Origin of the sequence: Streptomyces sp. NPDC059247 (genome assembly GCF_042754005.1) — a bacterium.
In the GTDB taxonomy this organism is placed as follows: domain Bacteria; phylum Actinomycetota; class Actinomycetes; order Streptomycetales; family Streptomycetaceae; genus Streptomyces.
In genome coordinates this window covers 1-53,602 of sequence record NZ_JBHYZW010000025.1, presented here as the reverse complement: position 1 = coordinate 53,602, position 53,602 = coordinate 1, and the positions used below count along the sequence as shown (strand labels likewise).

Sequence of the window (53,602 nt, the reverse complement as noted above, 5' to 3'; positions counted from 1 at the left end):
CATCTGCGCCTTCACCGAGGCGAGCAGGGCCCGCCGGTCCTCCGGCGGGATCGCCCGGCCGGTCTCCTCGCTGCGGACGAGCAGCTCGACGTTGGTGCGCAGCGAGGTCAGCGGGGTGCGCAGTTCGTGTCCCGCGTCCGCGATGAGCTGGGCCTGCCGGTCCTGGGAGGTCGCCAGGGCGGCCGTCATCGCGTTGAAGGAGCGCGAGAGGCGGGCGATCTCGTCCTCGCCCTCCACCGGGATGCGGACGGTCAGGTCCTCGGTGGCGGCGACGTGTTCGACCGCGCCGGTCAGCCGGTTCACCGGCTCCAGACCGGTGCGGGCCACCCAGAGCCCGGCGGCGCCCGCGCCGACGACACCGATGCCGGAGACCAGGAGCAGCACCCAGCGCAGGGTGGACATCGAGTTGTCGATCTCGGCGAGGGGGCGGGCGACGGAGTACGCGACACCGGGGACGTTCGGGGCGTAGGTGTAGACCCGCATCTCGCGTCCGGCGTCGTCCCTCACGGTGTGCAGGACGTCCCCGAGCTGTCCGCGCGCCACGGCGAGGTCGGCGGGCCCGGCGGCGATCGGGGCCTTCCCCGAGGTGCAGACGCTGCCGTCGGTGAAGATCACCTGCACGGTGTACGAGCCCTCCGCCAGCGTCACATGGGTGCCCCGGCGGCAGGAGTCGACGAGCAGCGCCACCCCGTCCCTGTCCAGCCGGGTGCCGCGCAGCGAGGAGTCCAGCTCGTTCTCCAGCTGCTCGCGGGTCACGAACCAGCAGGCCACGGAGACGGCGGCGACGGCCACGGCGACGGCGACGGCGGTGAGCAGGGCGAGCCGGGAACGCAGCGGCCGGGAGCGGAACCAGCCCAGCGGACCCCTGCGCCCCGGGCCCGTCGGGGTGCCGTCCGGGCGGTCCGGGGCCCCGGGCGCGGCGGTGGGCGGAACGCTCACTCCCCGGCTCCTCCGCGCAGCGCGTAGCCGACGCCCCGCACCGTGTGCACCAGGCGCGGCTCGCCGCCCGCCTCCGTCTTGCGCCGCAGGTACATCACGTACACGTCCAGCGAGTTCGAGCTGGGTTCGAAGTCGAAGCCCCACACGGCCTTGAGGATCTGCTCGCGGGTGAGGACCTGCCGGGGGTGGGCCAGGAACATCTCCAGGAGCGTGAACTCGGTCCTGGTCAGTTCCACGGTCCGGCCGCCCCGGGTCACCTCGCGGGTCGCCAGGTCCATCCGCAGGTCCTCGAAGGACAGCACGTCGGCGTCGGCGGGCTCGCCCGCGGAGGCGGCGTACGAGCTGCGCCGCAGCAGCGCCCTGATCCGGGCGAACAGCTCGTCCAGTTCGAAGGGCTTCACGAGGTAGTCGTCCGCGCCCGCGTCGAGCCCGGTGACGCGGTCGCCGACGGTGTCGCGGGCGGTGAGCATCAGGATGGGCACGGTGGAGCCGGAGGCCCGGATGCGGCGGGCGGCGGTCAGCCCGTCCATCCGGGGCATCTGCACGTCGAGGACGACGAGGTCGGGGGCGTACGACTCCATCTGGGCGAGCGCGTCCAGCCCGTCGACGGCGTCCCGCGTCCCGTACCCCTCGAAGGCGAGGCTGCGGCGCAGGGCCTCCCGGACGGCGGGCTCGTCGTCGACGACGAGGATGCGTTCGGCTTCGTGTCGTTGGCCAGTCATGGGCTCAGCGTCGCACGCGGCCCCTTCGCCGGTCAGCTCCCGCCCCCGGCGCGCAGGGCGTCCAGGTCGGCCTTCACGGTGTTGACCGGGATCGCGAATCCGAGGCCGACGCTCCCGGCGGTGGAACCGCTCGAAGAACTGGGCGAATACATGGCCGAATTGATTCCGATGATCTGGCCCCTCATATTGATCAGGGCGCCGCCGGAATTCCCCGGATTGAGCGAGGCGTCGGTCTGGATCGCCTTGTACGTGGTCTTCGACGAGCCGGTGTCGCCGTTGAAGCGCTGTCCGCCGAACTCGAACGGCCAGCTCTGGCGCGGGTCGGACTGCTGCTGCTGTCCGCCGTCGTCCTTGGCGACGGTCACGTCCCGGTCGAGGGCGGAGACGATGCCGCTGGTGACGGTCCCGGTGAGGCCCTCGGGGGAGCCGATGGCGACGACCTGGTCGCCGACCCGGAGGTCGTCGGAGTCGCCGAGCGCGGCGGCCTTGAGGCCGGAGGCGCCCTGGAGCTTGATCAGCGCCAGGTCCTTGGCGGGGTCGGTGCCGACGACGGACGCCTGGTAGGACTTGCCGTCGCTGAGCCGCACGGTGATCTGGGAGGCGCCGGAGACCACGTGGTTGTTGGTGACGATCTCGCCGTCGGAGGTGATGATCACGCCGGAGCCGGTGGACTGCCCGGAGCCCGAGGACGCGGAGATCTCGACGATCGAGGGGGAGACCGCCTGGGCGACGCCGGTGACCGTGCCCGTGGTGCCGGAGGAGACGGTGGTGCCGTTCACGGCGGCGGGGGCGGCGGCGACGGCGCCGTCGGTGGTGAGCCGCTCCACGACGGTCGCGGTGCCGCCGCCGATCGCGGCGGCGGCGATGGCCACGGCGGCCATCAGACCGACCCCGCGCCGGGCCCGGTGGCGCGGCGCGGACGGGGCGGCGGGCCCCGGGGCGGGCGGCACCGGGGGCGGCACGTGCCCGCCGGACGCCCAGCCGGTGGTGCCGGGCCGGGGTCCCGCCGGGTCGTGCGGCGGGCGCGGCGGGTAGGTGGGGTGCTGCGGCTGCTGCTCCGGGAAGTCCGTCATGGCTACGACTCTCGGAGCCGTACATGAGAGGTGTCTGAGGAGCGGCTGAGAAGCCCGACAGAAGCCTGTATGCCCGATATAAGGGACCCTCTCCGGGGCCCCTGGGGATCCGGGCCGGAAGGGCCGGTGGCCCCGTACGGGTGGGCCGGTCGTACGGGGTGCTCGCGGGGGCCCGGGGGCTTTCCCGTACGGGTCGGGCCCGGAAGCCCTGGGGGTCAGCCGCCGTCGCAGCCGCAGGAGCGGCGGACGATCAGGGCCGAGGGGAACAGCTTCACGCGCTCGCGGCGCGAGCCCGACACCCGGATCGAGTCGTCCAGGACCAGGTCCACGGCCGCCCGTGCCATCGCGGGCCGGTCCGAGTGCACGGTGGTCAGCGGCGGGTCGGTGAGCGCCGCCTCCTTCACGTCGTCGAAGCCCGCGACCGCCAGCTCCGTCGGCACCTCGATCCGCAGCTCGCGGGCGGCCCGCAGCACACCGAAGGCCTGGTCGTCGGTGGAGCAGAAGATCGCCGGCGGCCTGTCGGGACCGGCGAGCAGCTTCAGCGCCACCCGGTAGGCGTCGTAACGGTTGTACGGGGCTTCGAAGAGACGCCCCTCGACCGGCCGGCCCGCCTCCGCCATCGCCCGCCGCCAGCCCTCGACGTGGTCGGCGACCGGGTCGCCGACGGACGGGGTGCTCGGCACGCCGCCGAGGCACGCCACGTACGGGTGGCCGTGCTCCAGGAGGTGCCGGGTGGCGAGCTGCGCGCCGCCGATGTCGTCGGTCACCACGGCCACGTCGTCGATCGCCTCGGGCCGCTCGTGGAGCAGCACCACGCGCGCGTCCCAGGCCTCGATCTCGCTCGCCGCCTGCTCGCTCATGCCCTGGCTGACCAGGATCAGACCGGAGACGCGCATCCCGAGGAAGGCCCGCAGATAGTGGACCTCGCGCTCGGTCCGGTAGTCGGAGTTCCCGACCAGGACCATCTTCCCGCGCTCGGCGGCGGCCTGTTCGACCGCGTGCGCCATCTCCGCGAAGAACGGCTGCCGCGCGTCCGGGACGATCATGCCTATGAGGTCGGTGCGCCGGGACGCCATCGCCTGCGCGACCCGGTCGGGCCGGTAGCCCAACTCCTTGATCGCGGCGAGGACACGCTCGCGCGTGGCCGGGGCGACCGGCCGTGGTCCGTTGTTGATCACGTAGCTCACGACCGCGGTCGAAGTACCCGCCAGTCGAGCTACGTCATCCCGCGTCACCTTGGCCACGCGCGGCAGTCTACGCGGGGGGACCTACCTACCGGCAGGTCGCACTGTGGCGTCCGCCACGTTCCTGTCCTCCGCCCGGGTGAGCTCCTCCGTGGCGCCCTTGACGCCGACGCCCGCACGGACCGCTTCCTTCAGACGGGCGCTCTCCTGGGCCCGCGCCTCCTCGGCGGCCCGCTCGACCTTCTCCGGGGTGACGAAGCGGTAGCCGACGTTGCGGACCGTGCCGATGAGCGACTCGTGCTCCGGCCCCAGCTTGGCCCGCAGCCGCCGCACGTGGACGTCGACCGTCCGGGTGCCGCCGAAGTAGTCGTACCCCCACACCTCCTGGAGGAGCTGCGCGCGCGTGAACACCCGGCCGGGGTGCTGCGCCAGGTACTTCAGCAGCTCGAACTCCTTGAACGTCAGGTCCAGGACCCGGCCCTTGAGCTTCGCGCTGTACGTCGCCTCGTCGACCGACAGGTCGCCGTTGCGGATCTCCATCGGGCAGTCGTCCGCGACGATCTGCCGACGGCCGGTCGCCAGCCGCAGCCGCGCCTCGACCTCGGCGGGACCCGCCGTGTCGAGGAGGACGTCGTCGATGCCCCAGTCGGCGGTGACGGCCGCGAGACCGCCCTCGGTGACGACCAGGATCAGCGGACAGCCGAGCCCGGTGGAGCGCAGCAGCTGGCACAGGGAGCGGACCTGCGGCAGATCGCGCCGCCCGTCGACGAGGATCACGTCCGCGCCGGGGGTGTCCACGAGGGCGGGGCCCTCCGCCGGGGCCACCCGGACGCTGTGCAGCAGCAGGCCGAGGGCGGGGAGCACCTCGGTGGACGGCTGGAGGGCGTTGGTCAGGAGGAGCAGAGAACTCATCGGACTCCTCCCGGCACCGGTCGGTCGTGCTTCGTTCGCTCGCGCATCACTCGGTTCCTCCTCGGTCCCTGCCTGCGAGGACGTGGCACTGCTTCGTACGTCGTTCGGTACACGTCACTGCCGGCTCCCGCGCCCTGAGAGCTTTTGTTCATCCGTCCGTAACAACGGTCGGAAAACGCAAAAGGACCCGGGGGCTGCGTCGCCCGGATCCTCTGCCAAGGAGAATAGCCCACATGAGTTCAGAGGGAGAGGGCGGATTTCATATGGCTGATGTCTTCCTGATCACTTCCGGCTCCCGGCGGGCCATGTTGCGTACGAAGGACGATGTCCGGATCGAGGCGTTCTGTGAACCTTCTCCGGCCAGTGTCACCGATACGGCGGTGGTCGTCGCGCACGGGTTCACCGGCTCGGCCGACCGGCCCGCCGTCCGGCGCGCCGCCCGCGCCTTCGCGGAGCGCGGCGCCGCCGCCGTCGTGACCTTCTCCTTCCGGGGCCACGGCGGCTCGGGGGGCCGCTCCACCGTGGGCGACCGGGAGGTCCTCGACCTGTCCGCCGTCGTCGGCTGGGCCCGTGAACTCGGCCACGCGCGCGTGGCGACGGTCGGCTTCTCCATGGGGGGCTCCGTGGTGCTGCGGCACGCGGCCCTGGACCGGACGCCGGAGGGGCGCGCCGACCGGGTGGCCGCCGTCTCCGCGCCCGCCCGCTGGTACTACCGGGGGACGGCCCCGATGCGCCGCCTCCACTGGGTGGTGACCCGCCCGGCGGGCCGGGTCGTCGGGCGGTACGGGCTGCGCACCCGGATCGACAGCCGCCCCTGGGACCCCGAGCCGCTCTCCCCGGTGGCGGCGGTGCCGCTGATCGCGCCGACGCCGCTGCTCGTCGTGCACGGCGACCGGGACCCGTACTTCCCGCTCGACCATCCGAGGGCGCTCGCCGGGGCGGGTGACGCGGAGCTGTGGCTGGAACACGGCATGGGGCACGCGGAGAACGCGGCCGACGCGGGGCTGCTCGCCCGGCTCGGGGACTGGCTCACGCGCGCATAGCCCATCATGGGGGGCGGCGCGCACACGAACGAAGGGAGCGCCGCTATGGCAGCGGGAACCATCCGCTACTGGGCCGCGGCCAAGGCAGCCGCGGGCGTCGCGGAGGAACCGTACGCCGCCGAACATCTGGCGGAGGCCCTCGACGCGGTCCGCGCGAAGCATCCGGGCGAGCTGGCCCGGGTCCTCCTGCGGTGTTCGTTCCTGGTCGACGGCGACCCCGTCGGGACCCGGGGCCATGAGACGGTACGGCTTGCGGAGGGCGGCACGGTCGAGGTGCTCCCCCCGTTCGCAGGAGGGTGAACCCCACAGCATGAGCAACGACCAGTACCACGGCGGTCAGCCGTACGACCCGTACGCGAACGGGCAGGTCCAGGGGCACGGCGGGTTCCCGGCCCAGGCGCCGCAGGGTGCCGACGCCGCGCAGACGTGGGAGGGCCAGACCTGGGACACCACGTACCAGCCCTCCCTCTCGCCCGAGCAGGTCCGGGCGGCCCGCGCCCAGGCCCCGCAGGAGGCCCCCGCGCCCCAGGGGTACGGGGGCCAGGCGCCCTCGCACGGGGGTCAGGCGCCCTCGCACGGGGGTCAGGCGCCCTCGTACGGGGGTCAGGCGCCCTCGTACGGGGGGCAGCAGCAGCCGTACGCCGGGCAGAACCCGTACGCCGGGCAGCAGCCGTACGGCGGGCAGAACCCCTATGCCGGGCAGGACCCGCACGCCGCCCCGCCGTCGTACGGCGGCGGCCAGGACCCCTACGGGGCGCAGCCGTCGCACGGGGCCCCGCAGTCGCCGTACGGGGCCCCGCAGCCCTACGGGACCCAGGACCCCTACGGGACCCAGCGGCAGTACGGGGCCCAGCAGTCGTACGGGGCTCCGGCCCCGGTCGACGCGTACCCGCCGAGGGCCGCCGAGACCCCGGCGCCCGAGCCCGTACGGGAGGCCGATCCGGCGCCCGGGGCGGACCGCGAGTCCTCCTGGTCCTCGCCCACCACCTCGGGGAACACCCGGATCACCGACGCCCAGCGCGCGCGTGCCGAGGGCCGGTCGCCGGTCATCGAGCCCGGTATGCGGCCCGCCGTGCTGACCGCCGTCCTCGGACTGCTCCTCGCGGGCGGCGCCGCCCTCGGCACGTACGGGCTGCTCGTCCCGGTCGTCCTGCTCCAGGGCCTCACCGCCGCGGGCTGGTTCCGGCTCAACGGGATGTGGCCCGCCCGGCAGGGCATCGCGCTCGCCTTCGCCGGTGGCCTCGCCGCCGACGCGGCCCTGCTCGCTACCGGACGGGAGCACGCCGCCGCCGCGATCCTCGGCACCCTCGGTGCCTGGGTGCTGCTCTGCCTGGTACTCCAGCTGCGCAGCCACGCCGACCCCGACGAGCGGATGTACGGCCTGATGGCGACCGTGGTCTCGGCGGCGCTCGCCGTCGTCGCCACCGGGCACCTCGGGGCCGACCCCGACGCGGTGGTCGTCGGCGGGACCGCGGTGGCCGCCGCCGTCCTCGCACGGGCGCTGCCGCTGCCCGGCGCGGTCTCCGCTGTCGTCGCGCTGCTCGCCTCCGCGGGCGCCGGGATCGCGGCCGGCGGGCTCACCGGTCTGGGCACCTCAGGCGCGCTGCTCGGCCTCGGCGCCGGGGTCTGCGCCCTGATCGGGCTGCGGGTGGCCAGCTACGACTACCCGTCCCGCTTCGTGCACATGACGGCCGGGGTCGCGCTGCCGCTGGCCGCCGCCGCGCCCGCCGTCTATCTGCTCGGCCGGACCCTGGCCTGATCGCGGAGAAGGCGCCCGGGGCGACCCCCGGGCGCTCCCCGGGCGCTCTCCGGGCGCCCTCGGACAGGTCCGGGGCGCCCCTGAGACGGCCCTGAGACAACCCTGACCAGGCCCTGAACCGGGCCCTGGAGGGAACCAACCGGGCCCCCCGGCACGTCGGTCTTCGTGTCGGGGGGCCGGACTTCATCCGTTTTCCACTTCCATGCGGGGGGACGCACTACCCATGCGAGCACTGCGGATTCTGTTGATCGTGGCCGTCGTGCTGGGCGGGGTCATGGTCGGGATCGACCGGCTGGCCGTGGCGTACGCGGAGTCGGAGGCGGCGGGCCGGGTGAAGCTCGCCGCCGTGACCAGCGATTCCCTGGACGTCGACATCAAGGGCTTCCCCTTCCTCACCCAGGTCGCGGACAAGCGGTTCGACGAGATCGACGTCAAGGTGTCCGGAGTGCGGACGACGGCGGGCGACCGGCACCTGCGGATCGGCGAGCTGACCGTGTCCCTGCGGGACGTGACCGTGACCGGCGACTGGTCCGGCGCGAAGGCGGGCTCCGCGAGCGGGACCGCCCTGGTCTCCTACGCGGACCTCATGGCCGCCTCCGACCGGCGGGCCACCGTCGCCTACGGCGGCGACGGCAAGGTGAAGGTCACCGGCGGGGTGGAGGTGATGGGCCGCACCCTCACCCGCACCGTGGTGTCCACGGTGACCGTGGTGAACGGGGACACGATCAGGGTCCGGGCCGACGAGGTGCCCGGCGAGGGCATCCCCGGCATCGAGGAACTGGTCCGGGGGCGCACCGACTTCGAGCGTCCGATCGGCGCGATAGCCGGGATGAGGGTGACGGAGGTCGAGCCGCGCCCGGAGGGCCTGGCGGTCACGGTGACCGGCCGGAACGTCGTCCTGGCGGGCTGATCCGCGCGGGCGCCGCGACGGACCGCCCCGGGACCCGACCGGGCCCGGGGCGCACCGCTGCCCCCTGCACCTACCGATTGGTCACATGCTGAGACGATGCTGTCCGATCCGTAGAAACGGCACCGGAACCCTCGGTGCGGAGGCGCCCGGAGTCGACTTTCGTGGCGATCATATCTCACTCTTCGGACGATCGCGTCTCAAAATACGACACGGCGGTGACACGGCCGCCTGTCCGTCCCTACGATCGAGGGCATGAAGCGACAGGCGGATCTCACGAAGCGGCGGGCAGTCGATCTGTGCCGCGTCGCCGCCATGCTCTGTCGCTCCGTCTGAGCGGGACCCACCACTCCCGTATTCCTGAGGCCCTCCGATCGAGGTCGGGGCCGCCCGTGCAGCCGTACGCAGCCCACCCCGCACGTCCCGACGCGACGACGCGTACCGCCGTCACACCCGCACCACACCGCCGCACACTGCCCCGGAGGAGAACGAACATGGCTCGCAGCGACGTCCTGGTCGACGCGGACTGGGTCGAGGCCAACCTCGACAACCCGCAGGTCGCCCTCGTCGAGGTCGACGAGGACACCTCGGCCTACGAGAAGAACCACATCCGCAACGCCGTCCGGATCGACTGGACCCAGGACCTCCAGGACCCGGTCCGCCGTGACTTCATCGACCAGGAGGGCTTCGAGAAGCTCCTCTCGGCCAAGGGCATCGGGAACGACACGACGGTCGTCCTCTACGGCGGCAACAACAACTGGTTCGCCTCCTACGCCTACTGGTACTTCAAGCTCTACGGCCACCAGGACGTGAAGCTCCTCGACGGCGGTCGCAAGAAGTGGGAGCTCGACTCCCGCGACCTGGTCGACGGCTCCGTCGTCCCGTCCCGCCCGGCCACCGCGTACAAGGCCAAGCCCCAGGACTCCTCGATCCGCGCCTTCCGCGACGACGTCGTGGCCGCGATCGGCGTCCAGAACCTGGTCGACGTCCGCTCGCCCGACGAGTTCTCCGGCAAGCTGCTCGCCCCGGCGCACCTCCCGCAGGAGCAGTCGCAGCGCCCCGGCCACGTGCCGAGCGCCCGCAGCATCCCGTGGTCGAAGAACGCCAACGACGACGGCACCTTCAAGTCGGACGACGAGCTCAAGGCCCTCTACGAGGACGAGCAGGTCGATCTGGCGAAGGACACCATCGCCTACTGCCGCATCGGCGAGCGTTCCGCGCTGACCTGGTTCGTCCTGCACGAGCTGCTCGAGGTCACGAACGTCAAGAACTACGACGGTTCCTGGACCGAGTACGGCTCGCTCGTCGGCGTGCCGATCGAGCTCGGCGCCAGCAAGTAACCCGGACCCCTCGACCGTAAGGACAGAACGACATGTGTGGAGCGCAGCCCGGCGGCCCCGACGCCTCGACGATCAAGCCCGGTGAGACCACCATCCAGGGCTTCGTGACCAAGGACGGCGAGCCCGTCACCGGTTACGTCCGCCTCCTGGACTCGACCGGCGAGTTCACGGCCGAGGTCCCGACCTCCGCCACCGGCCAGTTCCGTTTCTACGCGGCCGAGGGCACCTGGACCGTCCGCGCCCTGGTCCCCGGCGGCACCGCCGACCGTCAGGTCGTGGCGCAGCGGGGTGGCCTCGCGGAGGTCGCCATCGCGGTCTGACCCGCGACACCGAACCGGCCGAAGGGCCGTGCCTCCTGGGGGGTTGGACGCCATTTCCAGGACTTGAGGCACGGCCCTTCGGTCGTACCCTGGAGATGTGTACGCACGCCGTCGGCACGTCTACTTCTGGATGATGGGCGCCTGTCTGGCCCTGTTCGTGGGCGCCTGGGCCGTCGTGCGCCTCTTCTCGGTGCCCGCCGCCGTCGGCATGTGCGTGGTCGCCATGGTCATCCCGCCGGTCGCGGCGATCGTCGCGAACCGCAGGGGCCCCGAGGACCGCTGGTGGGACGACCCCTCGGGGGATCCGAAATCGGACGAGTGGTGGGACGAACTCGACGGGAAGAACCACGGCGGGAAGCCCGGCGGGGACGACGGGAGGAAGCGGCCGGAGGAGTAGCGCCCGGGGAGCGGCAGCGGGGGGAGCGGCGGGGGCCTGGCCCGGCCCGACCGTCAGGGCCGCTCCGTCCCGCCCTCGGGGCCGCTCGGCCTTGCGCCGCCGCTCGGCCTTGCGACGGAGCCGCTCCGTCCTACCCGGGCGCCGCCCGGTCCCCCGGAGCCGCTCCGTCGCCCCGGGCCCCGGGCCCGCTCCGTCGTGTCAGTAGACGAGCGCCTGCGTCCCGTCCGCCATGGCCTCCTGCACGAAGACCTGCGCCCCGGCGATGCGGACGCCGTCCAGGACGTCCTCCTCGGTGATCTCGCGCCGGGTCGCGCACTGGGTGCAGAGCGTGACCCGCCCGGCCGCGAGGACCGAGTCGATCAGGTCCGGCAGCGGCGCGGCGTGCGGCAGCTCGAACTCGGCGGCCCGGCCCGGCAGGGCGAACCACGAGGACTCGCCGGTCAGCCAGAGCGACACCTCGACGCCGCTGGCCACCGCGACGGCGGCCACCGTGAAGGCCTGCGAGCAGCGTTCGGGGGCGTCGGCCCCGGCGGTCACCTTGATCACGAGCTTCTTCGCCATGTGCCGAACTGTAATGCGCGCCACCACAACCTCTCGCGCCCCTGGTGTGTCTGCTCTGTGCGCGGATAACGGAATCCGTGCTTCAGGTCTCGTGGGGGGACTTTTGAACACCGAAGAAAACATCCCGGACGGGGACGCGCCGACACCGCGCCCGGAGGCCCCGGCACCACACGCGGAGGCCCCGGCACCGCATACGGACGCCCCGGCACCGCCCGTACCGCCCGTACCGGCCGAGCGGCCCGCGCGGCCACGCCGCCGCGCGCTGCGGACGCTCGGACTGATCGCCGTCGCGGCGGTCCTCGGCGTGGTCGGCGGCACGGCCGTCGGATACGGCGTCCAGGCGGAGCGCGAACCGACCCCGCTCCCGCCGCTGAACCAGCAGGGTCTCGCGTACCCGGCGAAGCCGCTGCCGAAGGGCCAGGAGCCGGAGCCGCTGTCGGCGAAGGAGGACCGGCAGCTGAAGGCGGAGGGCGACCTGCGGAAACTGCTGCTGCCGAAGCCCGAGGGGGCGCGTGGCGGCATGGACGGCTGGATGTCGCTGGCCGACTACGCCGACGGCTTCATGCAGCCCGACGGGGCACTGGAGTCCGACCTCGAACAGAAGGTCCGGCGGATCGCCGTGCGCGAGTGGTTCGCGGGCGAGAACCGGTGGACCAAGATCGAACTCGTCCAGTACCGCCCTTCGTCCGGGATCGGCGCGTACGAGCACGTGCGGGAGCAGCAGACCATCGCGATAAGCGAGGCGAAGTCCGACTCTCTCGGAGAGCCCGTGAAGGGTTCGGAGAACGGGCGCTACTTCGTCTATCCGGTGAAGCGGAAGGCCGGATACCTCGACCTCCATCAGGCCCGTGCCTTCATCCAGCGCGGTGACATCGCCGTCACCGTCCTGATGTCCGACACACGGAAGATCACCAAGAACGAGATCCGCTCGCTGGCCGAGCGGCAGCTGGGGCGTCTGTGACCGAGAAGACCGGGGGCCGCGCACGCCGCCTCCTGAAGAACACCCTGATCGCCGTCCTCGTGCTCGGGGCCGTGGGCGGCGGGGTCGCCTACACCGCCGTCACCGTGGACGGGGCCGACCGTACGGCCCCCACCGTGGCATGGGAGCGCCCGGCCGCGACCGCCACCCCGGGGGACCCGGCCGCGGACATCGACAGGGGCCGCGCCTCCACCCCGATGAGCAAGCTCCTGCTGCCGGTGCCGGACGGCTATGTGCTCGGCTCCGACATCGACGGGTACGGCAACGACGGCGAGGTCGGCGCGAAGGAGGCGGCGGCCCTCTTCAAGCGGACAGGCAAGGCCGTCTACGGCAAGGAGCGCCGTGCCTACGAGAAGGCGGTCGACGCCCTCGGCATCCAGGGCCTGGCCGTGCGCTCGTACGCGCGGGCGGACGACAGCCTCCAGGCGGAGGTGCTCGTCCTGCGGATGAAGGACAGGAAGGCCGTCCGGAAGTTCTACGAGATCCGGAAGGACCTGGGCAAACTCCTGGACCTGGACAAGGGCCCGAAGATCGAGGGCCACACGAAGAACGCCGTCTGTCACCTGAGCCCCGAGCCCACCACGCCCGATGAGGGGCTGGACGGCGAGTTCCGCACCCCCGACCTCCGGAAGGTGCTCTGCGTGGCCTACGAGGGCGAGGTCATGGTCACCGTCACGGCGTACGGCGTCCCGCCCCTCGACACCAAGGCCGTGGCGGGCCTCGTCGGGAAGCAGATCCGCCACATCGAGTCCCCGGGGGAGTACGTATGACCGAGCAGACGACCGAGCGGGCACCGGAGGGACCGGCCGGGGAGCCGACGCCCACACCCGAGCCCACGCCCGAACGTCCGGCCGGGCCTGTGGCCGAGACGGACGCCGGGCCTGTGGCCGAGACGCCGACCGAGCGGTCGGCCGAGCCCGTGGCTCCCCGGCGGACCCGGCGGGTGCTGTGGGCCGTGGCCCGCTGGACGGCCGCCGTCGCCGTGTGCGGCGGCGTCGGCACCGGGACCGCCCTGGGGATCACCGGTCTCGACCGGGACGAGGTCCCCGGACTCGCGACCGAGAGCGACGGGCGCTGGGAGTACCCCCGGCTCGTCCTCCCGGCGCTGCCCGTGGACAAGCCCCGCCCCTTCACCGCGGCCAACGACGGCGAGATCCACCACGCGGACCCGCGCGCCCTGCTGCTGCCCGCGCCCACCGGTGCGACGCCCGATCCGAAGCTGGACGGCGGGTTCGTGTCCACGGAGGCGTACCTCTCCCTCTACGGCGAGGAGTTCCGGGGCGAGCTCCGCAAGAGCCTGTCGGACTCCACCCTGCGGCACGTCGTCGCCCGGGGGTGGACCATGCCGGACGGCACCCGCACCAGCATCCACCTGCTCCGGTTCAGCTCCGTCGCGTACGCCGAGTCGTACGGGGATGTGGCTCTGGAGGTGGACGGCACGAGCGGCCCGAAGGCGCTGCCCCTCGGTGTGGAGACGCCCGTCCCCGAGGCACTCGCGGACGACGTGGAGGTGCCCGACACCCGGGCGTACGTCTACCGGGAGAAGAAGCCCTACGGCGCCGAGCAGACCCGCTGGGCGTACGTGCAGGCCGGGGACACCCTCGCGCTGATCACCCAGACCCGGAAGGGCGAGTCGCTGGCGGTGCCGTTCCAGCAGACCGCCACCCTGCAGAACCAGCTCCTCGGCTAGCCCGGCCGGGAGACCCACCTCACCGAGTGGGCCGGGCCCCCGCCCACTAAGCTGGGGTCCGGCCCGTTCAGCCTTCACCGCTCGCCCGAGGAGCACCCCGTGATCATTTTCTTCGAAGCTCTGCTGGTCCTGGTCTGTGTCGGCGTCCTCGCCTTCACCGGTCTGGCCGTGAAGAAGCTGTACCAGGGCCAGCGCTAACCCCTCCGAGAGAACGCCAGAGCTGCTCATGATCGAGATCCCGTCCGACCTCAACCCGGGCCTCGTCCCCCTCGCGTTCCTGCTCGGTACGTGGGAGGGCGCGGGCGTCGCGGACTTCCCCGGCGCCGAGAAGTGCAACTTCGGCCAGTCCGTGACGTTCAGCCACGACGGCCGTGACTTCCTCGAGTACCACTCCCACTCCTGGGTCCTGGACAACGAGGGCAACAAGGTCAGCCCGCTGGAGAGCGAGAGCGGCTACTGGCGGATCGACAAGGACCGCAAGGTCGAGATCGTCATGGTCCGCGACCAGGGCATCGTCGAGATCTGGTACGGCGAGCTGGCCGACCAGAAGCCGCAGATCGACCTGGCGACGGACGCCGTCGCCCGGACGGCGGCCTCGGGCCCGTACGCCGGTGGCAAGCGCCTCTACGGCTACGTCAAGAGCGACCTCATGTGGGTGGGCGAGAAGGCGACCCCCGAGGTCCCGCTCCGCCCGTACATGTCGGCGCACCTGAAGAAGGTCGTCACCCCCGAAGAGGTCGCGGAGATGGCCCGCAACCTCGGTGACCTCCCGGACGACGGCATCGCGTTCTTCCGCTAGAACCGGACGCCCGCCGGACCCGGGCCCTGGGCTCGGGCACCGCGCCCTCCTACACTGGGGGGCGTGGTGAGCACCGACTGGAAGAGCGACCTGCGGCAGCGCGGCTATCGGCTGACGCCGCAGCGTCAGCTTGTCCTGGAGGCGGTCGACGCGCTGGAGCACGCGACGCCCGACGACATCCTGGTCGAGGTCCGCAGGACCGCCTCCGGGGTGAACATCTCCACCGTGTACCGGACCCTGGAGCTCCTGGAGGAGCTGGGCCTGGTGAGCCACGCCCATCTGGGGCACGGCGCTCCCACGTACCACCTCGCCGACCGGCACCACCATCTGCACCTGGTGTGCCGGGACTGCTCCGGGGTGATCGAGGCGGACGTCGAGGTGGCCGCCGAGTTCACCGGGAAGCTCCGGGAGACCTTCGGTTTCGAGACCGACATGAAGCACTTCGCGATCTTCGGGCGGTGCGGGGACTGCGCCGTGAAGCACTCCGCCGCCGGGTCGTAGGCTCTTCCCATGGAGCGACCTTCCCCGATCAGTCCTCTGCTGTCCCTGCCCGGCGCCGTCGCGGCCGAAGGCCATGACGCAGGGGTCGCCGCGCACTACGGCGACCTGTTCCGCGAGCAGCGCGCCCTCGTCGACGGGCGCGGGTTCGTCGACCTCTCGCACCGGGGCGTCGTCGCCGTCACCGGTGACGACCGGCTGAGCTGGCTGCACCTGCTCGTCACCCAGTACATGACGGACCTGGTGCCCGGCCGGGCCACCGAGGCGCTGATCCTCTCCGCCAACGGGCACATCGAGCACGCCCTGTACCTCGTCGACGACGGCGAGACGCTGTGGGCGCACGTGGAGCCGGGGACCCGGGAGGAACTGGTCCGGTACCTGGAGTCGATGAAGTTCTTCTACCGGGTGGAGGTCGCCGACCGCACGGACGACATCGCGGTCGTCCACCTCCCGGCCGGTTCCGTCGCCGCGACCCCCGAGGGCGTCGCCGTACGGGAGACCCCGTACGGCCGTGATCTGTTCCTGCCCCGCGCCGGGCTGGAGTCCTTCGCCGCCGCGCACGGTCCGGCCGCCGGGATCCTCGCGTACGAGGCGCTGCGGGTCGAGGCGCACCGGCCCCGGCTCGGTTTCGAGACGGACCACCGGACCATCCCGCACGAGATCGGCCTCATCGGCAGCGCCGTCCACCTCCAGAAGGGCTGCTACCGGGGGCAGGAGACCGTCGCCCGGGTGCAGAACCTGGGGAAGCCGCCGCGCCGTCTCGTCTTCCTGCACCTGGACGGCAGCGAGGTGCTGCTGCCGGGGCACGGCGCCCCGGTGCGGCTGGCCGCCGACGGCGAGGAGGGGCGTCAGCTCGGCTTCGTGACGACCGCCGTCCGCCACCACGAGCTGGGCCCGATCGCCCTGGCCCTGGTCAAGCGGAACGTGCCGGTCGACGCCCCGCTGATCGTGGGCACGACCGCCGCCGCGCAGGAGACGGTCGTCGAGCCGTAGGCGGTGGGCGGTGGACGGTGGGTGGTTCTGGCCGGTCGTGAGGTTCGGTTCGGCCGGTCGTACGGGCCCGGGCGTGCGGCCCAGTCGGTCGTACGGGCCCGGGCGCGCGGTGCCAGCCGGTCGCCTCGCCTTCGTGGGGCGCCCGGATCCTGGACGTCAGACCTCGATCAGGACCGTGAACGGGCCGTCGTTCGTGAGCGAGACGCGCATGTCCGCTCCGAAGCGGCCCGTCTCCACGTGCGCGCCCAGATCCCGCAGCCGGGCCACGACCTCGTCCACGAGGGGTTCGGCGACGGGGCCGGGGGCAGCCGCGTTCCAGGTGGGGCGGCGGCCCTTGCGGGCGTCCCCGTAGAGGGTGAACTGGGAGATCACGAGCAGCGGCGCGTTCACGTCGGAGCATGACTTCTCGTCGGTCAGTACCCGGACGGACCAGAGCTTTCTGGCCAATTGGGCGGCCTTCTCCGGGGTGTCGTCATGGGTCACCCCGACGAGCACGCACAAGCCCTCGCCGGTGATCCCACCGACGGTCTCCCCTGCGACGACGACGCTCGCGCCGTCCACCCTCTGCACCACTGCACGCATACGCCCCAACCTACCCAGCGGTCCCGAGTCCGGCGGAGGAGGGGCCGAACGGGTGCAGAGCGACTGCACGCGTACGAGGAGGAGTGGCACCATGCGTGTCAGGCGGTGCGCTCCGCACCGGTCGAGGGGAACGAAACTCATGAGTGCACCTGGCACCGGGCCGACGCCGTCCGGCCCCGTACCGCTGTTCCGCGCCGGAACCCGGGGCGGTGGACCGGGACCGGCCACCCGTCCGCCCGCCCAGCGGAGCACCGAGCCCGCCCCGCCCGAGCGGCCCGAGCCGGAGCTCGGCGCGCTGCGGCTGCCCGAGCTGCGGGCGCTGCGCCGGGACGCGCAGAGCGACGAGGCTGATCTGAGCTACGTCCGCCGGATGCTCCAGGGCCGGATCGACATCCTGCGGGCCGAGCTGGCGCGGCGGACCGACCCGGAGACGCCGGTCCTCGACCGGCTGTCCGAGATCCTCGCCGACGTGCCCTCGCTGCACCGCACCTCGGCCCGGCACGTGACGATGTCGACGCCCCGCAACGAGGAGTACCGGCGGCTCGCGGCCGACATGCTCTCGGAGGTCGAGCTGTCGGACCTGACGGCCCGCACGGACGACGAACTGCACGCGGCCATGGGCCGGTTGGCCGGGTACGAGCAGCAGATCTCGCGGTGCCGCCAGCGCCTCCAGCGGATCGCCGACGACTGCAGCGCGGAGATCGCCCGCCGCTACCGCGAGGGCGAGGCGCAGGTCGACGACCTGCTGGCGTGACGGGGTTCCCGTAGGGGGCTTCCCGTGCTGGTCTTCCCGTGCTGGTCTTCCCGTAGGGGGCGGGCCCGGCGGGAAAATCCGGGTGCGTCCGGGGCGGGGCCGTGCGTAGGGTCGCGGCATGACTGTCGATGTGCGCACGGTGGCGGAATCCGAGTTCTCCGACTGGCAGCGGGCCCTGCGGGTCGGTTTCCTCCGCCCGCCGGTCGTCTCCGACGCGGAGGTCGCCGACCGGCTCCCGCACGTCGATCTCACCCGGACGCTCGGCGCCTACGACCGGGGCCGGACCGTCGCCACCTTCCGTTCGTTCCGGCAGGAGGTGAGCACCGTCGGCGGCGGGATCCTCACCGCCGACGCGATCACCCAGGTCACGGTCTCCCCGACGCACCGCAGGCGCGGACTGCTGAGCCGGATGATGTCCACCGATCTGACCGCCGCGAAGGAGCGGGGCGACGCCCTGGCGACCCTGATCGCCGCCGAGTACCCGATCTACGGCCGTTTCGGTTTCGGCGTGGCCAGCTCGATCGCCGAGTGGAGCGTGGACCTGCGCGTCGCCGGGCTCGACCCGCGCCGCTCGGGCCGCCCGGAGGACGGCGGCAGGATCGATCTGACCGACGCCGACGAGATCCGCGAGGTCGGCCCCGACGTGCACCGCGCGCTCATGGGCGTCCGGGCGGGCGTCACCGCGCGCACCCCGCGCGACTGGGACAGCGGCACCGGCGCCGCCGTGCAGAGCGAGCCCTGGCAGGAGCCGTACTACGCGGTGTACCGGGCGGAGTCCGGCCAGGTCGAGGGGTACGTCGCCTACACCGTCGACGAGCGGTGGGACGACGCCAAGCAGCCCGTGAACACCGCGAAGGTACGGGACCTGATCGCCGCCACCCCCGCCGCCGAGCGGGCCCTGTGGCGGTACGTCTGCTCCGTCGACTGGATCTCCACGGTCCGCTCCGGCTACCGGGCGCCCGACGACCCGCTGCCCTCGCTGCTGCCGGACCGGCGCGCCGCCCGCGTCCTGACGCACGCGGACATGCTCTGGGTCCGTGTCCTGGACGCCGTACGGGTCCTGGAGGGCCGTACGTATCCGGTCAAGGACGCTCTGGTGCTCGATGTGCGGGACGGGTACGCGACCGGGGAGGCGGGCGGCTTCACCGGCGGGCGGTATCTGCTGGACGCCTCCCCCGAAGGGGTCTCCTGCGCCCGGACGACCCGGTCCGCCGATCTCGCCTTCGACGTGGCGCACCTCGGCGCGTTCGCGTTCGGCGACGAGTCCGCCGTACGGCTCGCCCGCCTCGGGCTCGTCGACGAGCTGACGCCCGGCGCCGCCGCCCGCGCCGATCTGCTGTTCCACACCCCGCTGCGGGCCTTCTCGCCCGACATCTTCTGAGCGGCCCCGTCCCGTACGGGTTCCGGCGGGGGTCCCGCGCCGGAGTCAGCGGGTCCTGAGCCGGAAGAGGAGCCCCGACGCGGCCACCGCCAGACCGAGCAGTCCGCCGCACCACGCCAGCGCGATCCAGGGGGCGTCGCCCACCGGCTGGTCGAGCAGCAGCCCCCGCATGGACTCGATCAGCGGGGTCACCGGCTGGTGCTCGGCGAAGCCGCGCAGCCAGTCGGGCATCGTCTCGATGGGGACGAACGCGCTGCTCGGGTACGGCAGGAACATCATGAGGAAGGTGACCGCCCCGGCGGCCTCCGCCGTCCTCGTCACCAGGCCGACGGCGGCCGACAGCCAGGAGACGGCCGTGATGTAGGCGAGCAGCAGACCGATCGCGGCGAGCCAGCCCGCGGGCGTGGCGGCGGGGCGGAAGCCGATGAGGAAGGCGACGCCGAGGACGAGGGCGGTGGACAGCGCGTTCCGGGTGACGGCGGCGACGACGTGCCCGGCGAGGAACGGTGTCCCGCCGACGTCCAGGGTGCGGAAGCGGTCCACGACCCCGCGCCGCATGTCCTCGCTGACGGAGACGGCGGTGCCCGCCGCGCCGAATCCGGCGCAGAGGACGAGGACGCCGGGGACCACGTAGGTGACGTACCGGGTGCCGGTGTCGATGGCTCCGCCGAAGAAGTAGACGAAGACCAGCATCAGCATGATCGGCATCATCAACGAGGTGATGACCGCGTCCAGATTGCGGCGGCTGAGCCGGATGCCGCGCCCGGCGAGGGTGTGCGCGGCGGTGAACCCGCCGGAGAAGGCGCCCGGGAGGCTGTCAGACACGGGTGTGCTCCTTGTCGGCGGTGGTGGCCGTGGTGGTGGCGGTGGCGGTGGTCCGGGTGGTCCTTCCGGCGGGGCCCGGTGCCGGTGTCTCCGCCGTCAGGTTCAGGAAGACGTCGTCGAGCGTCGCCGTGTGCAGGGCGAAGCGGGCGATGTCCCGCCGCCCGGGGTCGTACGCGTCGAGCAGTGCCCGGACGTGGGCGGCGCTGCCGTCGGTGCGGATGCCGAGGGTCCGGCTCGCGGGGTCGCGCAGGACGGGCGCCGGGTGCTGATGGGCGGTGAGTCGTAGATAGCTCTCCTCTCCATGTGCCACGAGGTCGAGGCGATGGGCGGCGTAACGGTCCTTCAGTTCGGTCGGGGTGCCCTCGGCGAGGGTGCGGCCCCCGCCGAGGACCGCGACGCGGTCGGCGAGCCGGTCGGCCTCCTCCAGGTACTGGGTGGTGAGGAAGACCGTCGTGCCGGTGCCGGACAGTTCGCGGACCACCTCCCAGAGTTCCTGGCGGCTGCGCGGGTCGAGCCCGGTGGTCGGCTCGTCGAGGAACATCACCCGGGTCGTACCGGGGTCGCGGACGAGTCCGGCGGCCAGGTCGAGGCGGCGGCGCATCCCGCCCGAGTAGGTCTTCGCGAGGCGGCCGGCCGCGTCCGTGAGCCGGAACCGTTCGAGGAGTTCGGTGGTGCGGCGCGCGGCGGCGCGGCGGGAGAGCCCGGAGAGCCGGGCCACGGTCCGCAGGTTCTCGGCGCCGGTCTGGGTCTCGTCGACGGCGGCGTACTGCCCGGTGAGGCTGATCGCCCGGCGGACCAGGGGGCGTTCGGTGACGACGTCGTGCCCGGCCACGCGCGCGTGCCCGGCGTCGGGCGCGGTGAGCGTGGCGAGGATGCGGACGGTGGTGGTCTTCCCGGCGCCGTTGGGGCCGAGGAGGGCGAAGACGGTGCCGTGCTCGACCCGGAGGTCGAGGGCGTCGAGGACGCGGACGGCCCCGTAGTTCTTGGTGAGTCCGGTGGCTTCTACGGCCGGAGGCATGGCTGTTCCTTGGGCTCGTGGGCAGGACGGAAGGGCGTACTGCGTATGCCATACGCGTTACTGTGTAAGGGTTACGCATTACTAGGATGGACGTCAAGCGAGCGAGGTGGCCGGGAGGCGGCGGGTTGTGAAGGACGGCGAGCGACGGACGAGCGGTGGCGGCGGTGAGGGCGGGGGCGACGGGCGCCTTGGTGCTGGTGGTGCCAGTGGTGCCAGTGGTGGGGCTGGTGGGGTCAGAGGTGTCGGTGGCTCCGGTGGCTCCGGTGGCGTCCGAGGCGACCGTGCTGCTGGTGCTGCTGGTGCTGCTGGTGGGGTCAGTGGTGGGGGGACCTTCCTGCCGCCGGTCATCGAGGCGGCCTGGGGGCTCCGGGAACGCCCTTCCAAGGGCCCCAAGCCCGGTCTGACCCTGGACCGGATCGTCGGCGCGGCCGTCTCCCTCGCCTCGACGGAGGGCATCGGCGCCGTCTCCATGGGCCGGATCGCCAAGGAGCTGGGCGTCTCGACGATGTCGCTCTACCGGTACGTCTCCGCCAAGAACGAGCTGTACGTGCTCATGCAGGAGGCCGCCACCGGCGCCCCGCCCGAGCTCGGCGCGCCCGGCGCGGACTGGCGCGCGGGCGTGGAGGCCTGGGCCTGGGCGATGCGCGAGGTCTACCACCGGAACCTCTGGATGCTGCGGCTCCCCGTCTCGGGGCCGCCCGCGACCCCGAACGTGGTCGCCTGGTGGGAGGCGGCGCTGGCCGCCCTGGAGAGCACCGGTCTCGACGAGGGCGCCAAGATCTCGGTGACCCTGCTGGTCGGGGGCTTCGTCCGGAACGACGCCGTGGTCATGGCCGACCTCGCGGACGCGGTCGCCGCGAGCGCCGGGGACCCCGAGGACGTCCTCGCCCGGTACAGCCGCACCCTGCGGCGGCTCACCGACCCCGAGCGGTATCCGCAGGTCGCCCGGATGCTGGACTCGGGGGTGATGGACGACTCCGACGAGCCGGAATTCGAGTTCCGCTTCGGTCTCGCCCGGATCCTCGACGGGGTCGCGGTGCTGGTGGAGGGCGGGGCCTCGTGACACCCTCGCGCCCGCCGTCGCCGTCCGGAGGCGAGCACTCCGAGGACCCGCTGCCTCCGTCACCGTCGCTGTCGCCGTCTGGAGACAAGGCCCCCAAGGCCCGGCCGTCCTCGTCCTCGTCCTTGTCGTCCTCCTCGTCCTCGTCCGGCCCGGAGGCCCCCGCGCCTCCCGGGCTGCGCGAGCGGAAGAAGGAGCGCACCCGGCGGGCCCTGTCGGAGGCGGCCGTCGCGCTCTTCCTGGAGCGGGGCTTCGACGCCGTGTCCGTCGCCGAGGTGGCCGCCGCCGCCGAGGTCTCGAAGCCGACCCTCTTCCGGTACTTCCCCGCCAAGGAGGACCTGGTCCTCCACCGGTTCGCCGACCACGAGGACGAGTCGGCCCGGGTGGTGGCCGCCGGGCTCCGGTCCGGTACGGCGCCGCTCGACGCGCTGTACGCGCACCTGATCGACGGGCTGGCCCGGCGCGACCCCGTCACCGGACTCTGCGACCACCCGGCGGTCCTGGCGTACCTCCGGCTGCTGTACGGCACCCCCGCCCTGGTCGCCCGCCTCCACGCGTACCGGACGAGGTGGGAGACGGCCCTCGCGGAGGCGCTCCTCGGGGGCGCGGCGGAGGTGGCGCCGGAAGGGACGCCGGAGGTGGTGTCGGAGGCGGTGGACACCGGGCGGCCGGAGGGTCCCGCCCGTGCCGACCGGCTCGGCGCACGGCTCGCCGCCGGGCAGATCGTGGCCGTTCTCCAGCTCCTGGCGGAGGAGAACACCGCCCGGATCGCGGCCGGGGAGACCGCCGACGCGATCGAGGCGGACGCGGTCGCCGCTGCGGGTCGTGCCTTCCGCGCGCTGCGGGAGGGGCTGCCGTACTGAGATCGCGGGAGGGGTCGCCGTACCGGGATCGCGGGAGGGCCGTCGCGGGGGAGCGTGGGAAGGGCGCCGTACGGAGAGCGTCGCCCGATTCCGTGAACAAGTAAAAAACGTAACCCAGTAAAGTTTCCTATTAGGCTGGGTGGAATGACGTCACTCGACCTCGATCTCGTCCGTGAACGCGCCCACCACGACGCCTGCCGTGCCGCCCTGGCCCGTATGACCGAGGACGTGGCCGGGCAGGTCGTCACCGGTGAGGACACCGCCGCCTCCGGGGCCGACGCCGAAGCCCTCGGCCGGCATCTGCGGAGCCGCGCCGAGGAGATGCGCGAGCAGCCGCCCGGCCCGCTGTTCTTCGGCCGCCTCGACCGCGAGGACGGCCAGGTCCACCACATCGGCCGCCGCCGGATCGCGGAGGACCCCGCCGCCCCGCCGCTCGTCGTCGACTGGCGCGCCCCCGTCTCCCGCGCCTACTACCAGGCGGGCGCCCACGACCCGCAGGGCGTCCTGCGGCGCCGCCGCTTCGGCTGGGCCCCGTACAGCGCGGGCGCCTCCGAGGACCTCACCGCGCTGGAGGACGAACAGCTCGCGGCGGGCGGGGCGGTCACCGTCAGCGCCCTGCTCGCCGGGGAGATCGAACGCCCCCGGGTGGGGCCCATGCGGGACATCGCCGCCACCATCCAGCCCGAGCAGGACGACCTCGTGCGCTCCGACCCGGCCGCCTCCCTGTGCGTGCAGGGCGCGCCCGGCACCGGCAAGACCGCCGTGGGCCTGCACCGGGCCGCGTACCTGCTCTACACGCATCCGCAGCGCGTCCGCCGCTCCGGGCTCCTCGTCCTCGGGCCGCACCGCGCGTTCCTCGCGTACATCTCCGAGGTGCTGCCCGCGCTCGGCGAGACCGGGGTCCGGCAGGCCACTCTCGCCGACGAGATCGCCCGCCACCCGGTCCGCGCCGAGGACGCCGAGGCCGCCGCCCGGACCAAGCACGACGTCCGGATGGCGGGGGTGCTGCGCCGCGCGCTGTACGGCAGGGTCGATCCGGCCCCCGCGGAGGACCTCGCCGTGCCGGACGGCTCGTACCACTGGCGGCTGCCCGCCGAGCTGCTCGCCGGGATCGTCAGCGGGGTACGGGCGGAGGCCCCGCCCTACGCGACGGGCCGGGAACGGGTCCGCGCCCGGGTCGTACGGGCCCTCCAACTGCGCGCCGAGCGCCGCTCCGGCCCCATGGGCGCGGCCTGGGCCCGCCGGATCGAACGGGCCCGCGCGGTCACCGCCCTCCTCGACGCGTGCTGGCCGAAGGCGGTCCCCGAAGAGGTTCTCGCGGGTTTCCTCGCGGATCCCCGCGACCCGGACCTGACGGAGACCGAGCGGGCCGCGCTCCGCTGGGAACGGCCGCCGCGCTCGTACCGTTCGGCGCGGTGGACCGCCGCCGACCTGGTCCTCCTCGACGAACTCGCGGGGCTGATCGAGCGGCCCGAGAGCTACGGCCACGTCGTCGTCGACGAGGCGCAGGACCTCTCGCCCATGGAGTGCCGGGCCGTCGCCCGCCGCACCGCGTTCGGTTCGCTCACCGTCCTCGGGGACCTGGCCCAGGGCACCACCCCGTGGGCCGCCCGTGACTGGCACGAACAGCTCGCCCACCTGGGCAAGGCCGGGGCGCCCGTGGTGCCGCTGACCCTCGGACACCGGGTGCCCTCGGCGATCGTGGACCTCGCCAACCGGCTCCTGCCGCACCTGGGCGCGGACGTTCCGGCGGGCCGGTCCGTCCGCCGGGACGGCGAGGTGACGGTCCGCCGGGCGACGGATCTGCGGACCGCGACCCGTGAGGCCGTGCGCGAGGCGCTCGCGGCGGAGGGCTCGGTGGGGGTGATCACCTCCGACGCGCTCCTCGGCCCGGTGGGGGAGGCGGTGCGGGCGGGCGGCCCCGGGCGGTCCGACCGCGTGACCGTACTGGCCGCCCGGGACGTCAAGGGGCTGGAGTTCGACCACGTCGTCGTGGTCGAACCGGCCGCCATCCTCACCGCCGAACCCCGGGGCGCGAACCGGCTCTACGTCGTCCTCACCCGCGCGGTGTCCCGCCTGACGCTGGTGCACCGGGAGGAACTGCCGGAGTGGCTGGGGGGGGAGGGAGGGCGGTAGATAGCGGCGGGATCTGATCGGCGGGGAGTGTGTGGGTAGGGGCGGTATCTGATGGGGTGAGGGATGGGTACTGGCGGTATCTGATCGAGGGGTCGTAGGTACCGGCGGTATCCGTATCCCGCGCCTCAGCCGCCCCGGCGGCGCCCCGCCCTCACGGGGCCTTTGCCGCGAGGGTCTCCCGGCGGGCGTCCTCCCGTGCGCCGGTCGGGCGGCGGAGGACGGTGAAGGCGAGGGCGAGGGCGAGCAGGAGGAGTGCGGCGCCGACGCCGAAGGCGAGGTGGTAGCCGCCGGTCAGGGCCTCGGCGGGGGAGCGGCCCGCCTCGGTGAGGGACGCGGTGCGGCCCGCGGCCAGGGTGGAGAGGACGGCGACGCCGAGGGCCATGCCGATCTGCTGGGTGGTGTTGAAGAGTCCGGAGGCCAGGCCCGCGTCGGCGTCCTCGGCGCCGGACATGGCGAGCCCGGTGAGGGCGGGGAGCGCGAGACCGAACCCGGCGGCGAGCAGCATCACGGGGAGGAGGTCCGTCACGTACGAGGCGTGGACGGGGACGCGGACCAGCAGGCCGAGGACCCCGACGAGCATCAGGAGGCCGGTGAGCAGCACGTTCCGTTCGCCGAAGCGGGTGATGAGCCGGGCGGAGGCGCCGAGCGAGACGGCGCCGATGACCACGGCGGCGGGCAGCATCGCCAGACCGGTGCCGGTGGCTCCGTAACCGAGGACCTTCTGCAGATAGAGGCCGACGAGGACCTGGAAGGAGAAGAGCGCGGCGACCATCAGCATCTGGACGGCGTTGGCACCGGCGACGCTGCGGGAGCGCAGGACGCGCAGCGGCATGAGCGGGTGCGGGGTCCGTGCCTGACGGACCAGGAAACCGGCGAGGAGGGCGAGCGCGAGGGCGCCGAGACCGAGGGTGTGCGCCGAACCGGCCCCGTACTCCTCGATCTTGACGACCGCGTAGATCCCGGTCATGAGCCCGGCGGTGACGAGCAGCGCGCCGAGGACGTCGGCTCCGGCGCGGAGTCCGAGACCCCGGTCGGCGGGGAGGGCGCGCAGGGCGACCAGGAGGGTGGCGACGCCGATGGGCAGGTTGATCAGGAAGATCCAGTTCCAGGTGAGGGCGTCGGTGAGGACACCGCCGAGGACCTGGCCGAGGGAGGCGCCCGCGGCTCCGGTGAAGCTGAACACGGCGATGGCTCGGGCGCGTGCGCGGGGCGCGGTGAAGAGCGTGACGAGGATGCCGAGGCCGACGGCGGAGGACAGCGCGCTGCCGACGCCCTGGAGGAAACGGGCGGCGACGAGGACGCCGGGGGAGGTGGCGGCCCCGGCGAGGAGGGAGGCGCCGGTGAAGAGCGCGGTGCCGATGAGGAACAGGCGCTTGCGCCCGACGAGATCGCCGAGGCGCCCGGAGAGGAGGAGGAGCGAGCCGAAGGCGATGAGGTAGGCGTTGACGATCCAGCTGAGACCGGCGGGGGTGAAGCCGAGGTCGCTCTGGATGGCGGGCATGGCCACGGTGACGATGCTGCCGTCCAGGACGGTCATGAGCATCCCGGTGGCGAGGACGCCGAGGGCGGTCCTGTGGGAGGGGGAGGGCGCGGGGGCGGGCGTGGGCATGGGGGTCACTCCTGTTCGGGGGAGCCAACAGGAGTGACGCTAGCAGAAGGTTTTGTTGCAGACTATTTTTTACGGGATCAATCTCGAGGTGTGAGGGGAGACGGGGTCGTACGGGTGGGGTTCGGGGCCCGGACGGACCTTCCGGGCCCTGTGGGCGGGTCGTCGGGGAAGGCCCGGAAGGGGGCGGTCTAGCCGCGCTGGCGCGCCCGGCGGGCCGGGACAGGGCTCTCGACGGGACTCGCCAGATGCCCGGTGACCAGCCGGTTCATGGCCCGCAGCAGAACCGTGCGCTCATCGTCGGGGAGGGCGCCGAGGGCCTCCTCGTGGACGCCGTCGACGATCTTCTGGCTCTTGTGGGCGACCTTCGCGCCCGCCTCCGTCACGGCGATGATCCGGGCCCGCCGGTCCGTGCTCGACGGCCGCCGCTCGGCGAGCCCGGCCTTCTCCAGGGCGTCCACGGTGACGACCATGGTGGTCTTGTCCATGTCCCCGAGCTCCGCGAGCTGCGCCTGCGTCCGCTCCTCCGCCAGGGCGTGCACGAGGACGCAGTGCATCCGCGCGGTCAGCCCGATCGTCCCGAGCGCCGCCGCCATCCGCGTCCGCAGGACATGACTGGTGTGGTCGAGAAGGTAGGAGAGATCGGGCTCGGTGCGAGCGGGCGCCATGGCAGTCATGCGTTCCAGTCTGCCAGCACCGGCCCCGATCGATCCGTCGCGGATCGTCGGCAAGCGGAGGGCCGGGCCCTGCCCATAGGGGCGGGGGCCCTTGAGGGGCAGGTCCCATGGGGAGACGTTTTCCCGCGGGCGGGGGCGTCCCTTACGGGGCGGGACGGGCGACCGCTGGGTCAGGACGGGAGACCGCTGGGCCAGGATGGGCCGATGCCCCCGACTCCCCTGATGCCCCCGACTTCCCCGGCACCCCCGACTTCCCCAACTCCCCCGGCTCCCCTGCTCTTCCTGGACGTGGACGGCCCGCTGATCCCCTTCGGGGAGAGGGGCAGTGCGCCTCATCCGACGTACTCGCCCGCGCCGCCCGCCTCGGTGAGCCCTCTCCTCGCCCGGCTCGATCCCGCTCAGGGGCCGAGGCTCGCGGCGCTCCCGTACGAGCTGGTGTGGGCGACGACCTGGGAGGACGACGCGAACGCCTGGGTGGCGCCCCGGCTCGGGCTGCCGCCGCTGCCCGTCGTCCGGTGGCCGGACGACGGCCCGGGTCCTGGCGGGGGTGTGCACTGGAAAACGCCGGTGCTGGTGGTGTGGGCGGCGGGGCGGCCGTTCGCCTGGGCCGACGACGAGATCGGCGTGACGGACCGGGCGTGGGTAGCCGACCACCACCCGGGACCCGCCCTGCTCCACCGGGTGGACCCCGGACAGGGGCTCACCCGTGCGGACTTCGCGGCGCTCGCGGACTGGCCGGGCGGCCGGGCGGGGTCCGTCAGGAGCTGCGGGGCTGGGTGAAGCGGAGCATGTTGCCCGCCGGGTCGCGGAACGCGCAGTCGCGGACGCCGTACGGCTGGTCGACCGGCTCCTGGAGGACTTCGCCGCCCGCCGCGCGGACCCGTTCGAAGGTGGCGTCGACGTCCTCGGTGGAGAAGATCACGCCCCGGAGCATCCCCTTGGCGAGCAGCTCGGCCATGGCCTGCCGGTCGGCGGGAGAGGCGTTGGGGTCGGCGAGCGGCGGTTCGAGGACGATCTCCACGTCCGGCTGCTCGGGCGACCCGACGGTCACCCAGCGCATCCCCTCGAAACCGACGTCGTTGCGCACCTCCAGACCGAGGGCGTCGCGGTAGAAGGCAAGGGCCTTGTCGTGGTCGTCGACGGCGATGAAACACTGCGAGAGCTTGATGTCCATGGGGTCGAAGCTACGGGGGCCCGGAGGATTTCGCTTCTCCGATCCTGACCGGATGCGCGGGGCCGTCACCGGTTACGCGCGGGGCCCGTCACCGGTTCCGTACGGGACGGGTGTGGATCTTGGCGACGCACGCGGGAACCGTCGCCCCGTCGTCGTGCGGGCGCGCCCGGTAGGCGGACGGCGACTCGCCCACCAGCTCGGTGAAACGGGAGCTGAACGAGCCGAGCGAGGTGCACCCGACGGCGAAACAGACCTCCGTCACGCTCAGGTCGCCCCGCCGGAGCAGCGCCTTCGCCCGCTCGACCCGCCGGGTCATCAGATAGGCGTACGGCGTCTCGCCGTAGGCGGCGCGGAAGCTGCGGGCGAAGTGCCCGGTCGACATCAGGGCGACGGCGGCGAGCGCGGGCACGTCGAGCGGCAGCGCGTAGTCCCGGTCCATCGTGTCCCGGGCCCGCCGCAGCCGTACGAGATCCTCCAGCGTCACGCCCCCAGGATGGCACGGGGGTACGACACGGGCACGGCGCCGCCGGACACGTACGGCGAAGGACGGACATGTACGGCGAAGGCCGGGGGCGTACGCCTGCCTCGGGCCGGTGCTTCCGGACCAGGCGGGTCCCCGGGCCGTACGAGAGGCCACCGTACGGGGGCCACCGTCCGAGGGGGCATCGCCCGAGGGGTCAACCGTGCGCGGTGCCGACCCCGGGGAACCCCGTACGGGCTCGGTCTCCGTCCACCTACGGGACCTGTCCGCGCCCGTGTCCCGGCAGGCGTACGCGGGCGGGTTCACCTGGGGGTCCGGCTTCCGGTCACCTAGGGGACGACCCTGGTCAGCCGCACGCGGTGAGCAGTTCCCCGACGGCGATGCGGACGTCCTCGTCCTGGACGAAGCCCCGCCAGGTGCCGCTGGAGCCCAGGCGCCGGTCGTCGGCGGGCACGTCCCGCAGCAGGTGCGCGGCGGGCCGGGCAGCCCGCCCGAGCCCGGTCAGGTGGCGCAGCGCGGGGAGCATGACCGGCCGGTGGGTGCCCTCGGCCAGGTCCCGTACGGCCTCCGTCAGGACGGGCGCGGCCGTACCGGCGTCGCCGGTCGCGGCCCACAGGGCGTGCGCCGCCTCGACCCGGGTCCAGACGTCCGTGTCGGTCGTCAGCGTCCTGAACCGGTCGGCGTGGGGAGCGGCGTGCGGACCGAGGTCGGCGAGCCTGCGCAGGGAGGGATGGCGGACCGGGCCCGCGAGCACCTCCCGCCCGAACGCCTCCAGGGCCGGGCCGGGGTCGCCGCCGACGCGCCAGTACGCCCATGCCGCGAGCAGCGCGTCCGGCCCGGTCCCGTGCGACCTCGCCAGCAGCGGCTCCCGGGCCGCGCCGCCCGCCGGGCCGATCCCCGCCAGGGCCTCCGCCGCCGCGGTCCAGGTCCGGTCGTCCGCCAGCAGGCCGACGAGCCGGGGAACCGCCGGCTGCGCCAGGGAGCCCCAGCCCGCGAGGACCTCGCAGAGCCGCTGGACCGTGCGGTCGTCGGCGGAGGGGGAGGCGGAGGTAGAGGTGGAGGTGGAGGCGCGGGTGGGCGCCCCGAGCCGTTCGACGAGCGGCGGCAGGAGGGGCCCGGCGTGGTCGGGGAGACGGACCAGGACCTCGTGGAGCGCGGGGAGGACGACGTGGTGCGGGCCGCCGGAGGGGTAGAAGGCGGAGGCCGACGCGAAACCGGAGCGCGCGCCGGAGCCGAGCAGTTCGGTCAGGCCCGGCAGGCAGCGGGGGTCGTTCATCCGGGCCAGGGCCCAGAGCGCGGCCTCGTGGACCGTCTGTCCCACCCGGGTGGGACGGACGGCGGTGTCGCCGAGGAGCGAGGCGACCTCGTCGGCGTGGGCGGCCCCGGCCGGGCCGAGACAGGCCAGCAGTTCGGCGGCCCGGAAGCGGGCCTCGGTGGCGGGGTCGTCCAGCCGGGCCACGACCCGCGGCAGCAGCGCGGCGGCCGGTGAACGCCACCGGGCCAGCAGCCCGCCCGTCTGGGCCAGGGCGCCGATCCGCTGCTCGTCGTCGGGGTGGTCCGCCAGCAGGCCGAGCGCGAACGCGGGATCGGGGCCGGTCATCAGCCCGGCGGTCCAGTGGTGGACACCCCGCACCCCGCTCCGCGTCGAGCCGGCGTGGCGCCACAGCTCGACGGACGGGTCCCGGACCGCCTCCAGTACGAGGCCGAGCCGTCGTCCGGGCAGATCCGGGTCGTCGGGGGCGAGCGCGTGCACCGCCGCCAGCCGGGTCTGGGGCCGGGGGTCGTCGAGCAGGTCCCGGAGCAGGGCGCGGGTCTCGTCGCCGTACCGGCCGACCGGCTCGCGCCGGACCGCCGGACCGAGGGAGAGGACCAGGTCGAGCCGGGCCGCCGGGTCGTCCTCCGCCGCCCAGCGGCGCAGCAGGCCGGGCAGGACGGAGGCGCCGGGGCTCCCGCAGCCGCCGAGCACGTCGACGGCGGCCCGGCGGACCTCCGGCTCGGGGTCGTCGAGCAGGTCCAGCAGCGCGGGCAGGGCCGCCGCCCACGCCGGTTCCCAGGCGGGGTCGAGGAACCGTTCCCGTTCCCGTTCCCGTTCCCGGACCAGCCCGGCCTCGGAGGCCAGCCGCCCGACCAGCTCCAGCAGGTGAGGGCGGTCCCACACCTCCGGCACCGACGCCAGCCGCAGCACGAACGGCAGCGCGGCCGAGGCGGCGGAACAGATCCAGCCGCCTTGGTGGAACAGATGGTTGTACAGGTCCGACGAGGCGGCGCGCGCGTCGTCACGGTCCGGCCCCGCACAGCGGCGGAGCAGCTCCGGTATGTCCTTCGCGGAGCCGTAGTTGTGCCGCAGCCCGGCCCAGTCGACGGCGTCGAGTCCCTCCCACATGGGCGCGACTGTACTGGCGCGGGAGCCTTCCCTGCGGGGGCCGGGGCCGGGGCCGGGGCCGGGGCGGGGGCCGGGCCGGGCTGGGCTGGGCCGGTCGGGGAGACCCGTACGGGCTGACCCGGCACGGGGCGGGGCGACGCTCTACGGGCTGCCCCTGCACGGGCCGACCCCGTACGGGCCGACCCTGTCAGGGCTGATCCGTACGGGGTCGATCAGGGCCGGACCCCTACGGGCCGACCTGCCCCGGACCCGTACGGAGCCGACCCGGCCCGACCCGGCCCATCCGTACCGCTGGCGCGCGGCCCGTCCCCGTCGTGGGTGCGGGCCGCCGGGGGCCGGTCGTCGGCGCCGCCGGGTCGTCAGCGCTGCTGGAAGGACCACTCCTGCTTCCAGCCGCCCTCGCAGGTCCACACGCCGAGCTGCTTGTGGTCGGAGTCGTGGGTGAGGCAGTCGTCGGCGGAGATCCGGATCTGGTACTTGCCGCCGCCGAGGCTGACGAACTGCCACTTCTGGTTGGAGGTGTCACCCCACGCCTGCTGCTCGGCGACATAGGTGTCGGGGTTCATGGTGAGGTTGTAGCCGAGGTCGTTGACGATCCGGTAGCGGCCCCCGCCCAGGGACTTGACCGTCCAGGTGGACCCCTTGTACCCGAGGATGCCGCCCAGGATCGGCGCGCCCCAGCTCGCGGTCTCGTGGGGCGAGGTCGCGCCCAGGCCGTTGGCGAGCTTCAGGAACAGCGGCCGGTCGGTCGGGACGGAGGGGCCGGAACCGCCGCCGCCCGTAGGGGGGTTCGTCGGGGTCGTCGGGTCGGTCGGCGTGATCACGCCGCCGGAGGAGGACTCCAGCTCCCACTCCTGCTTCCAGCCGCGCTCGCAGGTCCACACGCCGAGCTGCTTGAAGTCGGAGCTGTGGGCGAGGCAGTCGTCGGCGGAGATCCGGATCTGGTACTTGCCGCCGCCGAGCGCGTAGAGCTCCCACTTCTGCTTGGAGGAGCCGCTCCACGGCTGGAGCTCGGCCATGTAGCTGCTGGTGTTCTCGGTGAGGTCGAGGCCGTAGGAGCTGGTGATCCGGTAGCGGCCACCGCCCACGGAGGCGATCTTCCACTTGGACTCGTTGCCGCCCCGGATGCCGGGGACGACCGACGCTCCGGCGGCGCCGTTGACCGGGAGGGCGCCCAGTCCGTTGGACAGCTTCAGGAACGCCCAGGTGCCGTCGCCGCCGCCGGGTGCGGTCGGGTCCGTGGTCGGCGGGGTGCCGCCCCAGGCCCAGTTCTGGTTGGGGGCGTCCCTGCTGGTCTCGGAGCCGCAGGACCAGGCGGCGACCGTGCCGCCGTTGCCGGTCTGGGCGTTCACGTTGTCGACGCAGACGTCCTTGGAGCGGTCGTCGAGCTCGGTGAAGTGCCGGAAGCCGCCGCTGGGCGACATGTGCCAGCGCTGGCCGGGGATCTCCAGACAGTCCCAGACCTGGAGCTTGGTCCCGTTGGCGGTCTTGTTGCCCGCCAGGTCGAGGCACTTGCCGTTGGCCGCGCGGAGCTTGTAGCCGTTGTAGGTCCACTTCTGCGCGTCGCCGCCGTTGCACTCCCACATCTGTACGGGGGTGCCGTTCGCGGTGCCGTTGCCGCTGACGTCCAGACAGGCGTGGTAGCCGGGCCTGCTGGAGTCGGGGGTCAGGCTGCCGGTCCTGCCCGCGTAGCCGGACCGCGCGGGGAAGTGCAGGGTGCGGACGTCGCCGTCGCACTTGTAGGGCCGGGCGGTGCCCGACCGGCAGGTCCACGGCTCCTTCTTGACGGTGTCGCTGTCGTGGCCGACGAACGCCCAGTTCATGTACCCGCCGTCGCCCCGGTTGCGGAACGTCGAGTCGCCCTGGAAGACCCAGATCCGGAAGGTGTCGTAGCCGGAGGGCTCCTTCTTGTCCTTGTCCATGAAGTGGTTGAGCTTGTACGTGGTGTCGAGCAGCACCCCCTTCATGTCGGCCTTGTGCTCGTTCCTGAACCACTCGGTCTCGTACAGGTCGGTACCGACGGTCTTGAACACCAGGACGTTGAACCCGGGGAACTTCTCGCTGAGCTTCGCCGCCGTGTTCTTGGTGAACTCGGCGTTGTCCAGCTTGTTGTTGTTGGCGGCGCCGCGCATGAGCTTGATGACGTCGAAGGCGGAGGTGATCAACGAGGTCATGCAGTTGCCGCCGCCGGGCACGGCCGGGGTGCCGCAGGTCTTGTCCACGGGGAAGCCGGGCGCCGGTGCCGCCTGGGCGGGCGCGGCCAGACCGCCGACCACGGCGACGGCCGCGATCCCGCAGGCCAGAGCACGTTTGAGGCGGGACAGGGGTTTCATGTCAGGGGCATCCTTTTCTCAAGAGAGCTGGATGCTAGGTCGGTGGATCAGGCGTTCCCGGGCCCGTTGACGCCATCCGTACGACCCCTGACGCCATCCGTACGGGCAAACCCCTCCGGGACTTCCCGGAGGGGGCGCGACGGGTACTCAGGAGACAGGGTCCTCCCCGTCGAGGAAGTGCCGGAGGCCGGACGCGAGGGAGGCCATGGCCCCGCCTGGCCGACAAGGACAGCGGGCAGTACGGCCCACAGGTCTCCGGGACCGAGCCCTAGGACGGGCAGGTCGCCTCGGAGACCGCCTTCACCAGGCCCAGTGCCAAGGCATCCATGTGCTCTCGGAGGTAGCCCACCTCGATCTGGAACGGCTCTTGTGCGAAGTAGGCCGAGTTGACCAGGTAGAGGGTGGCGACGGCGGTGAGGGCCGCGTGGATCGCGTGCAGTTCCTCCTCGCTCAACTCCATTCCGTCCGCCTCCGGATCACCGGGGCCGGTCGGGATCCGGACGGCCAGCTCCCGCAACTGCTCCTTGCCCAAGCCCGCCTGCAGCTTCGTCGCGGTGTCCGTGAAGGAACTGCGGGCGAGAGTGTCCAGGGCCGAGTGGACCGCGAGCCCCTGCGCGGGGGTGAACACGACGCGGTATCCACCGGTCGGCAGGGCGGCAAGATTGACGGTTTTCCTCATCGGTCGCCCGGCGGTGGGGGGTAGCGCTTCTCGTCCATGAAGTCCGCCTCAGGGAAGTGGTAGGCGTGGATCCGGTGCGGCTCGATAATGACGAGGACGCCCTTGGACTGATCGTAGGCGGCCTTGGTCGTCACGCTGTATCGCTTGTCGTAGTGGGTGGCGCGGTCGCGCCGGCTGCCCAGGTACTTGGCGAGCTTGTCGATGTCGCGTTCGGGCACGCCACCGCGTCCTTGCCGGTCGGCAAGCTGTCGGCGTCCGGGCGGCAGAACGCGCTGGCCGCCGCTTCGAAGGAGTACGGGGCCGTGCGCCGTACGATCTACGCCGCCCGCTACCTCTCCGACCCCGCCTACCGGCGGAAGATCTCCCGACAGCTGAACAAGGGCGAGTCGCCGCACGCGCTCAAGCGCGACCCGCTCTACGCCCACGAGGGTGCCGTCCGGGCCCGGCACCTGGAACAGCAGGCCGAACGGGCCTGGTGCCTCACGCTGGTGACGAACGCCGTGGTCGCCTGGACCACCGAGTACTACGGGCTGGCCGTGGAATCGATGCGGCGTGCCGGCGCCTACGACTGGTCCGGGCGGCGTTCGGTTTCCGCGAGTGCACGCGGGAGGACCAGGTCCAGCTCGCGCAGTGGTCGGCGGCCGAGCTGCGCGATCTCCCCGCACGCTGCCCTTGATGCCTCCAGCGTAGCGTTCGCCTTCATTTCATTGCAACGTTGAGGGTGTGTTCGTTGCGTTAAAGTCAAAACCATTGCAACAATATTAGGTCTCTGACCTGCAGAGATGTAGACCTTTCGCAATGCCCCTGTTGCTGTGATCGATAAACACAACGTAGCGTTTCCATTATCAGAAACAATGAATCGAAGGAGCGCGCGATGCGGAAGTCCGACACCCCCGCCCCGATCTCCGCCGTCCTCGACATCCCAGCGGGCCGCGTCCGGTTCATCCGCGCCGCCCGCGCCGCCCGCGCCGACCGCGCCGACCGCGCCGACACCACGGCCGAGGTCCTGTGTCCGCGGACGTCTCGAAGGCCCGCGACGTGACGGCGGCGGCGCGGACCACGGTCGAATACGGCGACGGGGTCCCGCGGATCGAGGCCGCACCGGCGAAGAACCGTGGATCCTCGGCTCCTCCGGATCCGTCGAGGTCACCGTCCGACTGCCTGCCTCGCCCTTCTCACCGGCGACGTGTCGGTCGACGCCGCCCGAGGGGGGCGTCGTCCTGGCTGGGGCTGCTCGGCCGACCCGACCGCCCCGGCCCGCACCAGTGGTCACCCGGCGCGGGCCGACGCGGGTGCGTCAGGCCGCCGGTGCCGGGCGGTAGTCGAGGACGATCGCGCCCGAGCTGAAGGACTGGGTGCCCGCGAGCATCCAGGTCTTCGGGGCGAGGCCGTCCACGAACAGGCGCTTGCCGGTGCCGACGGTCACCGGGTAGAGGAACAACTTGAGTTCGTCGATCATGTCGTGCTCGATCAGCGTGTTGACGAGCGTGGCGCTGCCGTAGATCAGGAGGTCGCCGCCCGGCTCGGCCTTGAGCTTGGCGACCTGTTCGAGGACGTCGCCGTCGAGGATCGCCGCGTTCCAGGTCGTCGTCCGCAGCGTGGTGGTGGCGACGTACTTGGGGATGTGGTTCATCCGCGCGGTGAACTCGTCCGACTCGTCGCGCGGGGCCCACGCCTCGGCGAAGAGCTCGTACGTCGTGCGCCCCAGCAGCAGGGCGCGGCTCGCGCGCAGTTGGCCGTTCTGGTACTTGGCGTGCTCGTCGTTCCAGAACGGGCCGGTCCAGGCGGGGTCCTCGACCACGCCGTCCATCGTGATGTACATGACCGCAACGGCCTTGCTCATGCGGAAGTCTCCGTTTCGCAGCATGGGGGAATCCGCTCCGAGGCCCCGGGGCCCTTCGGACGCGACCCCTGCAGCCTGCAAGATCAGCGCGCGGCGCAACAAGACACGACCGAGCCATGCAAGGTTGAGCACGATTAAACGATCAAGGGGTGGGCGTGCTGGAACGGCTGGAGCTCGAAGCGTTTCTCACACTCGCCGAGGAGCTGCACTTCGGGCGCACCGCGGAACGCCTGCACGTCACGACCGGCCGGATCAGCCAGACCATCCGCAAGCTCGAACGCCGCGTCGGCGGCCCGCTGTTCGAACGCAACAGCCGCAAGGTGACGCTGACCGCGCTCGGTGAGCGGCTGCGCGACGACCTGCGCCCCGCGTACGACCAGATCGCCGCCGGGCTCGCACAGGCGGTCACCACGACCCTCGGCGTGCGCATCAAGGGTGTGGTGCGCGTCGGCTTCTCCGGGGCGTGGTGCGGCAACCTGCTCGTCGAGGCCGCCGACCTGCTCCGCGTGCGCCATCCGGACAGCGTGGTGGAGATCCAGGAGATCCAGCTCCTCGACCCGCTCGGCCGCATACGGGCCGGTGAAGTGGACCTGCAGCTCACCGAGTTCCCCATCGACGAGCCCGACATCGTACGGGGTCCGCTGATGTTCGCCGAGCCGCGCGGACTGCTGGTGCCCGCGGGCCACCCCTTCGCGGGCGAGGACTCCGTCTCGATGGAGGACCTCGCCGACACGACGCTGGTCACGATCGTCTCGGAACACATCCCCGAGTACTGGATGGACTACTACTTCCCCCGAAGAACCCCGTCCGGCCGTCCGATCCCGCAGGGACCGGCCACCCGCTTCTGGCCCGAGGTCCTGGTCCACGTCAGCATGGGCGTCGGCGTCAGCACGGTGGCGATGCGTGCCCAGGACTTCCACTCCCGCCCGGGCCTGGTCTTCGTCCCGCTGCACGACGCCCCACCGATCGACTACGGCTTCCTGTGGCCCCGCACCGGCCTGAGCCCCATCGCCTCGACCTACCTCGACATCGTCCGCGAACTCGCCACCCCCATCCGCTGACCGCTCCCGATCCCGGTGCTCCTCAACGTCACGACAGTCGGCGCGACGAGTCCCACCACCCCGCCACATCGCCCGAGCGCCACTATTGCAAGCAGGCGCTTGCAATAGTTAGCGCCGGGTGGCATGGTCGGAGCATGGCATCGCTCAACGTCGGCAATCTCGGTGAGTACCTCCGTGAGCAGCGGAGGACCGCGCAGTTGTCACTGCGGCAGCTCGCCGACGCCGCCGGGGTGTCGAATCCGTATCTGAGTCAGATCGAGCGGGGGCTGCGCAAGCCCAGCGCCGAGGTGCTCCAGCAGGTCGCCAAGGCCCTGCGGATCTCCGCCGAGACGCTGTACGTGCGGGCGGGCATCCTCGACGAGAAGGAGCGGGACGAGCTGGAGACGCGCGCCGTCGTCCTGGCCGACCCCTCGATCAACGAGCGCCAGAAGCAGGTGCTGCTCCAGATCTACGACTCCTTCCGCAAGGAGAACGCCGCCGAGGCCGCCGCCGCCGAGAACGGCACCGCGCCGGGCACCGCCGCCGGGACCGGTTCCGGCGGCGCCGATGCCGCACCGCCCCTGGGCTAGCAGCCCGCTCGTACGTCACATTCCGGGAGGACCACCAGCATGGCCATCATCGACGAACTGCGTACCCCTCTCTTCTTCGCCGCCGGCACCGCCGACCTCGCCGCGCGGCAGGCCAGGAAGGTGCCCGGCCTGATCGAGCAGCTCGCCGCCGAGGCGCCCGCCCGTATCGAGGCCGTACGGAAGACCGACCCCAAGGCCGTGCAGGAGAAGGTGACCGCGCAGGCCAAGGAGGCCCAGGCCACCGTCCAGGCCAAGTTCGCCGACGTCGTCGGCAACCTCGACACGGACTTCAAGAAGCTCGGCGAGACCGCCCAGGACCTCGCCCTGCGCGGGGTCGGCGTCGCCGCCGAGTACGCGGTCAAGGCCCGCGAGAAGTACGAGGAGGTCGCCGCCCGCGGCGAGGAGGCCGTCAAGGCCTGGCGCGGCGAGACCGGGGAGCAGAGCACCGAGATCACCGTCGTCGTCGAGCCCGAGGAGACCAGGGCCGAGGACGACACGACGCCGGTGACCACCGAGGACGACCTGACGGTGACCACCGAGGACGCCACGACGGTCACGGCCGAGGACGACACGGCGGTCACGGTCGACGACACCACGGTCACGGCCGAGGACACCGCCGAGGCCACCGGGGCCGACGCGTCCGCCGTCCCGGTCGCCGAGGCGCCCGCGAAGAGGACCGCCGCCCGCAAGGCCCCCGCCAAGAAGGCCGCCACCGGCACCTCCGCCGGGAAGGAGTAGGCCGGGGCACCAATTCCGGTAGCCGGTGCGTTGAACCGGGTACCTTGACCGCGAGGCGCTCTTCCCCTCTTTTCTAGGCGGTGCTCAGCATGTTGCGCGCGGGATTCGACTCCCTTCTCTCTCTGGTGATGTTCTTTGTCTTCACCGGCTTCGCCGTCGCCTCGCTCGTGTTCGCCGCGATGGCGCGCGAGGACGCCTACCGTGCCGCCGAGAAGCAGACGAAGAAGTTCTGGCTGATCCTCCTGGGCGTCAACCTCGCCCTGAACCTGCTGCTGCCGATGCTGTTCCTGCAGATCGCGGGCCTGGTCGCGGCCATCGTCTTCATGGTGGACGTGCGCCCCGCGCTCGCCCGGGTCTCGGGCGGCGGCCGGGGCGGCCGTCAGGGCGGCGGCTCCAGCAGCGACGGACCGTACGGCCCCTACAACGGCGGGCGCTAGCCCCCCCCGCACGACGTACTTATCGCCCGCCCCCGGAGCTCCGGGGGCGGGCGATACGTGTGACCGGATACGTGTGACCGGATACGTGTGACCGGATACGTGTACCGGATACGTACGACCGGTCGCCGGTCAGGGGCGGGCAGGGCCCGGGGAGCTCATCCCCGGGTCTTCCGCCTCTCCAGGGCCAGGACCGCCACGTCGTCGGTCAGCTCCCCGCCGTTCAGGGACCTGACCTCCGTCACCGCCGCCTCCAGCAGTTCCTCGCCGCGCAGCCCCGCCGCGAGCTGCCGGTCGATCATGCCGACCATCCCGTCCTGGCCGAGCCTCGGCGAGCCGGGGCCCGCCGACCGGCCCTCGATCAGGCCGTCCGTGTACATGAGCAGGCTCCACGTCCCGCCCAGCTCGACCTGCCGCCGGGGCCAGCGGGCGCGCGACAGCAGTCCCAGGGCCGGGCCGCCGTCCTCGTACGGCAGCAGCCGCGCGGCCTTGCCCTTCCGGGCGATCAGCGGGGCCGGGTGACCGGCCAGGCACAGGCCCGCGCGGCGCCCGTCGGGCGCGATGTCGACCGTGCAGAGCGTCGCGAAGATCTCCTCGCTCTCCCGCTCGTGCTCCAGGACCCGCTGCATCGTCGAGAGCAGCTCGTCCCCGCACAGGCCCGCGAAGGTCAGGGCCCGCCAGGCGATCCGCAGCTCGACGCCGAGCGCCGCCTCGTCGGGGCCGTGGCCGCACACGTCGCCGATCATGGCGTGGACGGTGCCGTCCGGCGTACGGACCACGTCGTAGAAGTCACCGCCGAGCAGCGCCCGTGAACGCCCCGGCCGGTAGTGGGCGGCGAACCGCAGATCGGAGCCCTCAAGGAGGGGCGTGGGCAGCAGTCCGCGCTCCAGGCGGGCGTTCTCCTGCGCCCGGAGCCGTGATTCGGCCAGCTTCACCTGGACGGCGTCGGCCCGCTTGCGCTCGACCGCGTACCGGATGGCCCGGCTGAGCAGCCGCCCGTCGAGCTCCTCGCGGAAGAGGTGGTCCTGGGCCCCGACCCGTACCGCCTCGGCCGCCAGTTCCGCGTCGGCGGAGGTGGCGAGCGCGAGGACGGCGTGGCGCGGCGCGAGGCGCAGGATGTGCCGCAGCGGGGCGAGCGGGTCGTCGCCCGCCGCGGCCCGGGGGCCCGGCAGGGAGAGGTCGACGAGGACGCAGTGGACGTCGTCGGTGAGGAGCCGCTCGGCCTCGGTGAGGTTGCGGGCGGTCCTGATGCGGACGCGGGTGCCGGTGGCGTCGGCCGCGTCGAGCAGTTCGGGTACGGCGAGGACACCCGCCGGGTCGTCCTCGACGACCAGGAGGGTGAGATCGGTACGGTCGGTGCCGGTGACTGTGCCTGTCATAGCGGTGGCGTCCATGGCGATGGCGTCCGTAGGGGTGCCGTCGCCGGGTTCCGCGACGGCAGAGACGTTTCTCTGACGCTGTACGGATACGGGCATCGGTCCGGGTTCCCTTCCCCTGCCCCGAGGGTGCGCGGGGCGCCGGATGGCGTTCCGCCCGTCCGGACCCTAGCGGTAGGGCGGTCCGCAGCGGAATGGCGATCGGCGGACGGCCGCCCGCACGGGCTTGGCATATGCCGCGGAAGGGGAGGTACTCGCCCCCGCGCGGTGGCCGGAACCCTCGCTCGGGCAATGAGAAAGGTCACGCGGGCGGCCCTCGGGGCGGAGAGCCGACGCCTCGGGTGCGTTCCCTGGGGGAAGGCACCTAGGGAAGGCACCCAGGGAAGGCACCTGGGTGGGCCGCTCAGGGAGGCCCCCGAGAGGAAGCCGCGTCAGGAGACCCTGAGCCGTATCCCCGAACCGCATCACCCAGGGGCATCACCCAGGGGCATCACCCAAGGGGCATCTCCCAAGGGACATCCCCAAGGCGGCCCAGGTCGGGCCTGGCCCTGGGCCGCAGCTCGGGGAAGACCCTCAGGCCCCAGCCCCAGCCCCAGGCACCCAGCCCCAGCCCCAGGCACCCAGCCCCAGCCCCGGGCACCCAGCCCCAGCCCCGGGGGGCATCCCGCGCCCCCGGCCCCGGGCCTCCAGGCCCCCCGGGCACCCAGCGGTCACCCGGGGTGGGGCTCCGCCCCTCCCCGTCCCGTGCTCCGGCCCGTCCTCAGCTCGGCCGGACGACCCCGAGGATCTCCATCGAGCCCGCGCCCGCGAGCGTCACGTTCCGGCCGGGGCGGGGCGCGTGGACGATCGTGCCGTCCCCGACGTACATCCCGATGTGGCTGGCGTCCTTGAAGTAGACGATCAGGTCGCCCGGACGCATGTCCTTGATCTGCACGCGCGGCAGCAGCCGCCACTGCTCCTGCGAGGTGCGCGGGATCGGCCGTCCCGCCGTGCCCCAGGCGAGCTGGGTCAGCCCGGAGCAGTCGTACGAGGACGGGCCCTCGGCCCCCCATTCGTACGGCTTGCCGATCTGCGCCGTCGCGAACTCGATCGCCTTCTTCGCCTCGGGCGTCGTGCCGCCCTTCAGCCCGGCGAGGACGCCGGTGCCGAGCCAGCTCGTCTGGGCCCGCTTCTGCGCCTGCTCCTCCAGGAGCCGCAGCCGCTCGCGCTCCTCGGCGGCGAGCTCGGACTCCAGCTTCTTCGCGGCGTCGATCTTGCCGTTGATCTCCTTCTTGGCCTGGGCCTGCCGGACCCGGTGGGCCTCCAGCTTGGTCCAGTTCTCGCCCGCTTCCTTGGCGTACAGGTCCAGTCGGGCCTGGGTGCGGGTCATCTCGCCGAGGAGGTCCGTGGTGGCCTTGGCCCCGGCCTTGAGGCGGCCCGCGGTGTCGAGGAAGAGCTGCGGGTCGTTCGTGAGGACGAGCTGGGCGTCCTCGGGCAGCCCGCCGTTGCGGTACTGGGCGCGGGCGGCGGCGCCCGCCTTGGCCTTGAGGCCCTCGATCTTCTCGCGGCCCTCCACGATCATCCGGGCGACCTGGACGATCTCGGCGGACTGCTCCTCGCTGCGTTCTTCCGCGAGGTTGTACGCGTCGGTGGCCGCGGCGGCCTGCCGGTAGAGGCCGTCTATCTCCTTGCGGACCTCTTCCAGGCTCTTCTTCGGCGGCGGCGGAGGCAGCGGCGCGGCGGCGGCCTGGAGCGTCAGCGCGGGAGAGGCCAGCACGGTCAGGGCGCAGATCACGGTGATCGCGGCGGTGGCGTGTCGGCGTCGGTTCACGAGCTCCCCCTCGGATGACCACATCTGATTTACCGTCAGTAACTTGTCGGTGACCTTGGCGATGGTGCCATGTGGAACCGGAAAGCGACAGGGGAGACGGAGGCCCGGCGGACCACTCTCCCCCACGGGGGACGAGCGATGGGGGCGGGGCGTTCCCGGCGTACGGGAAATTCAGCGGGAGTTGGGGTGAACGAGGGAATCGGCGCTCCTGGACGCGACCGGACGCCACCGGAGGCTCCCGGACGCCTCCGGACGCCTCCGGGCGCCCCGGGCGCTTCCGGGGCGGATATTCATCCCTGGGCACTCACCCCCGGGCATTCATCCGCGGGCACTCATCCCCGGGCGCTCACCCCCGGGGCGCCAGCGCCTCCCACCGCACCGTCACTTCGCCCTGGCGCCACCGCCGGGGACCGTCCGTCAGGGGCCAGTCCGCCGCCAGGTCCCGGACCGAGCGGAGCCACCGCTGCCGGGCGCCGAGCGAGGCGTACGGAGCCGCCGCCGCCCACGCCCGGTCGAAGTCCCGCAGGAAGGCGTGCACCGGTTCGCCCGGCACGTTGCGGTGGATGAGCGCCTTCGGCAGCCGCTCCGCCAGGTCCGAGGGGCGGCCGAGCGAGCCCAGCCGGGTGGCGAAGGTCACCGTGCGCGGACCGGTGCCGTCGAGTGAGACCCACACGTGTCTGCGCCCGATCTCGTCGCAGGTGCCCTCGACGAGGAGTCCGCCGGGCGCGAGCCGTCCGCACAGGCGCCGCCAGACGTCCGTGACCTGCTCCTCGTCGTACTGGCGCAGCACGTTCGCCGCCCGGATCAGGGCGACCGGTCCGGGCACCGGCACCTCGAAGCCGCCGTGGAGAAAGGCGAGCCCGTCGTGCTCGTACGGCTTCGCCGCCTCGACGCGGGCGGGTTCGATCTCGATGCCGTAGAGGCGGGTGCGGGGCTCGGCGGTGCGCAGCCGGGCGAGGAGTTCGACGGCGGTCCAGGGAGCGGCCCCGTAACCGAGGTCGACGGCGAGCGGTGGCTCGGGGGAGCGGCGCAGGGCGGGTCCGTGGACGGCGGCGATCCAGCGGTCCATGCGGCGCAGCCGGTGGGGGTTGGTGGTCCCGCGGGTCGGGGTGCCGACGGGGCGGGTGGTGCGCGGGGCCATGCCAAGAGCGTACGGGGTGGGGTCGGGGTGCCTCCTCCTTGTCCCTGTCCCCTGAGGAGAGGGACGTCCCTGACAGGAAGCCCCCTGACAGGGAGCCCCCTGACAGGGACATCCCTGTCAGGGGCGGGTGCGGTGGGGCCAGGGGGTCGTGGGGCCGGAGGGCCTCGGGGGCGTACCCGATGGACGGCAGGGGCGCATGGGGCGCGCAGGGCGCATGGGGTGTACGTGAGGGGCGTGCGGGCCGGGAAGGGAATCACCTCACCGGCAATGAATTGGCAAAGTGCCGCCACCAGCGGAAATGAAAGCATTCATTCCGGTGTTGTCGGGGCCGGAGGGCAGCCCCTGCCCTGCCTCAGTCATGCCCGACGCCCCCCAGCGGAAGGACCGCCGACGTGAGCCAGTACGTGTCCCGGTTCGCCGGCACCCGGAACCGGCACCCGGCACCGACCCGGCTCCGGCTGCCCGGCCGGAACCGCACCCCGCGCCGCGTGGCCATGCTCAGCGTCCACACCTCGCCCCTGCACCAGCCGGGCACCGGCGACGCGGGCGGCATGAACGTCTACATCGTCGAGCTGGCGAAGCGGCTCGCCGCCATCGACATCGAGGTGGAGATCTTCACCCGGGCCACCACCGGCGGCCTCCCGCCGGTGGTCGAGCTGGCCCCCGGCGTGCTCGTCCGGCACGTGGACGCGGGCCCGTACGAGGGCCTGGCCAAGGAGGAGCTGCCGGCCCAGCTCTGCGCCTTCACGCACGGCGTGATGCAGGCGTGGGCGGGCCACCGTCCCGGCCACTACGACCTCGTCCACTCCCACTACTGGCTCTCCGGGCACGTCGGCTGGCTCGCCGCCGAACGCTGGGGCGTCCCCCTCGTCCACGCCATGCACACCATGGCGAAGGTCAAGAACGCGGCGCTCGCCGAGGGCGACACGCCCGAGCCCGCGGCGCGGGTGATCGGCGAGACGCAGATCGTGTCGGCCGCCGACCGGCTGATCGCCAACACGGCCGAGGAAGCCGACGAGCTGGCCCGGTTCTACGAGGCCGACCCCGGCAAGATCGCGGTCGTCCACCCGGGCGTCAACCTCGACCGGTTCCGCCCCGCCGACGGCCGCGCCGCCGCCCGCGCCCGGCTCGGACTGCCGCAGGACGCCTTCGTCCCGGTCTTCGCCGGGCGGATACAGCCGCTGAAGGCCCCCGACATCCTGCTGCGGGCCGCCGCGCTGCTGGTCGACCAGGACCCGTCGCTGCGTGCGCGCATGGTGGTGCCGGTGGTCGGCGGCCCGAGCGGCAGCGGCCTCGCGAAACCGGAGGGACTGCAGAAGCTGGCCGCCCGGCTGGGCATCGCGGACATCGTGCGCTTCCATCCGCCGGTGGGCCAGGACACGCTCGCGGACTGGTTCCGCGCGGCCAGCGTCCTCGTCATGCCCTCGTACAGCGAGTCCTTCGGTCTGGTCGCGATCGAGGCGCAGGCGGCCGGGACCCCGGTCGTCGCGGCGGCGGTCGGCGGCCTGCCCGTGGCCGTACGGGACGGTGTGACCGGTTTCCTGGTGCAGGGGCACGACCCGGCGGACTACACGCGCGCGCTCGCCCGGTTCGTGGCCGATCCGTCGCTCCCGGCCCGGATGGGGGCGGCGGCGGCGCGGCACGCGGGCTCGTTCGGCTGGGACAGGGCGGCCTCGGCCACGGCTGATGTGTACACGGCGGCCGTCCACGACCACCGGCTGAAGGAGAACCGTCGTCGCGTACGCTCCCACCATGGCTGAGGACGTGGTCGGGAACCTGGTCGGGGACGCGCGACGGACCGTCGAGTCCGTCCTCGGGGAGGCCGGACTGGAGTGGGAGTCGCCCGAGCCCGGCGCGTACGTCGTCAAGCTCCCCGGCACCCGCAAGCTGTTCACGACGCTGTCGCTGCGCGTCGGCCGCCATTCGCTCTCCCTCAACGCCTTCGTCGTCCGCCACCCGGACGAGAACGAAGCGGGCGTCCACCGCTGGCTGCTCGAACGGAACCTGAGGCTGTACGGGGTGGGGTACGCGATCGACGGCCTCGGCGACGTCTACCTCGCGGGCAAACTGCCGCTCTCCGCCGTCACGCCCGAGGAGCTTGACCGGCTGTTCGGCTCGGTCCTGGAGGCGGCGGACGGTGACTTCAACACGCTTCTGGAGCTGGGGTTCGCGTCGGCGATCCGGCGGGAGTACGAGTGGCGGGTCGCGCGTGGGGAGTCGACGCGGAACCTCGACGCGTTCAAGAAGCTGACGAGCAGGCCCGCGAACTGAGGGGCGGGCCTGCTCGCTCTCCCGGAGGGACCCGGGCCGGGACTCGGGCGGGGGCCCGGACCGGGGTTCAGGCGCTGAGCACGGTGTCGGAGGCCTTGGCGGTGCTGGTGGGACCAGAAGTGCTCGTGTTGCCAGTGGTGCTGGTGGGGCCAGAGGTGCCCGTGGTGCCCGTGGTGCCCGTGGTGCCCGTGGTGTCGAGCACGGCGACCGGCTCCACGGCGTCCACCGGGCTCCCCACCGGGCCCTCCACTGGGCCCTCCGTCGGGCTCTCCGCGGGGTCCTCCGCGAGCGCGCGCCGCAGCAGGGTGGCGTAGCCGAGGGCGGCGGCGACGCCGATGGTGGCCGTGACCACCCACAGGACGCCGGGACCGGGTCCGTCGACGATCGCGCCCGCGCTGATCGGGGCGACGAAACCGGCGACCGACCAGGACATGCCCATGACCCCCTGGTACCGGCCGCGCGCGTGCTCGGGAGCGAGCCGGGTGGTGGCGGCGGCGTTGGTGGGGACGTGGATCATCTCGCCGACGGTCCAGACGGCGACGGTCAGGGCGAAGGCGAGGGACGATCCGGCGAGACCGGTCGCCCCTGTGCCGACGGCGAAGAGCAGCGAGGAGAGGACCAGCAGGACGACCGGCGAACGCTTGTCGGTCAGCTTGTTGACGAGCAGCTGGAAGCCGACGATCACGATGCCGTTGACGGCGATGACGGGGCCGTACGCGGAGGGCGGGAAGCCCTGGTCCTTCATCGTGAGCTGCAGACCGATCCAGGGAGCGGTGAAGACGAGGCAGACGAGGAGGTTGAGCAGGACCAGGGTGCGGAAGGGGGCGTCCCGCAGCACGGTGATCATGCTGACCTTCGCGGCGGCGACGGGAGCGCCCGCCGGGTCGGTCCTGACCTCGGGGCGGGTCTCGGGGAGGCGGAGGAAGACGATGACGGCGCACACGACGGTGGCGACGGCGTCCACGACGAAGAGGGTGCGGTAGCCGAGGAACATCGCGGCGCCGCCGCCGATGGAGGCGATGGCGAAGCCGAGGTTGAGGGCCCAGTAGTTGAGCGCGTACGCCCGGCGCACGTCGTGGGCGGGGACCATGTCCGCGATGGTCGCGTTGATGGAGGGGCGGACGGCCTGCATGGCGACGCCCATGAGCAGGACGACGACGGCGATGGCCCAGGCGCTGGTGACGACGGCGAGGGCGGCGGCGCAGGCGGCGCCCGCGAGGTGCGCCGTGACCATGGTGGGGCGGCGGCCCCAGCGGTCGGTGAGCAGGCCGCCGAGCGGGGAGCCGACGACGCCGCCGAGACCGTGGAGGGCGACGACGAGTCCGGCGAACCAGGCGGAGTGCCCGAGCTCGATCGTCAGGTAGAGGGAGAGGAAAGTCAGGACGAAGGCCCCGGTGCGATTGACCAAGGTCGACAGCCAGAGCCACCAGAAGCCCCGGGGAAGTCCCGAAACCGTGGCGATGGCTGATCGTCTGAGCGAATCGATGGACATGTGTGCTGAGCCCCCTGGCAAATGTAAGTCCCTCTACTGCTTGTCGTAACTTACGTATCTCAGGTTGCGGACGCCACTGGATTGACGACGCGCGTCAATCGTCCGAGGTCGTTTAGGCTCGTACACATGGCCGACGCACCGTACAAGCTGATCCTCCTCCGCCACGGCGAGAGCGAGTGGAACGAGAAGAATCTGTTCACCGGCTGGGTGGACGTGAACCTCACCGCGAAGGGCGAGAAGGAGGCGACGCGCGGCGGCGAGCTGCTGGAGAACGCCGGTCTGCTGCCCGACGTGGTCCACACCTCCCTCCAGAAGCGCGCCATCCGCACCGCCCAGCTCGCGCTGGAGTCCGCGGACCGCCACTGGATCCCGGTCCACCGCTCCTGGCGCCTCAACGAGCGCCACTACGGCGCCCTCCAGGGCAAGGACAAGGCCCAGACGCTCGCCGAGTTCGGCGAGGAGCAGTTCATGCTGTGGCGCCGCTCGTACGACACCCCGCCGCCGGCGCTCGCCGACGACAACGAGTTCTCGCAGGTGCACGACCCGCGCTACGCGGGCATCCCGTCGGAGCGGCTCCCGCGCACCGAGTGCCTGAAGGACGTCGTGGAGCGGATGCTCCCGTACTGGTACGACTCGATCGTCCCGGACCTCCTCACCGGCCGCACGGTCCTGGTCGTCGCGCACGGCAACAGCCTCCGCGCCCTGGTCAAGCACCTCGACGGCGTCTCGGACGCGGACATCGCGGGCCTCAACATCCCGACGGGCATCCCGCTCTCGTACGAGCTGGACGAGAACTTCGCGCCCGTCAACCCCGGCGGCACCTACCTCGACCCCGAGGCCGCCGCCTCGGCCATCGAGGCGGTCAGGAACCAGGGCAAGAAGTAGGAGCCCCTTTCCACGAAAGAGCCCCCGACCAGCGGTTCCTCCGCCGGGCGGGGGCTTCTTCGTGTCCTGGCGCGGGCACGGCGGCACCCCGCGCCCTCCCCTCCCCGCCCGGACGGTCTCAGGGGGCGTGGCCCTCCGCGTACTGGCCCGCGTAGGCGTCGGTCGCCGGGACGACGGTGATGACGTCGATCATCACCCCGTCCGGGGCGGCCACGATGAAGTGGCGCTGGCCGAACTCCTCGGTGCGCGGCGGCAGCAGCTCGCGCAGTCCGGCCGCGCCGACGAGGCGCCGGTGCTCCGCGTCCACGTCGTCCACCTCGAAGTTCAGCAGGAGCCCGCCTGTGATCGGGGCGCGGTGGCCCGCCGGGACGCTGGGGTGGTCGGGGTCGAGCAGCGCCAGCTCGTAGTGCGGGGCGTCGGGGCGCCGCAGGCTCACGTACCAGTCGGCCTCGAAGGTCGGCTCGAAGCCGAGGTGACGGGTGTAGAAGTCGCGCGAGGCGGCGACGTCACGGGTGCAGATCACCGGGTAGAAGCCCCCGAGCGTGCTGGTCATGGCGGTTTCCTTCGTCATGGCGGGTTCCCGTGCGGCGACGGGAGCGGCGGGTCGACCCTTCGCATACCCAGGGTATGTGAAGAGGAGAGTTAGCATACCCGGGGTATGCGAAGAGGGAAGGGCGGTACGGACATGGCGACCAGCCGGGCCGAACAGCGGGCGGCGACCCGACGCGCGCTGCTGGCGGAGGGACGGCGACGGTTCGCCGCCGACGGCTACCACGACGTCGTCCTCGCCGAGGTGGCCGCCGCCGTCGGTGTCACCAAGGGCGCGGCCTACCACCACTTCGCCAGCAAGGCGGGCCTCTTCCGGGCCGTCGTCGCCGAGGTCCAGCACGAGTTGGGCGAGCGGGTCGCCGCCGTGGCCGACGCGCACACCGACCCCTGGGAGCAGTTGCGCGCGGGCTGCCACGCCTTCCTCGCGGCGGGCGCCGATCCGGCGGTCCGGCGCATCGTGCTGCTGGACGCGCCCACGGTGCTGGGCTGGGACGAATGGCGCGCCACGGACGAGGACGCGTCGGCCCGGCACCTGACGGAGGCCCTTGAGGAGCTCGTCGCCCTGGGTGTCATCGCGGACCAGCCGGTGGCGCCGCTGGCCGGGCTGCTGTCCGGAGCGATGAACGAGGCGGCCGTCCGGCTGGCCCGCTCGACCGCCCCGACGGCCCTCGCCGACACCGAGCGCGCCCTGGACCTCCTCCTCTCCGGCCTGCGGACCCGGCCACCGGCCGGGTAGGGGCGGGTGGGGAGGGGGCCCGGCGGGCCCGGCGGGCACCGGCCGATGGGCCGGACCTGGGTTCGACGGGCCCCGAGCCCAAACCTGCCCCCAGCCCCCACCCGCTCCGCCGGACGAGTGAAGGCGAAACCTTACGGCGGTGGCCCGGCGCATGGCGGGGGAGCCAGGAGGTAGAGGTGGGGGTGATTCCACCCCCAGGAAACGATTCCGCTCCTCCCGGGAGCGGTTCCGCCCCCTCCCGAAACGAGAACCCCCGTGCGCCTCCGGCACTCCGTCGCCGCCGTCTGCGGTGCCCTCGCCCTCACCGCGGCCCTGGCCGCCCCCGCCCATGCCGCCAGCGGCGACTTCACCTACCGCTTCGTGGGCCTGGACGGCTCCCCGCGGACGGCCACGCTCCACGACCCGGAGAGCGACCGGTGCCTCACGCTCCCCGAGGTGGCCGACCCGTACTCCTCCGGGCCCGCCTTCGCCCCGCACAACGACACCGACGACTACGCGATCGTCTTCACCGGGCCCGGCTGCACGGGTGACTCCTGGAGGCTCCGCCCCCACGGCCGCCCGGCCACCGACCGCCTCGAACTCCGCTCGGTCGTCTTCGTCCGCTAGCCGGACCGCCCCGACCCGGACCGCGCCGCCCGGCTCCCCCCCACACGGGCGGTGCGGTCCGATAATCGACAGCACTCTTTTCCCGGACTCGTTACCGTCCGTGTCATGAGTACGCCATCACCCCGCACCGGACTCCGCCTGGAGAAGGTCACCCCCGCGAACGTCGACGCCGCCGTCGCCCTGCGCGTCCACCCCCACCAGGCGGGGAACGTCGCCCCCGTCGTGACGTCCCTCGCCGAGGCGTACGCCTTCGGGGAGTCCGCCTGGCCGAGGCTGATCTTCGACGGCGACCGGCTCGTCGGCTTCCTCATGGCCTTCCTCGACCTCCCCTGGAACGAGGAGAAGACCCCCGGCGACCGCCGCAGCGGCCTGTGGCGGCTCAACATCTCCGCCGACGCCCAGGGCCGGGGATACGGCGGCTTCGCCGTCGCCGCCGTCCGCGACGAACTGCGCCGCCGCGGCACCTCCCGGCTGTACGTCACCTGGGCACCCGGCGAGGACGGCCCCGGCGCCTTTTACGAGCGGCTCGGCTTCCGCACCACCGGAGAGCTCAGCGGCACCCAGACCGTCGCCGTGCTCGACATCTGAGCATCCCGGCGTAGACAGGGACGTACGAGCACTCGACACAGCCGCAGCCGCACCCGCACCCGCCGCTGCACCCGCAGCCGCACCCGTACCGACATCCCGGCGTCCGGGCCGGACCCGTCGACGCGGCGGAGGGAGGGAGGGGCGGGGCGGAACCGTCGCGCCCCGCCCCTCCCTCCCGGTCGTCCGGGTCAGCCGGAGCAGCCGCCGCACTGGCACGGCGAGCCCGACTGGCAGCCGCAGCCGCAGCCCGAGCCGCAGCCGCAGGCGCCCAGGACGGGCAGGTGCGCCACCTCGCGCGGCGCCCCTGCCTCGGACTCGGTCGGTGTGGGGGAATCGGCCATGGGGGTCCCTCCCTTTCGAGGCGCACATCGCCTCCCCCCATTTCATGCCCACGCGGACCGGCGCATCAACGGCGCACCGGTGCCCGCGGGCCTAAGCGCCCTCCACCGGCGCGTCCGCCGCCTGGAGCTCGTCCGCGTGCTCACCCGTCACCAGGTAGACCACGCGCTTCGCCACCGACACCGCGTGGTCGGCGAACCGCTCGTAGTACCGGCCCAGCAGCGTCACGTCGACGGCGGTCTCTATGCCGTGCTTCCAGCGGTCGTCCATCAGGTGCTGGAACAGCGCCCGGTGCAGCAGGTCCATCTCGTCGTCGTCCTGCTCCAGCTGGAGCGCCAGGTCGACGTCCTTCGTGATGATGACCTCCGCCGCCTTCGCCATCAGGCGCTGCGCGAGCTGCCCCATCTCCAGGATGGTCGCGTGCAGGTCCCGGGGCACCGCGGTGTCGGGGAACCGCAGCCGCGCCAGCTTCGCGACGTGCTGCGCCAGGTCGCCCGAGCGCTCCAGGTCGGCGCTCATCCGCAGCGAGGTCACCACGATCCGCAGATCGGTCGCCACCGGCTGCTGCCGCGCGAGCAGCGCGATGGCCCGCGCCTCCAGGTCGTGCTGGAGGTCGTCGACCTTCTGGTCCGCGGCGATCACGCTCTCCGCGAGCTTCAGGTCCGCGTCGAGCATCGCCGTCGTGGCGCGCCCGATCGCCGACCCGACGAGCCGGGCCATCTCGACCAGGCCCTCGCCGATCGAGTCAAGTTCCTCGTGGTACGCGTCCCGCATGGTGTCCCTCTCTAGGCGGTGCTCCGGGGTCCGGGTGGGGCTCAGGACCCTCACGCTCCCACGTTCGGCCCCGTACGAGTCCGGTTCCACCCCCGCACGTGAACCGTCACTTTCACCGAGGTGAACTCTGGGCGACACGCGCCACCGTCGGCGTCGGGGCAAGTGAACCGGCCAGGTCGTCACGGTGAACTCTGAGCGACGAGTGTTCGAGCAGCCACTCGGACGGCTGGGAGAGTGTCGCCGGGCACGCATAACCTTGAGCCATGGACGTGAACGCGGCGGTCGCCGCATTGGCCGCTATCGCCGGAGTGTGCACCGGCGTGATCGCCATGCTGGCGTTCCGCTGGAGCGAGCGCGACCAGGCGAGACCCACTCGTAGTTCCCTGCACACCGACGCCGTGCTGCCGCCCGGCGTCGACACGGTGCTGTCGGTGCTGCGCTCCTCCGCCGTCGTCCTCGACGAGAGCGACTCGGTGGTGAAGGCCAGCTCGGCGGCGTACGCGCTCGGTCTGGTCCGTGGCGGGAAACTGGCCGTCGAGCCCATGCTCAACATGGCCCGTGACACCCGCCGCGACGGAGAGATACGGCAGGTCGAGCTGGACCTGCCGAGGCGCGGCACCGGACGGGTCGAGGCCCTCGCGGTCTCCGCCCGGGTCGCTCCGCTGGGTTCCCGGCTGGTGCTGCTGCTGGTCGAGGACCTCACCGAGGCCCGCCGCATCGAAGCCGTACGGCGCGACTTCGTCGCCAACGTGAGCCATGAGCTGAAGACGCCCACGGGGGCGCTCTCGCTGCTCTCCGAGGCGGTCATGGACGCCTCGGACGACCCCGAGGCGGTCACCCGCTTCGCGGGCCGGATGCAGATCGAGGCGACCCGCCTCACCAATCTGGTGCAGGAGCTGATCGACCTCTCGCGGGTGCAGAACGACGACCCGCTGGAGGACTCCGAACCGGTGTCCGTGGACGAGCTGGTCGCCGAGGCGGTCGACCGCTCCCGGCACACCGCCTCCACCAAGCAGATCACCATGGTCTCCGGCGGCGCGGCCGACCTGCACGTGTGGGGCAGCCGGGGCCAGCTCGCCGCGGCCCTCGGCAACCTCGTGGAGAACGCGGTGAACTACTCCCCGGCCCGTACGAGGGTGGGCATCGCGGCCCGCCACATCGCGGCGCCGGGCGGGGACCTCATCGAGATAGCCGTGACCGACCAGGGCATCGGCATCTCGGAGAGGGACCGCGAGCGGATCTTCGAGCGCTTCTACCGGGTCGACCCGGCCCGCTCCCGCGCCACCGGCGGTACGGGCCTCGGCCTGGCCATCGTCAAGCACGTGGCGGCCTCCCACGGCGGGGAGGTCACCGTCTGGAGCACCGAGGGCCAGGGTTCCACGTTCACCCTGCGGCTGCCCGAGGCGGGCTCCGTGAGGGACCGCAGGCCCGCCTTGTCCGCCACCCCCGATCTCATGACCGAACCGCTTCCAGCCCCGGAGGTCCTTCCGTGACCCGAGTGCTCGTCGTCGAGGATGAGGAATCCTTCAGCGACGCCCTGTCCTACATGCTTCGCAAGGAGGGTTTCGAGGTCGCCGTCGCGGCGACCGGGCCCGACGGTCTCGACGAGTTCGAGCGCAACGGGGCCGACCTCGTCCTTCTCGACCTGATGCTTCCGGGGCTCCCCGGTACCGAGGTGTGCCGTCAGCTGCGCGGCCGCTCGAACGTCCCGGTCATCATGGTGACCGCCAAGGACAGCGAGATCGACAAGGTCGTCGGCCTGGAGATAGGAGCCGACGACTACGTGACCAAGCCGTTCTCCTCGCGGGAGCTGGTGGCCCGCATCCGCGCGGTGCTGCGGCGCCGCGGCGAGCCGGAGGAGGTCACCCCGGCGGCCCTGGAGGCGGGTCCGGTCCGGATGGACGTCGACCGCCACGTGGTGACGGTCGCGGGCGGCAAGGTCGATCTGCCGCTGAAGGAGTTCGACCTCCTGGAGATGCTCCTGCGCAACGCGGGCCGGGTCCTGACCCGGATGCAGCTCATCGACCGGGTCTGGGGCGCGGACTACGTCGGCGACACCAAGACCCTCGACGTCCACGTGAAGCGGCTCCGGGCGAAGATCGAACCGGACCCGGGCGCCCCGCGCTATCTGGTGACGGTCCGGGGCCTCGGCTACAAGTTCGAGCCGTAGACCACGCCGTAGCGGACGCCCCGCACGCGCGAAGGGCGCTTCTCCCGGCCGGGAGAAGCGCCCTTCGCGCGTGTACGGGACGGACCCCTGTACGGGACGGACCCCTGTACGGGACGGACCCCTGTACGGGACGGACCCCTGTACGGGACCTG

The 53,602-nt window shown here is 72.7% G+C and carries 59 protein-coding genes (1 of these 59 cut by a window edge); 34 read left to right on the top strand and 25 right to left on the bottom strand.

Annotation, left to right across the window (positions count from 1 at the left end):
- The 5 genes from ACFXGN_RS29260 to ACFXGN_RS29240 all read right to left on the bottom strand — a co-directional run.
- Nucleotides 1-939, bottom strand: the 5' portion of a protein-coding gene (locus tag ACFXGN_RS29260; RefSeq protein ID WP_384864888.1) for a sensor histidine kinase. 522 nt of this gene lie to the left of the window's left edge; the window shows 939 of its 1,461 coding nt (coding positions 1-939); it begins with the start codon at nucleotides 937-939; its stop codon lies off the left edge, out of view.
- A complete protein-coding gene (locus tag ACFXGN_RS29255; protein ID WP_384864886.1) occupies nucleotides 936-1,661 on the bottom strand; it encodes a response regulator transcription factor in 726 nt (241 codons plus the stop codon). Before ACFXGN_RS29255 ends, ACFXGN_RS29260 begins: the two co-directional genes overlap by 4 nt.
- Nucleotides 1,662-1,693: 32 nt before the next feature.
- The gene (locus ACFXGN_RS29250; RefSeq protein WP_384864884.1) at nucleotides 1,694-2,734 is read right to left on the bottom strand and encodes a S1C family serine protease; all 1,041 of its coding nucleotides are present in this window, start codon (nucleotides 2,732-2,734) and stop codon (nucleotides 1,694-1,696) included.
- 215 nt (nucleotides 2,735-2,949) lie between these two features.
- Complete coding sequence (locus ACFXGN_RS29245; protein WP_384864882.1) at nucleotides 2,950-3,978, bottom strand: LacI family DNA-binding transcriptional regulator; 1,029 nt, start codon at nucleotides 3,976-3,978, stop codon at nucleotides 2,950-2,952.
- A 24-nt stretch (nucleotides 3,979-4,002) separates the two neighbouring features.
- Nucleotides 4,003-4,830 carry a winged-helix domain-containing protein gene (locus ACFXGN_RS29240; protein WP_384864880.1) on the bottom strand — a complete coding sequence of 276 codons (828 nt, stop codon included), beginning with the start codon at nucleotides 4,828-4,830 and terminating at the stop codon, nucleotides 4,003-4,005.
- 233 nt (nucleotides 4,831-5,063) lie between these two features.
- Between ACFXGN_RS29240 and ACFXGN_RS29235 the strand changes: the two genes are divergently transcribed.
- From ACFXGN_RS29235 to ACFXGN_RS29200, 8 genes are all read left to right on the top strand, one after another.
- The gene (locus tag ACFXGN_RS29235) at nucleotides 5,064-5,873 is read left to right on the top strand and encodes an alpha/beta hydrolase family protein (protein WP_384864879.1); all 810 of its coding nucleotides are present in this window, start codon (nucleotides 5,064-5,066) and stop codon (nucleotides 5,871-5,873) included.
- Nucleotides 5,874-5,918: 45 nt separating this feature from the next.
- Nucleotides 5,919-6,173, top strand: coding sequence for a MoaD/ThiS family protein (locus ACFXGN_RS29230; protein ID WP_384864878.1), 255 nt, complete (start codon nucleotides 5,919-5,921; stop codon nucleotides 6,171-6,173).
- A gap of 10 nt (nucleotides 6,174-6,183) precedes the next feature.
- Nucleotides 6,184-7,632, top strand: a complete 1,449-nt coding sequence (locus ACFXGN_RS29225) for a hypothetical protein (RefSeq protein ID WP_384864876.1) — start codon at nucleotides 6,184-6,186, stop codon at nucleotides 7,630-7,632.
- A 223-nt stretch (nucleotides 7,633-7,855) separates the two neighbouring features.
- Nucleotides 7,856-8,542 carry a DUF2993 domain-containing protein gene (locus ACFXGN_RS29220; RefSeq protein ID WP_384864874.1) on the top strand — a complete coding sequence of 229 codons (687 nt, stop codon included), beginning with the start codon at nucleotides 7,856-7,858 and terminating at the stop codon, nucleotides 8,540-8,542.
- Nucleotides 8,543-8,794: 252 nt separating this feature from the next.
- Nucleotides 8,795-8,875, top strand: a complete 81-nt coding sequence (locus ACFXGN_RS29215) for a putative leader peptide (RefSeq protein ID WP_350497993.1) — start codon at nucleotides 8,795-8,797, stop codon at nucleotides 8,873-8,875.
- A 158-nt stretch (nucleotides 8,876-9,033) separates the two neighbouring features.
- Nucleotides 9,034-9,879 (top strand): sulfurtransferase, encoded by an 846-nt coding sequence (locus ACFXGN_RS29210; RefSeq protein WP_384864872.1) that lies wholly within the window; start codon nucleotides 9,034-9,036, stop codon nucleotides 9,877-9,879.
- Nucleotides 9,880-9,911: 32 nt separating this feature from the next.
- On the top strand, nucleotides 9,912-10,199 hold the full coding sequence (locus ACFXGN_RS29205) for a DUF1416 domain-containing protein (protein WP_384864870.1): 288 nt from the start codon (nucleotides 9,912-9,914) through the stop codon (nucleotides 10,197-10,199).
- A 97-nt stretch (nucleotides 10,200-10,296) separates the two neighbouring features.
- Nucleotides 10,297-10,596, top strand: a complete 300-nt coding sequence (locus ACFXGN_RS29200) for a DUF3099 domain-containing protein (protein WP_384864868.1) — start codon at nucleotides 10,297-10,299, stop codon at nucleotides 10,594-10,596.
- A gap of 198 nt (nucleotides 10,597-10,794) precedes the next feature.
- Here ACFXGN_RS29200 and ACFXGN_RS29195 read toward each other — a convergent pair whose 3' ends face one another.
- Nucleotides 10,795-11,157, bottom strand: a complete 363-nt coding sequence (locus ACFXGN_RS29195) for a DsrE family protein (RefSeq protein WP_351793984.1) — start codon at nucleotides 11,155-11,157, stop codon at nucleotides 10,795-10,797.
- Nucleotides 11,158-11,260: 103 nt separating this feature from the next.
- On the opposite strand from ACFXGN_RS29195, the gene ACFXGN_RS29190 reads away from it, so the two are divergent.
- The 6 genes from ACFXGN_RS29190 (at nucleotide 11,261) to ACFXGN_RS29165 (ending at nucleotide 16,116) form a co-directional block, all read left to right on the top strand.
- Nucleotides 11,261-12,118, top strand: coding sequence for a hypothetical protein (locus tag ACFXGN_RS29190; protein WP_384864866.1), 858 nt, complete (start codon nucleotides 11,261-11,263; stop codon nucleotides 12,116-12,118).
- Nucleotides 12,115-12,906, top strand: a complete 792-nt coding sequence (locus ACFXGN_RS29185; RefSeq protein WP_384864864.1) for a hypothetical protein — start codon at nucleotides 12,115-12,117, stop codon at nucleotides 12,904-12,906. The genes ACFXGN_RS29190 and ACFXGN_RS29185 overlap by 4 nt, the downstream gene beginning before the upstream one ends.
- Complete coding sequence (locus tag ACFXGN_RS29180; RefSeq protein ID WP_384864862.1) at nucleotides 12,903-13,826, top strand: hypothetical protein; 924 nt, start codon at nucleotides 12,903-12,905, stop codon at nucleotides 13,824-13,826. Before ACFXGN_RS29185 ends, ACFXGN_RS29180 begins: the two co-directional genes overlap by 4 nt.
- A 226-nt stretch (nucleotides 13,827-14,052) precedes the next feature.
- A complete protein-coding gene (locus ACFXGN_RS29175; RefSeq protein ID WP_351793995.1) occupies nucleotides 14,053-14,625 on the top strand; it encodes an FABP family protein in 573 nt (190 codons plus the stop codon).
- Between the two features lie 63 nt (nucleotides 14,626-14,688).
- Nucleotides 14,689-15,126: a Fur family transcriptional regulator gene (locus ACFXGN_RS29170; protein WP_384864860.1), complete on the top strand. Its 438-nt coding sequence runs from the start codon at nucleotides 14,689-14,691 to the stop codon at nucleotides 15,124-15,126.
- Between the two features lie 9 nt (nucleotides 15,127-15,135).
- A complete protein-coding gene (locus ACFXGN_RS29165) occupies nucleotides 15,136-16,116 on the top strand; it encodes a YgfZ/GcvT domain-containing protein (RefSeq protein WP_384864858.1) in 981 nt (326 codons plus the stop codon).
- 156 nt (nucleotides 16,117-16,272) lie between these two features.
- On the opposite strand, the gene dtd is transcribed toward ACFXGN_RS29165, so the two are convergent.
- On the bottom strand, nucleotides 16,273-16,698 hold the full coding sequence (dtd, locus tag ACFXGN_RS29160) for a D-aminoacyl-tRNA deacylase (protein ID WP_384864856.1): 426 nt from the start codon (nucleotides 16,696-16,698) through the stop codon (nucleotides 16,273-16,275).
- A gap of 139 nt (nucleotides 16,699-16,837) precedes the next feature.
- Between dtd and ACFXGN_RS29155 the strand changes: the two genes are divergently transcribed.
- The gene (locus ACFXGN_RS29155) at nucleotides 16,838-17,452 is read left to right on the top strand and encodes an ABC transporter substrate-binding protein (protein WP_384864854.1); all 615 of its coding nucleotides are present in this window, start codon (nucleotides 16,838-16,840) and stop codon (nucleotides 17,450-17,452) included.
- 118 nt (nucleotides 17,453-17,570) lie between these two features.
- Complete coding sequence (locus tag ACFXGN_RS29150) at nucleotides 17,571-18,833, top strand: GNAT family N-acetyltransferase (protein WP_384864852.1); 1,263 nt, start codon at nucleotides 17,571-17,573, stop codon at nucleotides 18,831-18,833.
- Nucleotides 18,834-18,878: 45 nt separating this feature from the next.
- Here ACFXGN_RS29150 and ACFXGN_RS29145 read toward each other — a convergent pair whose 3' ends face one another.
- Together ACFXGN_RS29145 and ACFXGN_RS29140 are read right to left on the bottom strand one after the other, a co-directional pair.
- Nucleotides 18,879-19,658, bottom strand: coding sequence for an ABC transporter permease (locus ACFXGN_RS29145; RefSeq protein ID WP_384864850.1), 780 nt, complete (start codon nucleotides 19,656-19,658; stop codon nucleotides 18,879-18,881).
- Nucleotides 19,651-20,676, bottom strand: a complete 1,026-nt coding sequence (locus ACFXGN_RS29140) for an ATP-binding cassette domain-containing protein (protein ID WP_384864848.1) — start codon at nucleotides 20,674-20,676, stop codon at nucleotides 19,651-19,653. Before ACFXGN_RS29140 ends, ACFXGN_RS29145 begins: the two co-directional genes overlap by 8 nt.
- Before the next feature lie 334 nt (nucleotides 20,677-21,010).
- Between ACFXGN_RS29140 and ACFXGN_RS29135 the strand changes: the two genes are divergently transcribed.
- The 3 genes from ACFXGN_RS29135 (at nucleotide 21,011) to ACFXGN_RS29125 (ending at nucleotide 24,735) form a co-directional block, all read left to right on the top strand.
- Nucleotides 21,011-21,739 (top strand): TetR/AcrR family transcriptional regulator, encoded by a 729-nt coding sequence (locus ACFXGN_RS29135; protein WP_384864934.1) that lies wholly within the window; start codon nucleotides 21,011-21,013, stop codon nucleotides 21,737-21,739.
- Between the two features lie 122 nt (nucleotides 21,740-21,861).
- Nucleotides 21,862-22,599 carry a TetR family transcriptional regulator gene (locus tag ACFXGN_RS29130; RefSeq protein ID WP_384864846.1) on the top strand — a complete coding sequence of 246 codons (738 nt, stop codon included), beginning with the start codon at nucleotides 21,862-21,864 and terminating at the stop codon, nucleotides 22,597-22,599.
- 144 nt (nucleotides 22,600-22,743) lie between these two features.
- Nucleotides 22,744-24,735: a HelD family protein gene (locus tag ACFXGN_RS29125; RefSeq protein WP_384864844.1), complete on the top strand. Its 1,992-nt coding sequence runs from the start codon at nucleotides 22,744-22,746 to the stop codon at nucleotides 24,733-24,735.
- 151 nt (nucleotides 24,736-24,886) lie between these two features.
- On the opposite strand, the gene ACFXGN_RS29120 is transcribed toward ACFXGN_RS29125, so the two are convergent.
- Together ACFXGN_RS29120 and ACFXGN_RS29115 are read right to left on the bottom strand one after the other, a co-directional pair.
- Entirely contained in the window at nucleotides 24,887-26,344 is a 1,458-nt protein-coding gene (locus tag ACFXGN_RS29120) for an MFS transporter (RefSeq protein ID WP_384864842.1), read from the bottom strand.
- 188 nt (nucleotides 26,345-26,532) lie between these two features.
- Nucleotides 26,533-27,018, bottom strand: a complete 486-nt coding sequence (locus ACFXGN_RS29115) for a MarR family winged helix-turn-helix transcriptional regulator (protein WP_384864840.1) — start codon at nucleotides 27,016-27,018, stop codon at nucleotides 26,533-26,535.
- Between the two features lie 222 nt (nucleotides 27,019-27,240).
- Here ACFXGN_RS29115 and ACFXGN_RS29110 point away from each other — a divergent pair, with 222 nt between their 5' ends.
- On the top strand, nucleotides 27,241-27,798 hold the full coding sequence (locus ACFXGN_RS29110) for a hypothetical protein (RefSeq protein ID WP_384864839.1): 558 nt from the start codon (nucleotides 27,241-27,243) through the stop codon (nucleotides 27,796-27,798).
- Here the strand turns inward: ACFXGN_RS29110 and ACFXGN_RS29105 are convergent.
- From ACFXGN_RS29105 to ACFXGN_RS29080, 6 genes are all read right to left on the bottom strand, one after another.
- The gene (locus tag ACFXGN_RS29105) at nucleotides 27,776-28,192 is read right to left on the bottom strand and encodes a VOC family protein (protein WP_384864837.1); all 417 of its coding nucleotides are present in this window, start codon (nucleotides 28,190-28,192) and stop codon (nucleotides 27,776-27,778) included. The two genes, ACFXGN_RS29110 and ACFXGN_RS29105, sit on opposite strands and share 23 nt — an antisense overlap.
- An 88-nt stretch (nucleotides 28,193-28,280) precedes the next feature.
- Nucleotides 28,281-28,676, bottom strand: coding sequence for a helix-turn-helix transcriptional regulator (locus ACFXGN_RS29100; protein ID WP_384864835.1), 396 nt, complete (start codon nucleotides 28,674-28,676; stop codon nucleotides 28,281-28,283).
- A 343-nt stretch (nucleotides 28,677-29,019) separates the two neighbouring features.
- Complete coding sequence (locus ACFXGN_RS29095) at nucleotides 29,020-31,056, bottom strand: HEAT repeat domain-containing protein (RefSeq protein ID WP_384864833.1); 2,037 nt, start codon at nucleotides 31,054-31,056, stop codon at nucleotides 29,020-29,022.
- A gap of 359 nt (nucleotides 31,057-31,415) precedes the next feature.
- Nucleotides 31,416-33,389, bottom strand: coding sequence for a ricin-type beta-trefoil lectin domain protein (locus ACFXGN_RS29090; protein WP_384864831.1), 1,974 nt, complete (start codon nucleotides 33,387-33,389; stop codon nucleotides 31,416-31,418).
- A gap of 268 nt (nucleotides 33,390-33,657) precedes the next feature.
- Entirely contained in the window at nucleotides 33,658-34,017 is a 360-nt protein-coding gene (locus ACFXGN_RS29085; protein ID WP_384864829.1) for a hypothetical protein, read from the bottom strand.
- A 47-nt stretch (nucleotides 34,018-34,064) separates the two neighbouring features.
- Nucleotides 34,065-34,286 carry a hypothetical protein gene (locus ACFXGN_RS29080; RefSeq protein WP_384864936.1) on the bottom strand — a complete coding sequence of 74 codons (222 nt, stop codon included), beginning with the start codon at nucleotides 34,284-34,286 and terminating at the stop codon, nucleotides 34,065-34,067.
- Here ACFXGN_RS29080 and ACFXGN_RS29075 point away from each other — a divergent pair.
- Nucleotides 34,221-34,787 carry a Tn3 family transposase gene (locus ACFXGN_RS29075; RefSeq protein WP_384864933.1) on the top strand — a complete coding sequence of 189 codons (567 nt, stop codon included), beginning with the start codon at nucleotides 34,221-34,223 and terminating at the stop codon, nucleotides 34,785-34,787. The genes ACFXGN_RS29080 and ACFXGN_RS29075 overlap by 66 nt on opposite strands.
- 155 nt (nucleotides 34,788-34,942) lie before the next feature.
- Entirely contained in the window at nucleotides 34,943-35,110 is a 168-nt protein-coding gene (locus ACFXGN_RS29070; RefSeq protein WP_384864827.1) for a hypothetical protein, read from the top strand.
- Nucleotides 35,111-35,365: 255 nt separating this feature from the next.
- On the opposite strand, the gene ACFXGN_RS29065 is transcribed toward ACFXGN_RS29070, so the two are convergent.
- A complete protein-coding gene (locus tag ACFXGN_RS29065) occupies nucleotides 35,366-35,911 on the bottom strand; it encodes a dihydrofolate reductase family protein (RefSeq protein ID WP_384864826.1) in 546 nt (181 codons plus the stop codon).
- Between the two features lie 155 nt (nucleotides 35,912-36,066).
- Between ACFXGN_RS29065 and ACFXGN_RS29060 the strand changes: the two genes are divergently transcribed.
- The 4 genes from ACFXGN_RS29060 to ACFXGN_RS29045 all read left to right on the top strand — a co-directional run bounded on the left by ACFXGN_RS29060 (nucleotide 36,067) and on the right by ACFXGN_RS29045 (nucleotide 38,716).
- Nucleotides 36,067-36,972, top strand: coding sequence for a LysR family transcriptional regulator (locus ACFXGN_RS29060; protein ID WP_384864824.1), 906 nt, complete (start codon nucleotides 36,067-36,069; stop codon nucleotides 36,970-36,972).
- Nucleotides 36,973-37,106: 134 nt separating this feature from the next.
- On the top strand, nucleotides 37,107-37,541 hold the full coding sequence (locus ACFXGN_RS29055; protein ID WP_384864822.1) for a helix-turn-helix domain-containing protein: 435 nt from the start codon (nucleotides 37,107-37,109) through the stop codon (nucleotides 37,539-37,541).
- 39 nt (nucleotides 37,542-37,580) lie between these two features.
- Entirely contained in the window at nucleotides 37,581-38,279 is a 699-nt protein-coding gene (locus ACFXGN_RS29050) for a hypothetical protein (RefSeq protein WP_384864820.1), read from the top strand.
- Between the two features lie 89 nt (nucleotides 38,280-38,368).
- Nucleotides 38,369-38,716: a DUF2516 family protein gene (locus ACFXGN_RS29045; protein ID WP_384864818.1), complete on the top strand. Its 348-nt coding sequence runs from the start codon at nucleotides 38,369-38,371 to the stop codon at nucleotides 38,714-38,716.
- A 155-nt stretch (nucleotides 38,717-38,871) separates the two neighbouring features.
- Here ACFXGN_RS29045 and ACFXGN_RS29040 read toward each other — a convergent pair whose 3' ends face one another.
- The 3 genes from ACFXGN_RS29040 to ACFXGN_RS29030 all read right to left on the bottom strand — a co-directional run bounded on the left by ACFXGN_RS29040 (nucleotide 38,872) and on the right by ACFXGN_RS29030 (nucleotide 43,040).
- On the bottom strand, nucleotides 38,872-40,107 hold the full coding sequence (locus tag ACFXGN_RS29040; RefSeq protein ID WP_384864931.1) for a PP2C family protein-serine/threonine phosphatase: 1,236 nt from the start codon (nucleotides 40,105-40,107) through the stop codon (nucleotides 38,872-38,874).
- 742 nt (nucleotides 40,108-40,849) lie between these two features.
- The gene (locus ACFXGN_RS29035) at nucleotides 40,850-41,899 is read right to left on the bottom strand and encodes an NlpC/P60 family protein (RefSeq protein WP_384864816.1); all 1,050 of its coding nucleotides are present in this window, start codon (nucleotides 41,897-41,899) and stop codon (nucleotides 40,850-40,852) included.
- A gap of 346 nt (nucleotides 41,900-42,245) precedes the next feature.
- On the bottom strand, nucleotides 42,246-43,040 hold the full coding sequence (locus ACFXGN_RS29030) for a class I SAM-dependent methyltransferase (protein ID WP_384864814.1): 795 nt from the start codon (nucleotides 43,038-43,040) through the stop codon (nucleotides 42,246-42,248).
- A gap of 392 nt (nucleotides 43,041-43,432) precedes the next feature.
- Between ACFXGN_RS29030 and mshA the strand changes: the two genes are divergently transcribed.
- Together mshA and ACFXGN_RS29020 are read left to right on the top strand one after the other, a co-directional pair.
- Nucleotides 43,433-44,800 carry a D-inositol-3-phosphate glycosyltransferase gene (mshA, locus tag ACFXGN_RS29025; protein ID WP_384864812.1) on the top strand — a complete coding sequence of 456 codons (1,368 nt, stop codon included), beginning with the start codon at nucleotides 43,433-43,435 and terminating at the stop codon, nucleotides 44,798-44,800.
- A complete protein-coding gene (locus ACFXGN_RS29020; RefSeq protein ID WP_384864810.1) occupies nucleotides 44,793-45,311 on the top strand; it encodes a YbjN domain-containing protein in 519 nt (172 codons plus the stop codon). The genes mshA and ACFXGN_RS29020 overlap by 8 nt, the downstream gene beginning before the upstream one ends.
- 67 nt (nucleotides 45,312-45,378) lie before the next feature.
- On the opposite strand, the gene ACFXGN_RS29015 is transcribed toward ACFXGN_RS29020, so the two are convergent.
- Nucleotides 45,379-46,803: an MDR family MFS transporter gene (locus tag ACFXGN_RS29015; protein WP_384864809.1), complete on the bottom strand. Its 1,425-nt coding sequence runs from the start codon at nucleotides 46,801-46,803 to the stop codon at nucleotides 45,379-45,381.
- Between the two features lie 126 nt (nucleotides 46,804-46,929).
- On the opposite strand from ACFXGN_RS29015, the gene ACFXGN_RS29010 reads away from it, so the two are divergent.
- Nucleotides 46,930-47,688 carry a phosphoglyceromutase gene (locus ACFXGN_RS29010; RefSeq protein ID WP_384864807.1) on the top strand — a complete coding sequence of 253 codons (759 nt, stop codon included), beginning with the start codon at nucleotides 46,930-46,932 and terminating at the stop codon, nucleotides 47,686-47,688.
- 118 nt (nucleotides 47,689-47,806) lie between these two features.
- Here the strand turns inward: ACFXGN_RS29010 and ACFXGN_RS29005 are convergent, their stop codons facing one another.
- Nucleotides 47,807-48,241, bottom strand: a complete 435-nt coding sequence (locus ACFXGN_RS29005) for a VOC family protein (protein WP_384864805.1) — start codon at nucleotides 48,239-48,241, stop codon at nucleotides 47,807-47,809.
- A 105-nt stretch (nucleotides 48,242-48,346) separates the two neighbouring features.
- On the opposite strand from ACFXGN_RS29005, the gene ACFXGN_RS29000 reads away from it, so the two are divergent.
- The 3 genes from ACFXGN_RS29000 (at nucleotide 48,347) to ACFXGN_RS28990 (ending at nucleotide 50,167) form a co-directional block, all read left to right on the top strand.
- A complete protein-coding gene (locus tag ACFXGN_RS29000) occupies nucleotides 48,347-48,973 on the top strand; it encodes a TetR/AcrR family transcriptional regulator (RefSeq protein WP_384864803.1) in 627 nt (208 codons plus the stop codon).
- 255 nt (nucleotides 48,974-49,228) lie between these two features.
- Nucleotides 49,229-49,579, top strand: coding sequence for a hypothetical protein (locus ACFXGN_RS28995; RefSeq protein ID WP_384864801.1), 351 nt, complete (start codon nucleotides 49,229-49,231; stop codon nucleotides 49,577-49,579).
- Between the two features lie 105 nt (nucleotides 49,580-49,684).
- Nucleotides 49,685-50,167, top strand: a complete 483-nt coding sequence (locus ACFXGN_RS28990; RefSeq protein ID WP_384864799.1) for a GNAT family N-acetyltransferase — start codon at nucleotides 49,685-49,687, stop codon at nucleotides 50,165-50,167.
- A gap of 188 nt (nucleotides 50,168-50,355) precedes the next feature.
- Here the strand turns inward: ACFXGN_RS28990 and ACFXGN_RS28985 are convergent, their stop codons facing one another.
- Nucleotides 50,356-50,508: a hypothetical protein gene (locus tag ACFXGN_RS28985; RefSeq protein WP_384864797.1), complete on the bottom strand. Its 153-nt coding sequence runs from the start codon at nucleotides 50,506-50,508 to the stop codon at nucleotides 50,356-50,358.
- A gap of 91 nt (nucleotides 50,509-50,599) precedes the next feature.
- Entirely contained in the window at nucleotides 50,600-51,280 is a 681-nt protein-coding gene (phoU, locus tag ACFXGN_RS28980; RefSeq protein ID WP_093874867.1) for a phosphate signaling complex protein PhoU, read from the bottom strand.
- A 263-nt stretch (nucleotides 51,281-51,543) separates the two neighbouring features.
- Between phoU and ACFXGN_RS28975 the strand changes: the two genes are divergently transcribed.
- Nucleotides 51,544-52,773, top strand: coding sequence for an ATP-binding protein (locus ACFXGN_RS28975; protein WP_351795219.1), 1,230 nt, complete (start codon nucleotides 51,544-51,546; stop codon nucleotides 52,771-52,773).
- Nucleotides 52,770-53,450 (top strand): response regulator transcription factor, encoded by a 681-nt coding sequence (locus tag ACFXGN_RS28970; RefSeq protein ID WP_015035162.1) that lies wholly within the window; start codon nucleotides 52,770-52,772, stop codon nucleotides 53,448-53,450. The genes ACFXGN_RS28975 and ACFXGN_RS28970 overlap by 4 nt, the downstream gene beginning before the upstream one ends.
- Nucleotides 53,451-53,602 lie beyond the last annotated feature (152 nt).

Bases quoted from the DNA above. Each gene is read 5' to 3' on its own strand.
- ACFXGN_RS29255 (WP_384864886.1), bottom strand. From the start codon at position 1,661: ATGACTGGCCAACGACACGAAGCCGAACGCATCCTCGTCGTCGACGAC.
- ACFXGN_RS29250 (WP_384864884.1), bottom strand. From the start codon at position 2,734: ATGACGGACTTCCCGGAGCAGCAGCCGCAGCACCCCACCTACCCGCCG.
- ACFXGN_RS29240 (WP_384864880.1), bottom strand. From the start codon at position 4,830: ATGAGTTCTCTGCTCCTCCTGACCAACGCCCTCCAGCCGTCCACCGAG.
- ACFXGN_RS29235 (WP_384864879.1), top strand. From the start codon at position 5,064: ATGAGTTCAGAGGGAGAGGGCGGATTTCATATGGCTGATGTCTTCCTG.
- ACFXGN_RS29230 (WP_384864878.1), top strand. From the start codon at position 5,919: ATGGCAGCGGGAACCATCCGCTACTGGGCCGCGGCCAAGGCAGCCGCG.
- ACFXGN_RS29225 (WP_384864876.1), top strand. From the start codon at position 6,184: ATGAGCAACGACCAGTACCACGGCGGTCAGCCGTACGACCCGTACGCG.
- ACFXGN_RS29220 (WP_384864874.1), top strand. From the start codon at position 7,856: ATGCGAGCACTGCGGATTCTGTTGATCGTGGCCGTCGTGCTGGGCGGG.
- ACFXGN_RS29215 (WP_350497993.1), top strand. From the start codon at position 8,795: ATGAAGCGACAGGCGGATCTCACGAAGCGGCGGGCAGTCGATCTGTGC.
- ACFXGN_RS29210 (WP_384864872.1), top strand. From the start codon at position 9,034: ATGGCTCGCAGCGACGTCCTGGTCGACGCGGACTGGGTCGAGGCCAAC.
- ACFXGN_RS29205 (WP_384864870.1), top strand. From the start codon at position 9,912: ATGTGTGGAGCGCAGCCCGGCGGCCCCGACGCCTCGACGATCAAGCCC.
- ACFXGN_RS29195 (WP_351793984.1), bottom strand. From the start codon at position 11,157: ATGGCGAAGAAGCTCGTGATCAAGGTGACCGCCGGGGCCGACGCCCCC.
- ACFXGN_RS29180 (WP_384864862.1), top strand. From the start codon at position 12,903: ATGACCGAGCAGACGACCGAGCGGGCACCGGAGGGACCGGCCGGGGAG.
- ACFXGN_RS29175 (WP_351793995.1), top strand. From the start codon at position 14,053: ATGATCGAGATCCCGTCCGACCTCAACCCGGGCCTCGTCCCCCTCGCG.
- ACFXGN_RS29165 (WP_384864858.1), top strand. From the start codon at position 15,136: ATGGAGCGACCTTCCCCGATCAGTCCTCTGCTGTCCCTGCCCGGCGCC.
- dtd (WP_384864856.1), bottom strand. From the start codon at position 16,698: ATGCGTGCAGTGGTGCAGAGGGTGGACGGCGCGAGCGTCGTCGTCGCA.
- ACFXGN_RS29155 (WP_384864854.1), top strand. From the start codon at position 16,838: ATGAGTGCACCTGGCACCGGGCCGACGCCGTCCGGCCCCGTACCGCTG.
- ACFXGN_RS29150 (WP_384864852.1), top strand. From the start codon at position 17,571: ATGACTGTCGATGTGCGCACGGTGGCGGAATCCGAGTTCTCCGACTGG.
- ACFXGN_RS29140 (WP_384864848.1), bottom strand. From the start codon at position 20,676: ATGCCTCCGGCCGTAGAAGCCACCGGACTCACCAAGAACTACGGGGCC.
- ACFXGN_RS29125 (WP_384864844.1), top strand. From the start codon at position 22,744: ATGACGTCACTCGACCTCGATCTCGTCCGTGAACGCGCCCACCACGAC.
- ACFXGN_RS29120 (WP_384864842.1), bottom strand. From the start codon at position 26,344: ATGCCCACGCCCGCCCCCGCGCCCTCCCCCTCCCACAGGACCGCCCTC.
- ACFXGN_RS29115 (WP_384864840.1), bottom strand. From the start codon at position 27,018: ATGACTGCCATGGCGCCCGCTCGCACCGAGCCCGATCTCTCCTACCTT.
- ACFXGN_RS29110 (WP_384864839.1), top strand. From the start codon at position 27,241: ATGCCCCCGACTTCCCCGGCACCCCCGACTTCCCCAACTCCCCCGGCT.
- ACFXGN_RS29105 (WP_384864837.1), bottom strand. From the start codon at position 28,192: ATGGACATCAAGCTCTCGCAGTGTTTCATCGCCGTCGACGACCACGAC.
- ACFXGN_RS29095 (WP_384864833.1), bottom strand. From the start codon at position 31,056: ATGTGGGAGGGACTCGACGCCGTCGACTGGGCCGGGCTGCGGCACAAC.
- ACFXGN_RS29090 (WP_384864831.1), bottom strand. From the start codon at position 33,389: ATGAAACCCCTGTCCCGCCTCAAACGTGCTCTGGCCTGCGGGATCGCG.
- ACFXGN_RS29070 (WP_384864827.1), top strand. From the start codon at position 34,943: ATGCGGAAGTCCGACACCCCCGCCCCGATCTCCGCCGTCCTCGACATC.
- ACFXGN_RS29065 (WP_384864826.1), bottom strand. From the start codon at position 35,911: ATGAGCAAGGCCGTTGCGGTCATGTACATCACGATGGACGGCGTGGTC.
- ACFXGN_RS29055 (WP_384864822.1), top strand. From the start codon at position 37,107: ATGGCATCGCTCAACGTCGGCAATCTCGGTGAGTACCTCCGTGAGCAG.
- ACFXGN_RS29050 (WP_384864820.1), top strand. From the start codon at position 37,581: ATGGCCATCATCGACGAACTGCGTACCCCTCTCTTCTTCGCCGCCGGC.
- ACFXGN_RS29045 (WP_384864818.1), top strand. From the start codon at position 38,369: ATGTTGCGCGCGGGATTCGACTCCCTTCTCTCTCTGGTGATGTTCTTT.
- ACFXGN_RS29040 (WP_384864931.1), bottom strand. From the start codon at position 40,107: ATGGACGCCACCGCTATGACAGGCACAGTCACCGGCACCGACCGTACC.
- ACFXGN_RS29030 (WP_384864814.1), bottom strand. From the start codon at position 43,040: ATGGCCCCGCGCACCACCCGCCCCGTCGGCACCCCGACCCGCGGGACC.
- ACFXGN_RS29020 (WP_384864810.1), top strand. From the start codon at position 44,793: ATGGCTGAGGACGTGGTCGGGAACCTGGTCGGGGACGCGCGACGGACC.
- ACFXGN_RS29015 (WP_384864809.1), bottom strand. From the start codon at position 46,803: ATGTCCATCGATTCGCTCAGACGATCAGCCATCGCCACGGTTTCGGGA.
- ACFXGN_RS29010 (WP_384864807.1), top strand. From the start codon at position 46,930: ATGGCCGACGCACCGTACAAGCTGATCCTCCTCCGCCACGGCGAGAGC.
- ACFXGN_RS29005 (WP_384864805.1), bottom strand. From the start codon at position 48,241: ATGACCAGCACGCTCGGGGGCTTCTACCCGGTGATCTGCACCCGTGAC.
- ACFXGN_RS29000 (WP_384864803.1), top strand. From the start codon at position 48,347: ATGCGAAGAGGGAAGGGCGGTACGGACATGGCGACCAGCCGGGCCGAA.
- ACFXGN_RS28990 (WP_384864799.1), top strand. From the start codon at position 49,685: ATGAGTACGCCATCACCCCGCACCGGACTCCGCCTGGAGAAGGTCACC.
- ACFXGN_RS28985 (WP_384864797.1), bottom strand. From the start codon at position 50,508: ATGGCCGATTCCCCCACACCGACCGAGTCCGAGGCAGGGGCGCCGCGC.
- phoU (WP_093874867.1), bottom strand. From the start codon at position 51,280: ATGCGGGACGCGTACCACGAGGAACTTGACTCGATCGGCGAGGGCCTG.
- ACFXGN_RS28975 (WP_351795219.1), top strand. From the start codon at position 51,544: ATGGACGTGAACGCGGCGGTCGCCGCATTGGCCGCTATCGCCGGAGTG.